At 62.5% G+C, this 55,595-nt stretch carries 56 protein-coding genes, 2 tRNA genes and 1 riboswitch (1 of these 59 running past the window's edge); of the genes, 31 read left to right on the forward strand and 27 right to left on the reverse strand.

The genetic code is table 11. The features are described 5' to 3' along the window. The coding region (locus IYX23_RS02375; protein WP_196398819.1) for a hypothetical protein at positions 1–284 on the reverse strand (284 nt) is incomplete at its 3' end. A gap of 345 nt (positions 285–629) precedes the next feature. Then, the gene (locus tag IYX23_RS02380; protein WP_196391887.1) at positions 630–824 is read right to left on the reverse strand and encodes a hypothetical protein; all 195 of its coding nucleotides are present in this window, start codon (positions 822–824) and stop codon (positions 630–632) included. A gap of 440 nt (positions 825–1,264) precedes the next feature. On the opposite strand from IYX23_RS02380, the gene IYX23_RS02385 reads away from it, so the two are divergent. Next, complete coding sequence (locus tag IYX23_RS02385) at positions 1,265–2,647, forward strand: DUF1254 domain-containing protein (protein WP_348643617.1); 1,383 nt, start codon at positions 1,265–1,267, stop codon at positions 2,645–2,647. Between the two features lie 868 nt (positions 2,648–3,515). On the opposite strand, the gene IYX23_RS02390 is transcribed toward IYX23_RS02385, so the two are convergent. Further along, a complete protein-coding gene (locus tag IYX23_RS02390) occupies positions 3,516–3,746 on the reverse strand; it encodes a hypothetical protein (protein WP_196391888.1) in 231 nt (76 codons plus the stop codon). A 661-nt stretch (positions 3,747–4,407) separates the two neighbouring features. Here IYX23_RS02390 and IYX23_RS02395 point away from each other — a divergent pair. Next, complete coding sequence (locus tag IYX23_RS02395) at positions 4,408–5,445, forward strand: patatin-like phospholipase family protein (protein WP_246716434.1); 1,038 nt, start codon at positions 4,408–4,410, stop codon at positions 5,443–5,445. A gap of 1,153 nt (positions 5,446–6,598) precedes the next feature. Here the strand turns inward: IYX23_RS02395 and IYX23_RS02400 are convergent. Beyond that, positions 6,599–6,674: transfer RNA gene (locus IYX23_RS02400), tRNA-Ile, on the reverse strand. Positions 6,675–6,831: 157 nt separating this feature from the next. Here IYX23_RS02400 and IYX23_RS02405 point away from each other — a divergent pair. Next, a complete protein-coding gene (locus IYX23_RS02405; RefSeq protein WP_196391889.1) occupies positions 6,832–7,485 on the forward strand; it encodes a class II aldolase/adducin family protein in 654 nt (217 codons plus the stop codon). A gap of 89 nt (positions 7,486–7,574) precedes the next feature. Then, positions 7,575–7,637: riboswitch (Fluoride riboswitch) on the forward strand. A gap of 50 nt (positions 7,638–7,687) precedes the next feature. Further along, positions 7,688–8,134, forward strand: a complete 447-nt coding sequence (locus IYX23_RS02410) for a hypothetical protein (protein ID WP_196391890.1) — start codon at positions 7,688–7,690, stop codon at positions 8,132–8,134. A gap of 70 nt (positions 8,135–8,204) precedes the next feature. Here the strand turns inward: IYX23_RS02410 and mtnA are convergent, their stop codons facing one another. Then, a complete protein-coding gene (gene mtnA, locus IYX23_RS02415; RefSeq protein WP_196391891.1) occupies positions 8,205–9,293 on the reverse strand; it encodes an S-methyl-5-thioribose-1-phosphate isomerase in 1,089 nt (362 codons plus the stop codon). Between the two features lie 119 nt (positions 9,294–9,412). On the opposite strand from mtnA, the gene IYX23_RS02420 reads away from it, so the two are divergent. From IYX23_RS02420 to IYX23_RS02430, 3 genes are all read left to right on the forward strand, one after another. Further along, a complete protein-coding gene (locus IYX23_RS02420; RefSeq protein ID WP_196391892.1) occupies positions 9,413–10,624 on the forward strand; it encodes a GNAT family N-acetyltransferase in 1,212 nt (403 codons plus the stop codon). Positions 10,625–10,713: 89 nt separating this feature from the next. Next, on the forward strand, positions 10,714–11,472 hold the full coding sequence (locus IYX23_RS02425; protein WP_196391893.1) for a peptidase: 759 nt from the start codon (positions 10,714–10,716) through the stop codon (positions 11,470–11,472). Next, positions 11,469–12,434 carry an L-threonylcarbamoyladenylate synthase gene (locus IYX23_RS02430; RefSeq protein WP_196391894.1) on the forward strand — a complete coding sequence of 322 codons (966 nt, stop codon included), beginning with the start codon at positions 11,469–11,471 and terminating at the stop codon, positions 12,432–12,434. The genes IYX23_RS02425 and IYX23_RS02430 overlap by 4 nt, the downstream gene beginning before the upstream one ends. On the opposite strand, the gene IYX23_RS02435 is transcribed toward IYX23_RS02430, so the two are convergent. Beyond that, positions 12,431–13,471: a hypothetical protein gene (locus tag IYX23_RS02435; RefSeq protein WP_196391895.1), complete on the reverse strand. Its 1,041-nt coding sequence runs from the start codon at positions 13,469–13,471 to the stop codon at positions 12,431–12,433. The genes IYX23_RS02430 and IYX23_RS02435 overlap by 4 nt on opposite strands. A 173-nt stretch (positions 13,472–13,644) precedes the next feature. Here IYX23_RS02435 and pgi point away from each other — a divergent pair, with 173 nt between their 5' ends. The 3 genes from pgi to IYX23_RS02450 all read left to right on the forward strand — a co-directional run bounded on the left by pgi (position 13,645) and on the right by IYX23_RS02450 (position 16,499). Further along, positions 13,645–15,279 carry a glucose-6-phosphate isomerase gene (gene pgi, locus IYX23_RS02440; protein WP_196391896.1) on the forward strand — a complete coding sequence of 545 codons (1,635 nt, stop codon included), beginning with the start codon at positions 13,645–13,647 and terminating at the stop codon, positions 15,277–15,279. Between the two features lie 168 nt (positions 15,280–15,447). Then, positions 15,448–15,948, forward strand: a complete 501-nt coding sequence (locus IYX23_RS02445) for a hypothetical protein (protein WP_196391897.1) — start codon at positions 15,448–15,450, stop codon at positions 15,946–15,948. A gap of 53 nt (positions 15,949–16,001) precedes the next feature. Further along, positions 16,002–16,499 carry a DoxX family protein gene (locus IYX23_RS02450; protein ID WP_348643612.1) on the forward strand — a complete coding sequence of 166 codons (498 nt, stop codon included), beginning with the start codon at positions 16,002–16,004 and terminating at the stop codon, positions 16,497–16,499. Positions 16,500–16,593: 94 nt separating this feature from the next. Here IYX23_RS02450 and IYX23_RS02455 read toward each other — a convergent pair whose 3' ends face one another. Continuing rightward, entirely contained in the window at positions 16,594–17,709 is a 1,116-nt protein-coding gene (locus IYX23_RS02455; RefSeq protein ID WP_196391899.1) for a methyltransferase, read from the reverse strand. Between the two features lie 131 nt (positions 17,710–17,840). Between IYX23_RS02455 and IYX23_RS02460 the strand changes: the two genes are divergently transcribed. Then, a tRNA-Arg gene (locus IYX23_RS02460) sits at positions 17,841–17,917 on the forward strand. Positions 17,918–17,951: 34 nt separating this feature from the next. On the opposite strand, the gene IYX23_RS02465 is transcribed toward IYX23_RS02460, so the two are convergent. Beyond that, positions 17,952–18,230, reverse strand: coding sequence for a hypothetical protein (locus IYX23_RS02465; RefSeq protein ID WP_196391900.1), 279 nt, complete (start codon positions 18,228–18,230; stop codon positions 17,952–17,954). 372 nt (positions 18,231–18,602) lie between these two features. Between IYX23_RS02465 and IYX23_RS02470 the strand changes: the two genes are divergently transcribed. The 6 genes from IYX23_RS02470 to IYX23_RS20425 all read left to right on the forward strand — a co-directional run bounded on the left by IYX23_RS02470 (position 18,603) and on the right by IYX23_RS20425 (position 20,428). Next, the gene (locus IYX23_RS02470; RefSeq protein ID WP_014893112.1) at positions 18,603–18,815 is read left to right on the forward strand and encodes a cold-shock protein; all 213 of its coding nucleotides are present in this window, start codon (positions 18,603–18,605) and stop codon (positions 18,813–18,815) included. Positions 18,816–18,968: 153 nt separating this feature from the next. Further along, entirely contained in the window at positions 18,969–19,124 is a 156-nt protein-coding gene (locus IYX23_RS02475; RefSeq protein WP_196391901.1) for a hypothetical protein, read from the forward strand. A 64-nt stretch (positions 19,125–19,188) separates the two neighbouring features. Further along, the gene (locus tag IYX23_RS02480) at positions 19,189–19,455 is read left to right on the forward strand and encodes a hypothetical protein (protein WP_175094422.1); all 267 of its coding nucleotides are present in this window, start codon (positions 19,189–19,191) and stop codon (positions 19,453–19,455) included. Positions 19,456–19,471: 16 nt separating this feature from the next. Beyond that, positions 19,472–19,714: a hypothetical protein gene (locus IYX23_RS02485; protein ID WP_018408069.1), complete on the forward strand. Its 243-nt coding sequence runs from the start codon at positions 19,472–19,474 to the stop codon at positions 19,712–19,714. Between the two features lie 216 nt (positions 19,715–19,930). Continuing rightward, positions 19,931–20,164 carry a hypothetical protein gene (locus IYX23_RS02490; protein ID WP_196391902.1) on the forward strand — a complete coding sequence of 78 codons (234 nt, stop codon included), beginning with the start codon at positions 19,931–19,933 and terminating at the stop codon, positions 20,162–20,164. Between the two features lie 129 nt (positions 20,165–20,293). After that, positions 20,294–20,428 (forward strand): hypothetical protein, encoded by a 135-nt coding sequence (locus IYX23_RS20425; RefSeq protein ID WP_281431766.1) that lies wholly within the window; start codon positions 20,294–20,296, stop codon positions 20,426–20,428. Positions 20,429–20,517: 89 nt separating this feature from the next. Here IYX23_RS20425 and IYX23_RS02495 read toward each other — a convergent pair whose 3' ends face one another. Genes IYX23_RS02495 through IYX23_RS02510 form a run of 4 tightly spaced genes read right to left on the reverse strand, consistent with a single transcriptional unit; the run spans position 20,518 to position 23,024 of the window. Continuing rightward, positions 20,518–21,000: a DoxX family membrane protein gene (locus IYX23_RS02495; RefSeq protein WP_196391903.1), complete on the reverse strand. Its 483-nt coding sequence runs from the start codon at positions 20,998–21,000 to the stop codon at positions 20,518–20,520. A gap of 55 nt (positions 21,001–21,055) precedes the next feature. Then, positions 21,056–21,829 carry a DNA-binding domain-containing protein gene (locus IYX23_RS02500; RefSeq protein ID WP_196391904.1) on the reverse strand — a complete coding sequence of 258 codons (774 nt, stop codon included), beginning with the start codon at positions 21,827–21,829 and terminating at the stop codon, positions 21,056–21,058. Beyond that, positions 21,813–22,736, reverse strand: a complete 924-nt coding sequence (locus tag IYX23_RS02505) for a DUF692 domain-containing protein (protein WP_196391905.1) — start codon at positions 22,734–22,736, stop codon at positions 21,813–21,815. Before IYX23_RS02505 ends, IYX23_RS02500 begins: the two co-directional genes overlap by 17 nt. Positions 22,737–22,745: 9 nt before the next feature. Next, positions 22,746–23,024, reverse strand: a complete 279-nt coding sequence (locus tag IYX23_RS02510) for a DUF2282 domain-containing protein (RefSeq protein WP_014893121.1) — start codon at positions 23,022–23,024, stop codon at positions 22,746–22,748. Between the two features lie 284 nt (positions 23,025–23,308). On the opposite strand from IYX23_RS02510, the gene IYX23_RS02515 reads away from it, so the two are divergent. After that, positions 23,309–23,830 carry an RNA polymerase sigma factor gene (locus tag IYX23_RS02515; protein WP_246716428.1) on the forward strand — a complete coding sequence of 174 codons (522 nt, stop codon included), beginning with the start codon at positions 23,309–23,311 and terminating at the stop codon, positions 23,828–23,830. A gap of 4 nt (positions 23,831–23,834) precedes the next feature. After that, complete coding sequence (locus IYX23_RS02520; RefSeq protein WP_196391907.1) at positions 23,835–24,518, forward strand: DUF1109 domain-containing protein; 684 nt, start codon at positions 23,835–23,837, stop codon at positions 24,516–24,518. Positions 24,519–24,597: 79 nt separating this feature from the next. Here the strand turns inward: IYX23_RS02520 and IYX23_RS02525 are convergent, their stop codons facing one another. Continuing rightward, positions 24,598–24,864 (reverse strand): hypothetical protein, encoded by a 267-nt coding sequence (locus IYX23_RS02525; RefSeq protein WP_196391908.1) that lies wholly within the window; start codon positions 24,862–24,864, stop codon positions 24,598–24,600. A 354-nt stretch (positions 24,865–25,218) separates the two neighbouring features. On the opposite strand from IYX23_RS02525, the gene glsA reads away from it, so the two are divergent. Then, positions 25,219–27,030, forward strand: coding sequence for a glutaminase A (glsA, locus tag IYX23_RS02530; protein WP_196391909.1), 1,812 nt, complete (start codon positions 25,219–25,221; stop codon positions 27,028–27,030). A gap of 28 nt (positions 27,031–27,058) precedes the next feature. Here glsA and IYX23_RS02535 read toward each other — a convergent pair whose 3' ends face one another. After that, positions 27,059–27,394 (reverse strand): GYD domain-containing protein, encoded by a 336-nt coding sequence (locus IYX23_RS02535; protein WP_196391910.1) that lies wholly within the window; start codon positions 27,392–27,394, stop codon positions 27,059–27,061. A 182-nt stretch (positions 27,395–27,576) separates the two neighbouring features. Here IYX23_RS02535 and IYX23_RS02540 point away from each other — a divergent pair, with 182 nt between their 5' ends. Both IYX23_RS02540 and IYX23_RS02545 read left to right on the forward strand, forming a co-directional pair. After that, positions 27,577–28,773 carry an efflux RND transporter periplasmic adaptor subunit gene (locus tag IYX23_RS02540; protein ID WP_196391911.1) on the forward strand — a complete coding sequence of 399 codons (1,197 nt, stop codon included), beginning with the start codon at positions 27,577–27,579 and terminating at the stop codon, positions 28,771–28,773. A 20-nt stretch (positions 28,774–28,793) separates the two neighbouring features. Then, positions 28,794–32,072 carry a multidrug efflux RND transporter permease subunit gene (locus IYX23_RS02545; RefSeq protein WP_196391912.1) on the forward strand — a complete coding sequence of 1,093 codons (3,279 nt, stop codon included), beginning with the start codon at positions 28,794–28,796 and terminating at the stop codon, positions 32,070–32,072. Positions 32,073–32,107: 35 nt separating this feature from the next. Here IYX23_RS02545 and IYX23_RS02550 read toward each other — a convergent pair whose 3' ends face one another. From IYX23_RS02550 to gyrB, 4 genes are all read right to left on the reverse strand, one after another. Further along, complete coding sequence (locus IYX23_RS02550; RefSeq protein WP_196391913.1) at positions 32,108–32,368, reverse strand: hypothetical protein; 261 nt, start codon at positions 32,366–32,368, stop codon at positions 32,108–32,110. A gap of 76 nt (positions 32,369–32,444) precedes the next feature. Continuing rightward, positions 32,445–32,765 (reverse strand): (2Fe-2S) ferredoxin domain-containing protein, encoded by a 321-nt coding sequence (locus IYX23_RS02555; protein ID WP_348643613.1) that lies wholly within the window; start codon positions 32,763–32,765, stop codon positions 32,445–32,447. Between the two features lie 5 nt (positions 32,766–32,770). Continuing rightward, on the reverse strand, positions 32,771–34,027 hold the full coding sequence (gene glyA / locus IYX23_RS02560) for a serine hydroxymethyltransferase (protein WP_196391915.1): 1,257 nt from the start codon (positions 34,025–34,027) through the stop codon (positions 32,771–32,773). Between the two features lie 305 nt (positions 34,028–34,332). After that, positions 34,333–36,780: a DNA topoisomerase (ATP-hydrolyzing) subunit B gene (gyrB, locus tag IYX23_RS02565; protein ID WP_196391916.1), complete on the reverse strand. Its 2,448-nt coding sequence runs from the start codon at positions 36,778–36,780 to the stop codon at positions 34,333–34,335. A 255-nt stretch (positions 36,781–37,035) separates the two neighbouring features. Here gyrB and IYX23_RS02570 point away from each other — a divergent pair, with 255 nt between their 5' ends. Beyond that, complete coding sequence (locus IYX23_RS02570; RefSeq protein WP_196391917.1) at positions 37,036–38,205, forward strand: zinc-dependent alcohol dehydrogenase; 1,170 nt, start codon at positions 37,036–37,038, stop codon at positions 38,203–38,205. Positions 38,206–38,638: 433 nt separating this feature from the next. Here IYX23_RS02570 and recF read toward each other — a convergent pair whose 3' ends face one another. Beyond that, positions 38,639–39,775 carry a DNA replication/repair protein RecF gene (gene recF, locus IYX23_RS02575; RefSeq protein WP_210330453.1) on the reverse strand — a complete coding sequence of 379 codons (1,137 nt, stop codon included), beginning with the start codon at positions 39,773–39,775 and terminating at the stop codon, positions 38,639–38,641. Between the two features lie 46 nt (positions 39,776–39,821). After that, complete coding sequence (locus IYX23_RS02580; RefSeq protein ID WP_348643614.1) at positions 39,822–40,316, reverse strand: DUF3124 domain-containing protein; 495 nt, start codon at positions 40,314–40,316, stop codon at positions 39,822–39,824. A gap of 167 nt (positions 40,317–40,483) precedes the next feature. Between IYX23_RS02580 and IYX23_RS02585 the strand changes: the two genes are divergently transcribed. The 7 genes from IYX23_RS02585 to dnaA all read left to right on the forward strand — a co-directional run bounded on the left by IYX23_RS02585 (position 40,484) and on the right by dnaA (position 48,101). After that, the gene (locus IYX23_RS02585) at positions 40,484–42,226 is read left to right on the forward strand and encodes a cation:proton antiporter (protein WP_196391919.1); all 1,743 of its coding nucleotides are present in this window, start codon (positions 40,484–40,486) and stop codon (positions 42,224–42,226) included. Positions 42,227–42,291: 65 nt separating this feature from the next. Continuing rightward, a complete protein-coding gene (gene coaBC / locus IYX23_RS02590; protein ID WP_196391920.1) occupies positions 42,292–43,557 on the forward strand; it encodes a bifunctional phosphopantothenoylcysteine decarboxylase/phosphopantothenate--cysteine ligase CoaBC in 1,266 nt (421 codons plus the stop codon). Next, complete coding sequence (gene dut / locus IYX23_RS02595) at positions 43,554–44,015, forward strand: dUTP diphosphatase (protein ID WP_196391921.1); 462 nt, start codon at positions 43,554–43,556, stop codon at positions 44,013–44,015. Before coaBC ends, dut begins: the two co-directional genes overlap by 4 nt. Beyond that, a complete protein-coding gene (locus tag IYX23_RS02600; RefSeq protein ID WP_196391951.1) occupies positions 44,015–44,458 on the forward strand; it encodes an Rrf2 family transcriptional regulator in 444 nt (147 codons plus the stop codon). Before dut ends, IYX23_RS02600 begins: the two co-directional genes overlap by 1 nt. Before the next feature lie 37 nt (positions 44,459–44,495). Beyond that, positions 44,496–45,269, forward strand: coding sequence for an enoyl-CoA hydratase (locus IYX23_RS02605; protein ID WP_196391922.1), 774 nt, complete (start codon positions 44,496–44,498; stop codon positions 45,267–45,269). Between the two features lie 117 nt (positions 45,270–45,386). Continuing rightward, on the forward strand, positions 45,387–45,659 hold the full coding sequence (gene rpsT / locus IYX23_RS02610) for a 30S ribosomal protein S20 (RefSeq protein ID WP_014893140.1): 273 nt from the start codon (positions 45,387–45,389) through the stop codon (positions 45,657–45,659). Positions 45,660–46,598: 939 nt separating this feature from the next. After that, on the forward strand, positions 46,599–48,101 hold the full coding sequence (gene dnaA / locus IYX23_RS02615; RefSeq protein ID WP_196391923.1) for a chromosomal replication initiator protein DnaA: 1,503 nt from the start codon (positions 46,599–46,601) through the stop codon (positions 48,099–48,101). 70 nt (positions 48,102–48,171) lie between these two features. Here dnaA and IYX23_RS02620 read toward each other — a convergent pair whose 3' ends face one another. Then, entirely contained in the window at positions 48,172–49,257 is a 1,086-nt protein-coding gene (locus IYX23_RS02620) for a polyamine ABC transporter substrate-binding protein (protein WP_196391924.1), read from the reverse strand. 105 nt (positions 49,258–49,362) lie between these two features. On the opposite strand from IYX23_RS02620, the gene IYX23_RS02625 reads away from it, so the two are divergent. Next, complete coding sequence (locus tag IYX23_RS02625) at positions 49,363–49,836, forward strand: MmcB family DNA repair protein (RefSeq protein WP_196391925.1); 474 nt, start codon at positions 49,363–49,365, stop codon at positions 49,834–49,836. Positions 49,837–49,841: 5 nt separating this feature from the next. Here IYX23_RS02625 and IYX23_RS02630 read toward each other — a convergent pair whose 3' ends face one another. The 6 genes in view from IYX23_RS02630 to secD are tightly spaced (at most 59 nt apart) and all read right to left on the reverse strand, a layout consistent with a single transcriptional unit that may run on beyond the window. Further along, the gene (locus IYX23_RS02630) at positions 49,842–50,435 is read right to left on the reverse strand and encodes an ActR/PrrA/RegA family redox response regulator transcription factor (protein ID WP_018408100.1); all 594 of its coding nucleotides are present in this window, start codon (positions 50,433–50,435) and stop codon (positions 49,842–49,844) included. A 59-nt stretch (positions 50,436–50,494) separates the two neighbouring features. After that, the gene (locus IYX23_RS02635; protein WP_196391926.1) at positions 50,495–51,829 is read right to left on the reverse strand and encodes an ActS/PrrB/RegB family redox-sensitive histidine kinase; all 1,335 of its coding nucleotides are present in this window, start codon (positions 51,827–51,829) and stop codon (positions 50,495–50,497) included. A 36-nt stretch (positions 51,830–51,865) separates the two neighbouring features. Next, the gene (locus IYX23_RS02640; RefSeq protein WP_196391927.1) at positions 51,866–52,705 is read right to left on the reverse strand and encodes a squalene/phytoene synthase family protein; all 840 of its coding nucleotides are present in this window, start codon (positions 52,703–52,705) and stop codon (positions 51,866–51,868) included. Positions 52,706–52,709: 4 nt separating this feature from the next. After that, a complete protein-coding gene (locus tag IYX23_RS02645) occupies positions 52,710–53,087 on the reverse strand; it encodes an Mth938-like domain-containing protein (protein WP_196391928.1) in 378 nt (125 codons plus the stop codon). Next, positions 53,084–54,142 (reverse strand): protein translocase subunit SecF, encoded by a 1,059-nt coding sequence (gene secF, locus IYX23_RS02650; RefSeq protein WP_196391929.1) that lies wholly within the window; start codon positions 54,140–54,142, stop codon positions 53,084–53,086. Before secF ends, IYX23_RS02645 begins: the two co-directional genes overlap by 4 nt. A 13-nt stretch (positions 54,143–54,155) precedes the next feature. Further along, a protein-coding gene (secD, locus tag IYX23_RS02655; RefSeq protein ID WP_196391930.1) for a protein translocase subunit SecD crosses the window boundary here: on the reverse strand, positions 54,156–55,595 show its 3' portion. It continues 153 nt past the right edge of the window; only the last 1,440 of its 1,593 coding nucleotides appear in the window; its start codon lies off the right edge, out of view; its stop codon occupies positions 54,156–54,158.

The following is a 55,595-nucleotide window of genomic DNA, read 5'->3' on the forward strand; positions in this document are numbered from 1 at the left end:
TCAAAGACAGTGATGTCGAACACGACGTCGAGAGGCGTTCCCCATTCAACTTGTGCGAAGAACTCGACGCCGTTCGCTTCAACGTTGCTGCCATGAGGGCGAATATTCTTTACGAAAATCGGTGCAGCGCCGCGGTGTTTGCTTTTGCCGCCGATCGTGGTGCTCGGCTTCCACTCGCAGGCGGAGATGTGAACAACCGACTGCGAGGTGATCGGATCCCAGTTGAAATTCAGCCAGCCGGTGGCGACGGACTTCCACCACACGCGAATGGTTCTAGTAGCCATTGAGGTCACTCCCTTTCGCAAGAATTAACTTGAGTTTGACGTTTCGAACTTCGCACTGGTTAGCAATGCGCCGCTGGCTCGTCGCTCTTGCGAGCGCCGCTGTTCGTCCCGGCCGAAGCTGTTTGAACTGTGAATGGCTATTTCATCTGCTCAGTAGCATGCGAGCCGTTTTGACGCTTGCTCCGTTCGGATGAGGTCCTAGGTAAGCTTGCGTCCTCTGCGTTGGTCCTCGACAGCGGAGGGAGATTCGCGACTGCTCGCGGCTCGGATCAGAGTCTCGGGCCTTTTCAGGCATGGAGCAGCGAGCGGACTTACGACAGCGACATCGGGGAGAGATAAGTTACATTAATCGTGCTTGATGCTGATCTGCGCGCCTCGAGCAACGGGATTTGGCCGTGATGGATTGTGGCCGAGATCCAAAGGCCGTCGACGGCGGCTTGTCGGCGCGCCGGCGATCTCGGCACCGACCTTCTCAGTCGGACATGGCGGGCCGATCACGATCAGCACGCCGGTTACGATCCACACCAACAGCGGCGGCACGTCCGATCAAATACCGATCTCGCGCGGAAAGTCGGCGCCCAGATGGAGCAGCTCGCGCGCGGCGTCGTCTGCGACGAAGTTAGGTTCCAACTTCGGACCGGCGGCGTAATTAACGAGGCTGCGCTAATGCTCGGCTGGGGTGGAATTGGCTTTGAGCCGCTCGGCAATTCGGTTCATGAGTTCCAGGCGAATAACCTCAAATCTTGTGCCGGTCAGTATCGAGTCGGCGGACGGCGCGCCGTCGTCACTGGCCGCTGGTCACAAGAGGGGATGGAAACGGTGGTGGGCGAACACTTTTGGACGCAAAGCCGCCGTTGTTTCCGTCCCTGCGAGAAGTCGGCTACATTGCGACGCGACCGAGGTCTGTCTGCTCTCTCTCCCCAAATTGAAGATGGAGACTGCCGTTGCATCTGCATTATGGAAAACAGATTGTCGCCATAGTGGCTCTGGGGCTCGGATCAGTCGCGTTCCAGCAAGTCGCCCTTGCCGCCGACCCTGTCACCGAACAGGAAGCCTATGAGATCGGCAAGGAGGCCTATCTCTATCTTTATCCGATGATCAGCATGGACGTGACTCGAAGAGTCATGACCAATGTTGAGCCGGGGAAGAAGCCGGGCGCAGGGCCGATGAACGAATTCCACCATGTGCGGACATATCCGCCGGCGGAGTTTCGGGATGTCGTGCGCCCCAATTTCGATACGCTCTACTCCATCGCCTGGCTCGATCTGACCAAGGAGCCGATCATCCTTTCGACGCCCGACACGAAGGGGCGCTACTATCTGTTGCCCTTGCTCGACATGTGGACCGACGTCTTCGCGGCGCCTGGCAAGCGCACCAGCGGCGCGCGCGCCGGCGATTTCGCCATTGTCCAGCAGAACTGGAAAGGGCGACTCCCCGCCGGCGTAGAGCGGATCGATGCGCCGACGCCCTATGTCTGGATCATCGGGCGCACGCAAACGAACGGACATCAAGATTATAACGCCGTCCACGCCGTTCAGGACGGCTATAAGCTCACCCCGCTTTCGCGGTGGCGCAAACCGCCAAAGCCCGTGGCGACGAAGGTCGACCCGAACGTCGACATGAAAACGCCGCCGCTCGAGCAGGTCGACGCCATGCCGGCGGGCAAATTCTTCTCCTATGGCGCCGAGCTGATGGCAGCCAACCCGCCTCATGTGACGGACTGGTCGCAACTCGCGCGGCTGAAGCGCATCGGCATCGAGCATGGCAAAAGCTTCGATTTCGACTCGGCCGATCCCGCCGTGAAGCGCGCGCTTGAGAAGGCGCGAGCAGATGGGCTTGCGCTGATGAAGGAAAAGACGCCGACGCTGGCGCGCGTCGTGAACGGGTGGCAGATGAACACCGATACGATGGGCGTCTATGGAGACTACTATTTGAAACGCGCCATCGTCGCGCAGGTCGGGCTTGGCGCGAACCAGCCCGAGGACGCGATCTACCCCCTCAATCTCGCCGACAGCGACGGCAAGCCGCTCAAGGGCGAGGAGAAATACGTCCTGCATTTCACGAAAGCCGAGATGCCCCCCGTCGACGCTTTCTGGTCGATTACGCTTTACGACGGCCAGGGCTTTCAAGTCGGCAATGCGCTGAACCGCTTTGCGATCGGCGACCGCGATCCGCTGAAATACAACGCCGACGGCTCGCTTGATCTTTACATCCAGAACGCGAGTCCGGGAGCCGAAAAGGAGTCCAACTGGCTTCCTTCCCCTGCGAGTGGAAGCGAAAATCTCACGATGCGCCTCTACGCGCCGAAGCCGCCGGCGCTTGACGGCCGCTGGGCGCCGCCGGCTGTCAGACCTGCAGAATGAAGATCAAGCTATGATGGGGCGAGGCCCCGGTGTTCTTATCGCGTGGTCAAAGGTCGGCTCGTGTGAAGCAGTCGCGCGTAACAGGCCGTTCATGACCCCCGCGGCGCTTCGGGGCCCGGAGCTGGGCTTGAGACACTCGGCCCATCTGTTGTTTTGAGCAGTTTCAATTCAAGCGTTCAGCCTGCATCGCTTCGGGAGACTTCGCGACGCCGTAGCTCAATCTCAACGAGATCTAGGGCTCCTCGAGCGCCTCAGCTTTCCCAATCGTTCCTGCGTTATCATGGGAGGGTTTTACGCCGTGAGGCTCCGCTTTGCCCCGCATTTCCCTCTTCTGGCGAGCGGCGACATCCATTGCGCGATCTCGAGCTTGCCTGAGCCTCCGCGTGAGATCCTTCAACTATTCTATTGGTAGCTCTGCGATTTCAGGGGAGCGCGCTACTCCCACGATTTCATGCTCGAGCTCGTAGTCGAGAACGATGATCTTCGCCGCCAACTCGCCGAGCGCGCAGACACGCCGGCCGCGTAGGCGTCGCTCGATCTGCTCTCTCCGGAACGCTTCGCCGAGCTCGATCGGTTGGTCGCATCCGGTTAGCTCGAGCGCGTGAAGGCCAGGGCGAGATCCAGCGCCGATATTGGCAGGTGTTACCTTGTTTCTGACGATGGAATTCTCTGAGCTCTCTGTCCGCGCAGTGTTTATAAACATTCAATAAACAGAACCGTCTGCTGGCCTGACGCTGGGTTTACGGAGCAGGTGTTGCGAATGGAAAATCACCGGGCACAGGCAGCATCCCCATACGAAACAGCGTCCGCTTTATTTGTAGGGTGAACGTGGGGCTTTTAAGGGGTTTGTGTTTTCATATAGAAGTGCTCACTCTCCGGCGGCGAGAAAAGATTTTGACCTTGGTCGGATCGACGACCGGCCATCGAAGCTGCGTTCCGTGGGCTCGAGAAGCTTGCAGACGACGACCGTGCCGTCGCCGCCGGCGTTGTCGGCGATCTGACGCGCCAAGGTTGTATGGCGTTGCGGACAGTTTTGATCCGTCTGCTGGCCGGGGTTGGCAACCTGGTCGCCGTCGAGCATCTCGATGGCGCGTAGCACACACAGCGCCGTCGTGCGCTCCTCACACGCATCGAAAATCTAACGCTTGGTTCCCGCGACAAGTGAAGGGATGGAAACGGTGGTGGGCGAGCACTTTTGTCCCTCGGTTCTGAGCGACCCCTCCTGAACTAAGATCAAGGAAACATCATCATCTTAGGCCGAGGAGATGCCGCCGTCATAAGGCGAATCGTCCATTGCGGCCGATCTGTCCATCCCGTTGCCGAATTGCAACTGCTTCCATAATTTTTCCCATCCTAGCGCGCGAACTACATGCAGTTCGTTGACTTCGCGGCGCTTGATGCCTGACAGTTCGTTGACCTTTATAGGCAGCAGGATTTTGGGACATCAAACGCGAGCACAAGCCCCATTTGGGCAAGCAATCGCTGTCTCGTCCATCCATGCACTTATCGAGGGCGCAGTATACGGCTTAAGCCGATGCGCATTGACGGAAGTATGAGTTAGGCGTTCGAGAGGGTCTATGAGCAGCATGAGTAGTGCGTCGCGATGGGCGCGTCTTTTGATCATCGCGGGAATTGTCGTCTCGCTCCTGTCTGCCTGCTCTTCTTTTGATCGTCGCGGAGCCGTCCCGCCGGCCGAAAGACGTGACGCGGCGGTTCTTCGCATCGCCAACGCGCGGTTCTTCGTCGATCAACCGGCGGCTATGGCGGCAGAGCAGGAGCTCGCGCTCAATCGCGAGGCCAAAAGTCTTGGGATCAGCAGAGGTGGCATATTGCCCACCGCGCATCTCCTGTCGCTTTCCGGCGGCGGCGACAATGGCGCCTTTGGCGCGGGGCTGCTGGTCGGATGGACAGCTCATGGCGACCGACCGAAATTCAAGCTCGTAACAGGAGTAAGCACCGGCGCGTTGATAGCGCCATTCGCCTTCCTCGGTCCCAACTATGACAGTGCGCTGACGGACGTCTACACGAATATCAACCCGTCGAAGGTCTATGAGAAGAGATTTTTAGCGACAGCAGCACTGACTGAGGACGCGCTGTCGGACTCCACTCCGCTCTATGAGACGATCTCGCATTATGTCGACGAAACGATGCTTGCGACGATCGCAGCCGAGTATCAGAAGGGACGTCTGCTGCTGATCCAGACGACGGATCTCGACGCCGGCCGGCCCGTGCTTTGGAATATTGGAGCCATCGCCGCCAGCGGCGACCCCAAATCGCTCGGACTTATTCGTCATGTTCTGCTCGCTTCTGCGTCGATCCCGGCGGCTTTTCCGCCCGTTCTGTTCGACGTGGAAGCGAATGGAAAAACGTATCAGGAAATGCATGTCGATGGCGGGGCCGTCAGTCAGGCCTTTCTTGTTCCGCCGAGCCTGAACACGCGTGACGTCCTGCAACGGTCTGGATTTCAAAGGAAGGCTGTTGTCGCCTACATCATCCGCAATGGTCGCTTGACAGCGGAATGGAGCGATGTGGACCGGTTAACTCTCCCAATCGCCGAAAAGGCGGTCTCGACCCTGATCAACTATAATGGCGTGGGCGATCTGTATCGAATGTATCTCGTCACCCAGCGAGCCGGAGCCACGTTCAACCTCGCCTATATCGGCGATGATTTTAACGCGAAGCACCCAGAGGATTTCGACCAGGGATACATGCGCGCTCTGTATCGCTTTGCTTACGAGAAAGCGGTGAAAGGTTACCCATGGGACCATTCACCGCCCGGGTTTGCTCCCCGTCGGTGAGGCAGAGCGCCGAGCGAACACAACCACGCCACAGATTGAGCCGCCGATCCTGCCTCGGACCTCGACGATAACTCACTTTCGAAAGCGATATCTCAAGTCACCGGCCCGGCTTTTGTTACCTGTCGTGGCCGAACTTTTGGCAGTGCTTGTCTCGGTGCGCGGGGTCGTGGCCGACGAGATCAGGAGCCAGATGCAGGCTCGGCAACATGTCGGGTCGAGGTTGCGATAATGCTCCAGCGGGGCCCCGGCAACTCGGTTAATTCTTTCGAAGTCATCGGCATTGACCTTTCGCCGGTCCAGATCGGAAGCGCCGACGTGGCATCGGCGCCGACGCTCGGGGAAATCCATCGGGCGCGGTCAATGGGGCTTCGATCAGACGGCGCGCGTCACCGGCGGCGGGAGCAAGACGGCGGAGGTCAACGGCGGCTGGCGCTTGGCCGCTTAGATCGCCGATGTGCGCTAGCGCACATTTGAGCTTGCGCCCCGAGCGCCAACTCGGCTATAGTTTACGGGCACAGAGGCACATGGAGCGATCGCCGGCAGGGCTTAGAGCACCCTGTCGGCGGTTATCAGCGACGGCGGGGGTAGAGCACCCCGCCAAACGCCATTCGCTTACCAATTGGACGTCTCATGCCCGCCAACGCCACATCATCGACAAGTCGAACCGCATTCGATTGGATTCGGTCGAAGGGCTATGCCCTCGACAAAGATGGATATCTTCACCGGGCGCCGGCCGCTCAGGCGTCGACTGCTCGCCGCGGGGCGGTCTCCAGAACGCCCATAAGCCATACGAGACCGTAGACCATACACCGGCTGGTAAGCCATACGGCTTGAGCGTGAGCGTGAGCGAGCATAAGCCATACGAAGCTGTAGGCCATACGGAATGCAGTCAATAAACGAACCAATCTGAAGAAAGCCCGTGGGCTATCTGAAGATCGAGCGACGATCTGGAGCGTTCGGCTGCAACACTTATAGCATGGTCGAAGTAGATCAGGTCGCGTAGGGCGGCGCGCTGGCGTCGATCTGGAACACATGAGGGTCAAAAGCGGGCCAGAGGCGTGCATTTCGTAAGGAAATATCGAGTGACCGAGACGCGTGACGCGGTCGTGATGCGACCTTGTTCGAAAACCTTGCCTTGCTAACTTGATTTTCTTGGTGGGCCGGGCAGGACTCGAACCTGCAACCAGACCGTTATGAGCGGCCGGCTCTAACCATTGAGCTACCGGCCCCGAGACGGGGAGGCCCCTCCTATACCGCAAGCCGGGCGCACGCAATATTGGGCTTGCATCACTCGCTCTGACCCTGTGCTCGCGTTCGCCCTGCGCGCTGTGTACATGCGTCAGCCTGTCTTGCCACGGCCCGCGCCGCGCCTGTAAGGCTTTTGGTATGGACGAACATGACGCGCGCGCGGCGATCGTTGACGCCGCGCAAGAGATGGAGCGGCTGGGTCTCAATCACGGCTCTGCGGGCAATCTGTCCCTGCGCGTCTGCGACGCCGCGCTCGTCACGCCGAGCGGCGTTCCCAGCCGCGAACTCTCGCCCGATGCGATCGCGCGCATGCCGCTCGCGGGCGATGGCGCTTTCGACGGTCCGCTGCCGCCGTCGAGCGAGTGGCGCTTCCACCTCGACATCTATCGCGCCCGACCGGACGTGAACGCCATCGCGCATATGCATTCGCCCTATGCGACGACGATCGCGACCTTGCGGCGCGATATTCCGGCCGTGCATTACATGATCGCGGCCTTCGGCGGCCCGACCGTGCGCTGCGTCGATTACGCGCCCTACGGCACGGCTGAACTGTCGCGACTCGTCGTGGCGGGGCTCGCGGATCGCGATGGCGTGCTGCTCGCCAATCACGGCGCCATCGTCACCGGCGCGACAATGCGCAGAGCATTGTGGCGCGCCGTCGAACTCGAAGCGCTCGCGCAAGTCTTCTACCTCGGCGCGCTCGCCGGCAAACCCGTCGTGCTTTCCGACGAGGAAATCATGCGCACGGTGGAGCGCTTCAAAAACTACGGAACGCGTAAGAGCTCAGAATAATTCGCGCAATTAACCTCCAACGCATTGACGTTTTTAGCGCCTAAATGATAGGTTGTGACGTCAGGTGAGCCGTGAGCGACAAGTTCGCCACGCGCCGAGGGGATGGAGTGCCCCCCTTAACCGCCGCAAAGGCTGATGACTCCTGCTTCGATCGTAACCGCGATTTCACCAATCGCGGGTGCAAGAAGGAGGAGTGTAAGCTTTGAACCAAGACCTCGCCGTTTTTATTGTTCCCTTCGCCCTTATTCTCGCTTGCGGTCTACTAACCGCCGGCGGCCTTTACTTCATGGACATTCGCTACCTAAAGAATGCCCGCTATGCGGTCGCGTCGCTCGCGGCGGGGGCCGTCGTTCTCGCTGTCCTTGAGATCGTCCTATACGGCAGTTCGGTTGGATTTCTCAAAGAGCAGCAGCTCAAAACTTCTCTCTGTGAACTCGACGCCGAAAGCGCCCATCCCGAGGCGCGCCTCGGCGTTGACCCGGTTGTTCTCTACCAAGCTATCACCGGCTGCATGAAGGAAGCCGGCTACGAATGGGATGCAGGCCATCGCCACTGCAAGGATGCGCCGGTCGCCACAAATCACTTCTGTTACGCGCCTACAGCTTCATTTGACCGCGCAATCACCGTACTTCAGATGAGCTTTGAATAGAAAGAAAGAAGCGCTTCGTGGATGCGAACGCGCGCCGAAGTCGGAATATTCAGCGCCGGCGAACTGTTCGCTAAACGCCAACGTCCGGGAACAATCCACTCAGCCCTTCCTCCGTCGCGGCGCAGACGCCGCGCTCGGTGATCAGCCCCGTGACGAAGCGGGACGGCGTCACGTCGAAGCTGAAATTACGCGCCGGAGACCCATCGGGCGTGAGCTGAATTTCAATCGGCGCGCCGTCGGCGCCGCGTCCGCTGATATGGGTGACTTCGCGCGCGGCGCGCTCTTCGATCGGAATGTCGCGGACGCCGTCGGCGATGCGCCAGTCGACGGTCGAAGACGGCAGGGCGACATAGAAGGGCACGCCATTGTCATGCGCCGCGAGCGCCTTGAGATAGGTGCCGATCTTGTTGCACACGTCGCCGGCGCGCGTCGTGCGGTCGCTGCCGACGATGACGAGATCGACAAGACCATGCTGCATCAGATGGCCGCCAGCGTTGTCGGCGATGATCGTATGCGGAACGTCTTCGCCCAGCAGTTCAAAGGCCGTGAGGCTCGCCCCTTGGTTGCGCGGACGCGTCTCGTCGACCCACACATGTATCTGGGCGCCTTGCCGCGCGGCCGTGTAGATCGGCGCCAGCGCCGTGCCCCAATCGACGGTGGCAAGCCAGCCGGCGTTGCAATGGGTAAGGATGTTGATAGGACCGTCGTTACGACGCGCCTTATGAATGAGTTCGGCGCCGAAGCAGCCGATGGCTTGGCAGGCGGCGACGTCTTCCTCCGCGATCTTGGCGGCTTCCGCATAGGCAAGGTCGGCGCGGACCGAGACCGGCGCCGCGAGGAGCAGAGTGCGCAGCCGATCGAGCGCCCAGCGCAGATTGACGGCTGTCGGCCGGGTGGCGAGGAGGGCGGCATAGGCGACGGCCAGGGCGGCATCGCTCGGATCGCGCGAGGCGGCGAGCGCCATGCCGTAAGCGCCGGTCACGCCGATCAGCGGCGCGCCGCGCACCGTCATCGTGCTGATCGCTGCAGCGGCGTCTTCGCAGTTCGCGAGCGTTTTCGTCTCGAAGCGATGCGGGAGCACAGTTTGATCGATGACATGCACGCGCCGCCCGTCCGAATCGAGCCAGATCGTTCTGTAGTCACGGCCGTTAATTCTCATGGTGTCCGTTCTTGCCTGCTCAAAAGTCGCGCTTGGATGATGTCGCCATTCGCGCCATGTTAGAGCGCGCCGCGGCGCTGTGCTAGAAAGCTTTGAAACGCGGCTGCTCCACTGGACACATGGCGCAAGAATCTTCGGCGCAAGAATCGGCGCAAGAATTTTCGGTTCGATACGCCGAATCGCTCGACTCCGTCGCGGCGGACGCCTGGGACGCTTGCGCGAATCCGCCCGGTCTTCCGGACTCCGTCGGCGAGCGATACAATCCTTTTGTTTCGCATGCGTTCCTGCGCGCGCTGGAATCGTCGAAGTCGGTCGGCGCGCGCGCCGGCTGGGCGCCGGCGCATGCGCTCGTCGAGGATTCGCGGGGGCGGCTTGTCGCCTGCGCGCCGGCCTATATCAAAACGCATAGCCTCGGCGAATATGTGTTCGATCAAAGCTGGGCGCAGGCCTATGAGCTTGCCGGCGGACGCTATTATCCGAAGATTCAGGTGGCGGCCCCTTTCACGCCTGTGACCGGGCGCCGCCTGCTGATCGCGCGTGATGCGCCCAAAGGCGCGCGCGAGGCGCTGATCGCCGCCTTGCAGGGATTGCGAAAGGCGAGCGGCGCGTCCTCCATTCACGTCACGTTCTGCACGGAGCAGGAATGCGTTGCGCTGAGCAGCGCCGGCTTCATTTACCGCTCCGGAGAACAGTTCCACTTCGTCAATGACGGCTATGCCGACTTCGAGGATTTTCTGGCGCGGCTCACGGCGCGCAAGCGCAAGGCGATCAAGCGCGAGCGACGCGAAGCGCTCGGCGACGGCGTCACAATCGATCTGCTCACGGGAAGCGACATTCGTCCGGCGCACTGGGATTCGTTTTTCGAATTCTACATGGACACAGGCGCGCGCAAATGGGGGCGCCCCTATCTGACTCGCGCGTTCTTTGACGAGATCGGCGCGCGCATGGCGGATCGCATCCTGCTGGTGATGGCGCGTCGCGGCGCGCGGCATATCGCCGGGGCGATCAATTTTCTGGGCGACGACGCTATCTACGGGCGCAATTGGGGCGCGCTGGAAGCGCTGCCGTTTCTCCACTTCGAGGTCTGCTACTATCAGGCGATCGAATTTGCGATCCGCCGCGGCTATAAGCGCGTCGAGGCCGGCGCGCAGGGCGAGCATAAAATCTCCCGCGGTTATGGACCGGTGATCACCCATTCGGCCCACTACCTGGCCGACCCGCGCCTCGCCGAGGCGGTTTCGGCCTATCTGGCGCGCGAGCGCGCAGCGGTGGCGGAATGGGCCGCCGAGCATGCGGCCGAGCTTCCTTACAAGAGCGAAAACGGCGGCTGAATTTCCTTCGCTGTGTCCCTGCAGCACTTGCCTCATGGCCCGAAACTTGTAAGTCCTGCAGCGTTTGGCGCGAACCGCTGCGGAGTCACATGACCTATTGTTGCGGCATTCTCGTGCGCGATGGACTGGTGATGATCGCCGATACGCGCACCAACGCCGGGCTCGACAACATTTCGACGTTCCGCAAGCTGTATCTTTTCGAGCGGCCTGGCGAGCGCGTGCTGATGCTTGCCGCCTCGGGCAATCTCTCGGTGACCCAGGGCGTCGTGAACCTGATCGGCGACGGGATCGAGCATCCCGAAAGCGGCGTCGTGGAAAATGTGATGAACACGCCAAACATGCTGCATGCGGCGCATCTCGTCGGGCGTGCGGTGCGCCTCTCACGCGTCCAGACGGGCAACGCCGAGGGGGAGCCTGCGGCGCAAGGCGTCAGCTTCGACGTGTCCCTGCTGCTCGGCGGTCAGATCGCCGGGGGGCCGCTCCGGCTTTTCATGATCTATACCGCCGGCAACAGCATCGAATGCACGCCGGACACCAATTATCTGCAGATCGGCGAGCACAAATATGGAAAGCCCATTCTCGACCGCGCCGTCACCTATGACACCGACATTTATGATGCGCTGAAGATCGGGCTCATTTCGATGGATTCGACCATGCGGTCGAATCTTTCGGTCGGCATGCCAATCGATATCGCGCTGCTGCGTCGCGACGCGCTGCAGACGGAGGTCGCGACCAGGATCGGTGCGAACGATCCGTATTTTCGGGATTTGCGCGTGAGCTGGTCGAAAGCGCTGCGCGAGGCGCATATGGCGATCCCCAAGCCGCCCTACAGCGGCCACGACGCGTGACGATTGTTACGCCGGCGGACGCTGCAGCGATCGCCCGTGCCGCGGAGATTCTGCGCGAGGGCGGCCTGGTCGCCTTCCCGACCGAAACCGTCTACGGCCTTGGCGCCGACGCCACTCAGGCTTGGGCGGTCGCCCGGATCTACGACGCCAAAGACCGCCCCTCCTTCAATCCGCTGATCGCCCATGTCGCCGATCTCGACGCCGCGCGCCGCGAGGCGGCGCTGCCTGAGCCCGCGCTGCGCCTTGCCGCGGCCTTCTGGCCGGGGCCGCTGACGATCGTCGCGCCCATAGCGCCGGGTGGCTTCGTCTGCGATCTCGCCCGCGCCGGGCTGCCGAGCGTTGCGGTTCGGGTTCCCGCGCATCCCGTCGCGCAAGCGTTGATCGCGGCGCTCGGACGGCCGATCGCGGCGCCTTCGGCCAACCGGTCGGGGCATGTAAGCCCGGTGACGGCCGCGCATGTCGCGGAAGATCTTTCGGGCAAGGTCGACATGATCCTCGACGGCGGCCGCACCGCCGCCGGGCTGGAGTCGACGATCGTATCCTTCTGTGAAGGCTCCCCCGTCTTGCTGCGGCCCGGCGCGATCGCGCGAGAGGCGATCGAGAAGATCCTCGGGGCAAGGCTTGCGTCGCCGGCGCACGCCGAGATCCTCGCGCCGGGCATGACGCCGTCCCATTACGCGCCTGCCGCGCGGCTGCGTCTGGAGGCGCACGAACTCGACGAAGGCGAAGCGGCGCTCGATTTTGGCGGCCGGCTCGCCGCGCGCGCCGAACCCGGCGCCTTTTTGCTCGATCTTTCGCCATCAGGCGATCTCGTCGAGGCGGCGGCCAATCTCTTCGCCCATTTGCGGGAGTTCGACGCGCGCCACATCGCCAATGTCGCCGTGGCGCATGTGCCCGAGCGGGGGGTGGGCGAAGCGATCAATGATCGGCTGCGACGCGCCAGTGCGCCGAGACTGGACTAGGCGGCCAGCGCCGTGGGCGTGGCCGCGTTCAGAAAGAAGTCCTGCGTCACCGGCTCGGGCTGGCCTTTCAGATAGGGGCACTCGTAGCCGCGCGCAGCGAAATCGCCCACGCCGACGGCGCACATTTCCACCGCGAGGCGCGTCAGGCGGTTGAGCACGGGCTCACGCACCCAGGAAAAGGGCGGGGCGTCGGGCGCGACGTCGCGCATCGCCGCCTTGCGGCTCACATTGTTCTCATAGCTCATGCGCGCCTGCCAGCCGGCCTGCGGCTCCTGCCAATCGTTGACGACGATGACCGGTCCGCGCAGCACGCGCGCCTCGTGTTCGGTGCGTTCGATCAGGGCCATCTCGCCGCGCCTGACCCCCGCCAGGGTGAAGAGAGTTGGACGCGCGATCGGCGCGCTGGCGATAAACTCAACGGCCGCCTCGAAATTTGCGCAATGTTCGAAAGCATAGCGCAGCACATGGTCCGGCGGCCAACCGCCTTCGCTTGCCAAGGCGTCGCGCAGATTGAGGACGGCGTCATAGGCGAAGCCGAGGGAGCCCTGGGTGCGCCGCTTCATCGGCGCCTGATTGATCGAGGCGCAAAAGCGGCCGGGCGCCATCGCGCTGAGCACGCCAACGGCCCCCGGCCAGGTGGCGTTGTAAAATTCGCCCGCCCCACCGGACTGCAATGCGATTTCGACGCCCCTGCCGAGGCCCTGAAATGGCCAGTCGAGCGTGCGGCGCAGGCGCGGCAGACCGTGCTCGTCCTCGTAAGCCTGGGTGGTGCAGGCGAAGAGATAGGACATGTTCAGCGTCATCGCGCCGGGAAAGCCGAGAATGGCGACGATGCGCTCGAGTTCCGCCCGGTAGGCCGAGGCGGAGCGTTTCAGCCAATTCGCGGCTATACGGTCAATCGACGGCAGGCACAGGCGGCCGACCGGCGCCGCCGCGCCTAGACACGCCTTGCGGAGCGCGGTCGCCGCCTGAACCCGAGCCTGCGCGTGGGCGACAGGGCCACCGTTGCGCACGTCGAGGAAATGAATCTCATCCATCGCCGTCCTGCTGTCAGAAAAATGTCATCCGGCCGATATGGATTTCACATCCCTCTGTCACAATACAGTAAAAATTTAGGGTCCAGCCTCTCGGGGTAAAGTCGCTGCGCGCCCGCCGCCTGCGAATCGGGTACAAATCCCTAAGGAAAACGCGCTTGCTCTTCGAGAAAAGAATGTCGGACGCCGTCGCCGTCGCTTTTGACGCGTTAAAATTTCACGCCTCTGCTTTGGAGCTGACGCGAACGCTCGATCTCTTTGCCGAGGATCCCGCGCGCTTCAAAAATTTCAGCGTCAAGCTCGACGATTTTCTCTTCGACTTCTCCAAGCACAGAGTGACGCGCGAGACGATCGCGCTGCTGACCTCGCTGGCGAAGACGCGTGATCTCGACGCGCGGCGCGACGCATTGTTCTCTGGCGAAGTCATCAACAACACCGAAAGGCGCGCCGCCATGCATATGGCGCTACGCGATCTCTCGTCGCGGCCGCTTCTCGTCGGCGGCGAAAACATGCGGCCGCTGATCGAAGCCGAACGCGACAAGGTTTTCGCCTTCGCGCGCGCGGTGCGCTCTGGCGACATCCGCGGCGCGACGGGCGCGCCGTATAGCGATGTGGTCAATATCGGCATCGGCGGCTCGGACCTTGGTCCGGCGATGGCGTCGCGCGCTCTCTCGCCCTTTGCCGGCGAGGGGCCGCGCATGCATTTCGTCGCCAATGTCGACGGCGCCGACCTCGCCGATACGTTGCACAACCTCGATCTGGCGCGAACGCTGTTCATCATCTCGTCGAAGACATTTACGACTCAGGAGACGATGGCGAATGCGAAAAGCGCGCGCGCCCGAGTTGTCGCTGCGCTCGGCGAAGCTGCGGTGAAGTCGCATTTCGCCGCCGTCTCGACGCGGCTCGACAAGGTCGCTGAATTCGGGATCGATCCGGCGCGCGTCTTCGGCTTCTGGGATTGGGTCGGCGGGCGCTACTCGCTGTGGTCGTCGATCGGCCTTGCGCTCGCCATCGCCGTGGGACCGGAACATTTCCTGCAGTTTTTGCAGGGCGGACACGACGTCGACACGCACTTCCTCGAAGCGCCGCTTGAGCAAAACATTCCCGTGCTGATGGGACTGCTCGGCGTTTGGCACAGAAACGTGATGGGACGCGGCGCGCATGCGGTCATCCCTTATGATCAGCGGCTCGCGCGATTTCCGGCCTATCTGCAACAGCTCGACATGGAGTCGAACGGCAAGTCGGTGACGCGCGAGGGCGGCCGCGTCAATTATAAAACAGGGCCGGTAATTTTCGGCGAGCCCGGCACGAATGGGCAGCACGCTTTCTTTCAGTTGTTGCATCAGGGAACCGACGTCGTCCCGATCGACTTTCTCGTCGCGGCCGAGCCAACCGCGGCCGACGAACATCATCATGAATTGCTTTTCGCCAACTGCCTGGCGCAAGCCGAAGCGTTTATGCGCGGTCGAACGCTTGAGGACGCGAAAGTGCAATTGCGCGGGCAGGGGCTGAGCGAGGAGGAAATCGCACGCCTCGCGCCGCATAAGACGTTTCCGGGCGATCGCCCGTCGAGCGTTCTGCTTTTCCGACATCTTGATCCGCGCACGCTCGGTCGACTCGTTGCGCTTTACGAACACAAGGTCTTCGTTCAGTCGGTGATCTGGGACATCAATCCCTTCGACCAATGGGGCGTCGAACTCGGCAAGGAGCTCGCCAATCGTCTGGCGCCAATCGTCGAGAACAGCAACGAGTCGACGCAAGGTCTGGACGGCTCGACGGCGGGTCTGATTGCGTGGAGAAGGGCGCACTAAGAAACGCCTCCGCACTGTCGTCGCCTCCGCCGTGGGAGTTCGCGGAGACATTCGTCTGATTTTCGAGTATTGCGGACTGTCAAAAATAGGTTGTCGTCCACTACAATTGTTTCGAGATCGCCCGCAGTCTGCGATCTTCGATTGAACACGGCGAGGGACGGTCAGCGAGTGAAAAAAGCAAACATTATCGCGCTAACATTGTTTCTCGTGGGCGCCGGCTCTCCCGGCTCTGCGGCGGAAGCCGAGGAGCTTTCGCAAAACGATTGGCTGCTCCGCGCTGAAAACGACAATGCTCGTTTCCGACTGCTTCAGCAGCAAATGCGAGGGTTCGATCAGCCCATGTGGGAGGTTGGCGAGCGTTTCGAGCGGCTGCACGATGCACTGCAACGTGAAAACTATGAACTCGCCGTCTACCATTGGGACAAGATCAAAACGACGATCGAGAACGGCGTCGCCAAAAGGCCTGCGCGAGGCGAAAGTGCGCGAAGACTGTTCCTCGGCGATTCCTGGACGAAAATTCGCGCGGCCTTCGCCTCGGGCGACAAGCGTGAGGCCTGGGATGGATTCGACAGCGCCCGAACGGCTTGCCAGTCCTGTCACCAAGCGGAAAAACTAGAGTTCATGAACAATCAGGTCATATTCGACCTTGCAAGGCCGCGCCGGGATTGATGGCCGCTGGGTTGCGGCGCTTTGAACCTCTTCTCGTGAATGGAGCGACGCAAGTGACCTTTCGGGAGTTTATCCTGTCGCCGGGCGACTCTCGCTGGGCTATCGTCATTCGACTCATGCTTGCCGGCGTGTTCGTTACGGAAGGGTATCTCAAGCTCTCGGACCCGGCCTGGCTCGGCGCAGGCCGTTTCGCGAAAATCGGGATTCCCTGGCCGGACGTCACCGGTCCCTTTGTCGGCTGGACGGAGGTTGTCTGCGGCATTCTCATGGCGATCGGCCTGTTCAATCGGATCGCGGCGATTCCTCTGATCGTTGTCATGGCGGTCGCGATCGTGAGCACGAAAATCCCCGTTTTGTTCGGGCGCGATTGGTGGATTTTCAGCGTGCGCAAGCTGGAGCGCTATGGATTCTTCAGCATGACGCATGAGGCCCGACTGGATTATGCGATGTTGCTCGGCGCGCTTTTCATGCTGCTTTCGGGAGCGGGCCGCTGGTCGTTGGACGAGAAATTGTTCGGCGCGCGGAACGCGCGGCGAAACGCCGATAGGTGACTGGCTCGCAAGGGATGGCATCGTCGTCGGCGCGCTGTTCGGAGAGCGTCGGCAGTAGCGCGCCGCACGCGCGGTATGTGCTGTTTGAAATGGCTCACACCGCCTCGGCGACGAGAATGCTCGCAAGCGCCGGCAATGCATTCCGCAAGAGCCGAAACTTGCCAAACCCCGCGTCGCGCAGCAGCGCCTCGATCTCTTCGACGCGGCGCGGCTCGCCGCGGCCCATGGCCAGCGTGTAGAAGCCGTAATAGGCGTCGAGCGGCTCGGCGCCTTTGATTCCGGACATGCCTTCGATGATCAGCAGCGTCGCGCCGGGCGCAAGCGCCTTGCGCACATTGCGCAGGAGCTTCAGCGCCGAAGCGTCGTCGTGGTCATGCACGATGCGAATAAGGGTCGCGACGTCGGCGCCCTCGGGAAGAGCGTCATTGAGGAAGTCGCCGCCATGAATGTCGGCGCGCGAGAGCAGGCCGGACTCTTCGAGCCGCTCTTTGGCGCGCGCCGCCACGGCGGGAAGGTCGAAGAGAGCAAGCTGCAAATGCGGCGCACGGGCTCCGGCGGCGGCAAGAAACACGCCTTCGCCGCCGCCGATGTCCAAGAGGCGCCGATGACGCGAAATATCATAAGCGTCGAGCGCTTCCTGCGCGACCATCGGCTGCGTCGACGCCATGAACGCGCTGTAAGGGCCGACTTGCTGCGCAGACAACGCCTCGGGCGCATCCCCATCCGAATAGGGCCAATAGTCGGCGAGCCGCCCACGCTTTTCCTGGCGCAGCAGCGCCACGGGATCGGCGAGATCTGCGTAAAGCAGCGGCTGGTGTTCGACGATGGCGAGCGCCGCGCGATTGCCGGCGAAGGCGGCGCCGAGCAATCCGAGGCCGTATGCGCCGCCGCGACGCTCGGCAAGATTAAGCGAAGCGGCCGCCTCGAGCAGCCGCCGCGTCGCGGGCTCGGACAGCGCGAGTTTGGTCGCCAGCGCGTCGAGGCTGAGCGGACCGTCGCGCAAAACGTCGAAGAGCTTCAGTTGGGCGCAGGCGACGAGAACCTGGGAGTAGACGAAGCCAGCGGCGAGATCGAGGCCAGCGCGCGCGCCGCGCCGCGCCAAGGGCCGCGTGACGGGATTTTTCAAAGCCCAGCGCTGGAATCGCGGATTGGCGATGAGCCTGTCGCGCCCGTGGCGCAATCGCTCCAGCCATTGGTCGAGTAACGCCAAGACAGTCTCTCAAGATTTGCGGTTTACCCTCAAGATTCAGGTCTGCGGCTTAGCATGTCGCTGAAAGATCGTCTCGGGCAGACGCCGCCGTTGCGGCGCATCCGCGCTTACTGTAGAAAAGCAGCGCGCCTGCGCCCGTAGCTCAGCTGGATAGAGCGTTGCCCTCCGAAGGCAGAGGTCAGAGGTTCGAATCCTCTCGGGCGCGCCAAATTTTCGCGGCTTCCGCTAATGACATTACGCCTTTAGATCGAGAAGGGCGGCGCGTCTGCGCGAAATGTTCTCGACAGGATGCGCCAAGCCATCCTGTCGCCGGTTATCGCCAAATCGCCATCCTCGCAGCAGTCCGCGGCAAGTTCAGCAACTTTCCGCCACTCGTCGGTGGTGGGCGAGAGCCAGATCTCCTCTGAGGTCCGATCATCGGTGGAGAGCGAAAGAATCGCATGCACGACAACCAGATGCGTCCGGGGATGCTCAGCCCACCACGCGGATGACGCAAATCGGAGAATCGCTTTTTCGCTCATCGCCCTTGCTCCTTCGCCGTGTGCTCACTGCCGCGAAGCCGGGGGTGTCCACGAAATGGGCGTTGCGATCGACGAAAGCAAATTCTTTTTGGACGTTTGCAAGTCGAAGCCCAACGAATTCTTGACTCCGGACACGGTTCGGAATGTTGGGCGCTCGAAGGCCGGCCGAGGGGTCATATTCGCTCAGTGTTCCCGCGTTACAGCTTGTATTTTGGCCCATATGCGCTAAATATTGGATATCGAGTTTCGGCCGAATGATCTTGCTTCCGCTCCCTTGGCGCGTCGGCTTCTGACTTCCTCTCCAGAACTTCGATCCCCAAGCGTCACGCAATCTTGCATGGCGCAGACAGCTGTTCTCGAAAGGACACGTCAATGCAGACCGGTATCGTAAAATGGTTCAACGCCCAAAAAGGCTTTGGCTTCATCCAGCCGGAGTCCGGCGGCCCGGACGTATTCGTCCACATCAGCGCGGTTGAGCGCGCGGGGCTTATGGGTCTCGCGGAAGGCCAGAAGCTCAACTACGAAATCGCCATCGATCGTCGTAGCGGAAAATCTTCGGCCGATCAGCTGCAGGTCGCAGCCTAATCATCTTCCCGGCCCCTGGTGGTCCGGCCGCAATACGGCCGGTCGCCAGGGGGCGGCGAGTTCCTTTCAGGAGGAACGAGACTACTAAGCGTCCGCGCAGAAAAGCGCAGCAGTGGACGTTGAGCGCGAGGCCCATTCACACGAGGGGCGGACATGGCTAAAGGCCAACGGCGCAGTAATCGCGAAGCGAAAAAGCCCAAGAAAGACAAAACCCGCGACGGGGGTGCGGCGGCGGTCGTTAAGGATTCGTCCTGGCTGACCGTTGAAAAGCTTCAGGCGCGCGAAGCCGACGCGAAGCGACGGCGGTAAGTCGAGCGCAGGCGGGCTCATCGCCTGAATGCGCTCATGACGATCACTCGAGGAGCGCCTCCACATGACCAATGACAACGACACGATACGAAGCTTTCGGCGTCCGGCGCAAAGGCTTACCGCCACCCCATCGCATAAATTCGCGATCGGGGTTCGCGTGATCCAAAAATTCGGCGCCGCGACGGGGACGGATTCGTTCAGCGTCACGCGCCATCTGCCAGACGCCGGCGCAGGCCTGCAATACCGGATGAAGAGAGAACGCGATGGGCAGGAAAGGGTCGCCGTAGAATCCGCTCTCGAACTCGTAGCGCGGGAAGAGTTCATGCAATAACTTCTGGAGGTGGTCGATGGACGCGAAGCAATATACAACGGAAGCCGCCCTCTATTTTTCCAAGGCGGCCAATTCGCATTCGAAGTCCCTCAATTTTCGGCGCTTCGAGCACGCCTCGGAGGCTATTCGCTTTGCCGTAGAGGAGCTTACGCCAAAAGCGCTCGCCGGCTGTTCCCTGGAAGTGGATGAACAGCATTTTTTCGGCCGCGAGATTCGGCCGCTCTACGACAGCGAAGATTACCCGTTACGTCGCCGGTGATGTAAAGCCGTGTATCGCGCCTGAGACGGCCGCGCCTGAAGTGGGATTGAAAATCTTGCTAGAGCGCGGCGTCGAAACACGCGCGATGGTCGTGGGGTCCCCTCCTTTAGGCTGCGTTCAGCGTTCGCACGCCTCGTCCCTTCGAAGCGTGGCGCCCTATCTGTTCTTGCAAGCGCGATCAGGCGGAAGGCCTGAGCGCAAGCGAGGATCAGAACAATGGCCAAGACACAGAAGATGGCCAAGCCATACGCCAAGCCATACGCCACGACCGACGCAAAGACCTCTGACGACATCGGCGGCGCGACGGCTCCACTCGCCTTTGCCGGAATCGGCTCCGCACTGGCCGCAGGTTTGGGCGTCGCCGCGGCAGGACTTTCCGTTGCATTCACGTGCGCCATCGCCGGGGCGATCGGCGGAGCGATCCTCGGCGTGTGGGTAAACCGCCGCTGAGGCAATTCCCGCTGAAGGCGCAGAAAGCCAGGCGACGATCGGTCCTTGTGAGGGCCGCGTGCGAAGGCGCACATTCGCACGGTTCTGTAACGGGTAGCGTTCTCCTCAGCAAAACAACAGGAGGACGTCATGTCGAATTTTACCAGCGCGATTGTCGGAGCCATCCTCGGGTCGGTCATCTTCTTTGGAGTCGGCGTTGGCTTGGCTCACGCCCACACCGCGCCTCAGCAGACTGGATCTGTTGTTTATGTGGAGGCGCCGTGAGCGCTGAATCAGGCTTGGGCGAGGAACGCATGGAGCTTGCGTGGCTGCAACGGCGGCGCTTATCGCCGCCGTCCTAGGGGGCCGCTCGCTTAGCTCCGAAGCCGAAACAGCAGATGGTCGAGGGAGATCGCGCCGGGCCCACGGGCGATCAACACGGTGAGGATCGCCATCCAATAGGCATGGACCGTCCACCATGCATCGGGATAGACGAAGATCTGGATGACGATTGTCATCCCCAGAAGAATGAACGCCGACAGGCGCGTCAAAAGTCCAAGGACAAGCAGCAGCGGCAGGACGAATTCGAGGCCGCTCGCCACATAGGCGGCGGCGGTCGGCGAGATGAGCGGCAGTTTATATTCGTCGGCGAACAGCGCGAAGGTCGCGCTGCGCACCGCTGTCGGGATCTGAAACGACAGATCAAGGCCGAAAACTTCGCGGCCTAGAGTTGGTCCTTCGATCTTTGTCTGACCGGAGACGAAGAACGGATGCGCGGCGACGATGCGCAGGAAGAGAGCTATCAGAGAGTAGGGGATCGCATCCAGCCAGCGCGCGATCTTTCTTATGAAATTCATTGCGTTCAAGCTCCCTCAATATCGCCGCGGCCACGCCAAAACGCCTATTTTTAGTTCACTGCGCGACGCTGAGGGCCACGAAGGCTCCAGTCAAGATAAGCTCTCGCAGGCAGTCGGTCAGTTTGAAATCCGCCGCGACGGCGGTCGCCGCGTTCATGGCCTCGCCGAAGGTTCTTCCGTTCCTGAGCACGTCCACGAAAGCCGATCCGCCGCAAGGAAGCGTTGACACGTTGATCGCCAGCTCGGGACGGGTGACAAGCGCCTCTTCGCTATGTTCCAGCTCCACTGGCGTCATCTCGTCGTCCGACATATGCCGCCGCCAGATCGAAACGATCGGATAGGCGGACGCCACGACGTGCGTTGAAGGATGCAGAACAGCCGTTGCGCTCTCCAATCGATCGAGCGGCAGGGCGCGGATCAATTCCAACGGTAGCGGCGCGGCGTCAGCGGCGTGATAGGCTTGTCCGACGGCATATTCGAGCCGCGCGACGTCCGGTAGATAAGGAAGTGCGCGCGCCGGCTCGAAATCCGAAACGAACGTCGCAAACGCGTCGCCATATTCGAAAAGCATCGGCGTGCGCGGAAGGCGTTCGCGCACGTAGCACTGCGCCATGGCGCGAAAAAATTCATCGCCGACCAACTGCAAGCAAATCGGAAAGCGCTCCGCGAGCGCGTCGACCAGCCCGACGCACACATTGTTACGATAGATCGCGAAGCGTCGCTCTGGCGCAAAGCCGTGGCTTGCTTCAACCCCGTTCGGCGGCGGCAGCTCGGGATCAAGCAGCGCGCGGACAAATGCGCTCTGATCGACGTCAGCCGAGGTCGTCATGAAGCGCCTCCGATTTTAAGCCATCTTCAACAGCGCGCCGCCTTTCAAGGAACGCCTCCGCTTGCGTGGCTTGCGTCAAGAGAGTCCGCCAGGGCGGAACGTCGTTGTCCCACTCAATCAGCGTCGCGACCGGTCCGCATCGCGCCAGCGCGCGATCATAGAGTCGCCAAACCGCGTCAGGGACGGGCGCGCAATGCGCGTCGATCAGCAGAGGCGCGCCGACTTCATCAACATCCTCGGCATATCCGGCAAGATGAATCTCTTCGACGTAGGACATCGGGAAGGCGTCGATATAGTCCTCCGCCGAATAGGCGAGGTTCGTTGCGCTGACATAGACGTTGGTCACGTCGAGCAGCAGTCGGCAATCCGTGCGGCGCACGACCTCGCGCAGGAAATCGATTTCCAAATACTGCGAGGATCGGAACCGCAGATAGGCCGCTGGATTTTCGAGGAGGATCGGCCTGCCGAGCGCCTCCTGGATTTCATCCACATGAGCGACGACATGGGCCAATGCCGTCGCGTTGTAGGGCACGGGCAGCAAGTCGTTGAGAAATCGCGCGCCCTGCGTCGACCAGGCGAGATGTTCGGAGAACGCGGCGGGGTCGTACTGCTCGACAAGACTCTTCACGCGCCGAAGATGCGCGCGGTCGAGAGGCTCAGCGCCGCCGACCGACAGGCCGACGCCATGGATCGACAGGGGCGAGTCTCGGCGCAAACGCATCAGCTGCGCGTGCGGATTCCCGCCGGCGCCCATGTAATTCTCGGCGTGGATTTCGAAAAATCCGACATCGCGCGCCGAGGCTTCGATGTCGGCGAAATGCGCGCTCTTGAAACCGACTCCAGCGCGGGCTGGCAGCGAGGACGCTGCGCGCTCGCGGCTATGTTCGGGGGCGGAATGCGCGCCCATGCCGGGGCCTCAGTGCGAAATCGGCTCGAGGCTGCCCTTGCCCTTGGGCGTCACGATAGACGTGCACGTGCCCTTGGGAACATATTTCCACGCGTCGCCCTGATAATTGGTCTTTGACGTTCCCGCGCAGCTGGTTCCCGGGCCTGCCGCACAATCATTCTTGCCCTTCAGGGAGACGCCGAAGCACTTTTCCTGGTCGTTCGCGGCCTTAGCCGTTTCCGCCAGAGCGACGGCCGTCGCGAAGGCGCCGGCGATCGCAAAGGCGGCGCAAAGCTTCTTGTCTGACATTCTGATCTCCCTCTGCTTGCGTCCGATTCAGCCATAAAAGGCGATCGGTTGAACCTGACGTATTCGGCGTGCAATTCAAGACGACCGTTCGGCGTCTCAAGGGTCAATTTCGTCGCGACGGCGTCAAAGGTTACATCCGAAGGCGTTCATCGAAAACTACGAAAAAGTCGAGTAGGGTGAGATGGCGCGCGGACGCTTGATCGATTAGAGGTGGCAGATTCGCAGCGGACATGAGCGAATTGAGCGGTACGTCGAACGATCGGGAAAGTCGCTGGCGCGCGCTGATGACATCGGCGCAGGACGGCGATCATGCCGCGTATGGCGAACTCTTGTCAGATCTTTTTCCCGTTTTGCGCCGCTTCGTCCTGCGGAAATGGCCGAACGCGCATGACACGGAAGACGTGGTTCAGGAAATCCTGGTGTCCATTCACACGGTGCGCCAGACCTATGACCGCCGGCGTCCGTTTACGCCCTGGCTGATGACCATCGCGGCGCGGCGCGTCGCCGACGCCGCGCGAAGTCGTTACGCACGAGGCGCCAACGAAACGACGGTCGATATTTTGCCTGAAACCTTTGACGGCGACGGCGCGAACTCCGAACAAGAGACGACGGACGATCGCGAGGCGCTTCGCAGAGCCATGGCGATCCTGCCGGCTGGCCAGCGCCAGGCGATTGAACTGGTCAAGATACAAGGTCTTTCGCTGGACGAAGCGTCTCAGGTCACGGGGAAAAGCGTCGGTTCGCTGAAAGTCGGAATTCATAGAGCCATCAAAGCGATGCGGCAGGCCCTGGAGCGGATTGGCTAAGCGAATGTTGAACCGAGACCTGATCGAAACTCTTACCACCAATTGCGCGCCGATACGCCCGCTCGCGCATCCTGCGTGGCGCGCGCTCGTTTGGTTCGCGGTTTCGCTCTGTTATGTCGCGATCGTGGTGGCGGCGATGGGGGTGAGGCCCGACTTTGTGGCCAAGATCGCCGACCCGCAGTTTGCGACGGAATTGGCTGCGGCGTTCCTGACGAGCGTCGTGGCCGCAGCTGGGGCCTTCAGCGCGGGCTCTCCGGCGCGCCCGATGTGGGAGCGGTTCGTCGCCGGATTGTTCTTCTTGCTCTGGGCAGGCGCGCTTGCCGTTGGATGCTGGAGGGACGTTGACGCCTTCGGCGTGTCCGGTCTCCTGTCGCATTCGGACATCTATTGCCTGCCCACCATTCTCGCCATCAGCATCCCGGCGGCCGTATTGATCCTGTCGATGGTCAAGCGCGGCGCGCCCATTGCGCCATTCGTGACGATTGGACTTGCCGCGCTCGCATCGACGGCCCTGGCGGCGGCGGCGCTACGTCTGTCTTTCAGACAGGACGCGGCAGTGTCGGTCTGCATCTGGCAGTTCGGTTCCGTCGTCCTGCTGACGGGAATCGCCTCGCTGTTTGGCCGGGCGCTCCTGCACTGGACCATGCGCGACGAGTTGATCGCCTCCTTTCAAGCGCATCGCCGCTGACGACGGCTCTTCTCGGCTGAGGAAATCGCCGGCCGGCGCGGAACGGACGAAGAAAGCGCATCCGTCCGCGCCGCTTGGCTTACATCTCAGCGATCTTGCCGCCCTTCGCCTCGCAAGCCGCTGCTGATTTTTCGGGCACCCACCCCTGACCTTTGCACGAGTTCATGCCTTTGCAGGCGTTGTTCGCGGTCTTGCAGGCGCTCGTTCCCTTGCATGAATTGATGCCGGCGCAATGGACAGACTTGCTCATTTTTTTGGCGAGCGCCGGCGCCGGCGCCGCGCCGCTCAGAACCAGAGCGATCGCCGCGGCGGCCATTGAGGCGCCCGAAACGGTTTTGACGTTCATTTCCATCTCCTTGAAATTCAGCTCGCAAGACGAGCGTTCCAGGTTCACGGGGAACCTGCGGACGCTATTCGTCGCGGCTACGAATAAGGTTACAACTCGGCGCCTTCGAGGAGCGGGAGTCGCTCCTGACTTCGGCCTCTTTTGCGGCCGCGCGGGCAAGCGCGACGCGCCCGCTCCGCCCGTCGTCTTTAAAAAGCGTTGTGAAAAACTTCTGCAGTATCGCGGAGTTGATCGATGGGAGATCACGCGTGATCAGCTGAGTTCGGAGAAGATTAGTGACAGGCATATACTTTGCTGTGACGATTAATCAGACTGTGGGATCAGTTCCGCAGGCGAGAAAAATTTGGAGACGCCGTGTATCCACCCCTCCGCGGCTTTTTGCACCGCTGCCATGAACAGTTCGCCGTCGACGATTCCGGCGCGGTCGCCAATTACATTCCGGAATTGACGAGGGCGAACCCAGCGCATTTCGGCGTCAGCCTCGCAACGATCGACGGCCATGTTTATGAGGTCGGCGACAGTTCCACGCCTTTTACGATCCAGTCGATATCGAAGGCCTTTGTATTCGCGCTCGCCCTTGAAACGCTTGGCCACGAGCGCGTCGAGTCGGTGATCGGCGTCGAGCCCAGCGGCGAGGCTTTCAATTCGATTCGACTGACGGGCGACAACAAGCCGTTCAATCCCATGGTCAACGCTGGAGCGATCGCCTGTTCCGGTTTGATCCAACAGCAAGAAGGCGACGGCGCTTTTGACCTCATCCATCGGACGCTGGGCCGCTTCGCCGGACGCGAACTCGACGTCGATGAAGCGGTGTTCGCCTCGGAACGCGCGACCGGCGACAGGAACCGCGCTATCGCCTGGCTGCTTCGCAATTATTCGGTGCTCGGTGACGACGTCGACGCCGTTCTGGACGTCTATTTTCGTCAATGCGCCGTGCTCGTCACCGCGCGCGATCTGGCGGTCATGGCGGCGACGCTGGCCAACAGCGGCCGCAACCCGCTCACCGGCGAACAGATCATTTCCCCTTACGTCGTGGCGCGCACGCTCTCGGTGATGACGAGTTCCGGCATGTACGACTATGCGGGCGAGTGGATCTATCGGGTGGGAATTCCCGCAAAGAGCGGGGTCGGCGGCGGAATCATCGCCGCCCTTCCGGCGCAACTGGGGCTCGGCACCTTTTCGCCCCGGCTCGACAGTCATGGCAACAGCGTCCGCGGCCTGAAGGTCTGCGAGGCGCTATCGGCGCATTTTGGATTGCATGTGCTGAATCGCAGCGATGATGTGCGCACCTGTATCATCAGCGATTACAACGCAGCCGGTGTTTCCTCGCGTCGCAACCGGCAGAATTTCGAACTGGCGATTCTTCAGGAGCGCGCAAGCGACATTCGGGTGATCGAACTCGTCGGCGCGCTCTCATTCGCCGCAATGGACTACGTCTCGCGCAGGCTGGACGGCGAAGGTCCGCCAGGCGAGCTGCTGATTTTGGACTTTCGACGCGTTCCGAGCGCGACGACCGCCGCTTCGCGACTCCTGGCGGAGACGCTCGCTGGCCTCGCCGCCCGCGGCGTCACCCTCATCGTCGCCGGCTTTGAAAAGGCGTCGCAGCTCTGGCAGGCGATACACGCAGAGCGCAACGTTTTGCCAAAGCTGCGTCATTTTTCGCTGCTCGACGACGCAATCGAATGGGCCGAAGATCAGGTGATCTATCGCTATGGCGGCTTTGAAGGCCTGGCCAAGACGACCCATCTCAGCGAGCAGGCGCTGCTCGCTGGGCTGTGTTCGGATGAAATAGACCACATCGCCGCGATCGGGCTCGCGCGTGCTTTCAAAACCGGCGAGCGGATCATCGCCGCCGGAGACCCCGCAGCCTCGCTGTTCTTTCTGCAAAGCGGCATGGTCAGCGTCAAATTGCGCAGCGGCGCGCGATTGGCGTCGATTTCGCCGGGCATGGCGTTCGGCGAGATGGCGCTCATCGAACGCGAGCGCAGCGCAGACGTGTGGGCCGACACGGCGGTGCAGTGCCTCGAATTGCCGCTCGGCGCCTATGCGTCGTTTCGCAAGAGCCATCCAGCAAGCGGAGAGCTGATCATGCGAAATCTTGCAGCGCTATTGGCGCGGCGTCTGATGCTCGCCAACGCCAAAGTCGATCTGCTCAGCGCCTATTGATGTGCGGAAAGCGTCTGACGCCGGAATACTACCCCGCGCTCTTAGGCGTCATGTTTGGGGCCGTGGCCGCCTGCAGGAGCATCGCGCTCGTCTCGTCAGCCGAGAATACTCTGGTGAGGCGATTGCGGCACAGATGCCCTGCGGCGACGTCCGCGATCTCTAGAGCCGCGGCGGTGGTTTCATCGGGCGCTTCGAAGAGCGCGAATCCGTCATATTCTGCGCCAGGCGTGTAATATAAACCGATAAGGCGGCCGCCGAAGTGCTCAAGAAGCGCTTCTGAAGCCGCGGCGCGATCCTGGGGCGCCTTGATGAAGGTGGCCCAGGCGGCAGGAGAATAGGCAAACTGCGCCAGGAACAAGGGCATGTTTTTAGCTCCTTCGTCCGGAGGCGCCAGTTTGCGCGTTTCGGCAAGGCTTGGCAATGCGGGGCGGGAGAGACGCTGCGCAGCGCGATTTGCCTTCCGCTAGCGGCGCCCTTACTGCGTGCCAGCGTTATGCGCCGGTCAAGAACGGCCGGATTAATGCGAACGTCAAAACCGGAGGTGAGATGCTGTTGACTTTTGTGGCGGCGCGCGGCGGCGATGGTCACGGGAGAGTCGTAAGCGCATTGTTTAAAACCCTCGCGGCGTTGGTGTTTCTCGCTCAATCAGCGGGCGCGCGCGCGGAGGGTCCGGCCCCGGAAGTGGTGGTCTCCCGCCCACTCGCCAGGACGATCCCGCGCTGGGACGAATATACGGGTCGTTTCGAGGCCTTGAAGCAGGTCGAGGTGCGCGCTCGCGTCTCCGGCGCTCTGGAGAAGATCAATTTCACCGATGGGCAGTTCGTCAAAGCCGGCGACGTCCTCTTCGTCATCGATCAGCGGCCATACCAAATCGCGGTCGACAGCGCGCGTGCGGAGCTCACTCGGGCGCAGGCGCAAGCCGTGGCGTCGACCCGCGATTATGCCCGCGCCCAGGAGATGACGCAGGGCCGCACCATCACCGCGCGCGACGTCGATCAGCGGAAAGCGAGCAACGATATCGCCAAGGCGCAGGTCTTGAGCGCCGAAGCCGCGCTTCGCAACGCAGAGCTCAATCTGGAATGGACGCAGGTCCGCGCGCCGATCTCCGGACGCGTGTCGGACCGTCGCGTCGATTCTGGCAATCTCGTTCAGGGCGGACAGGCGGACGCGACGTTGCTCACGACGATCGTGACGCTCGATCCCATTCACTTCATCTTCGACGCCTCCGAGGCCGACTACATTCGCTATGCGCGCTCAGCGGAGCGTCCGAAAGAGACCTCGCGCGAGTTCAAAAACCGCGTTTCGGTGCGGCTTGCCGACGAGACCGAGTGGACCCGCAGCGGCGTCATGGACTTCATGGACAATCAGCTCAATCGGCGCTCCGGCACGATCCGCGGCCGGGCCGTCTTCGACAATAAGGACTATTTTCTGACGCCCGGCACGTTCGGGCGCCTGCGCCTGTTCGGCGGCGACGTCTCGGCGCTGCTCATTCCCGACGCTGCGGTCGTTTCCGATCAGACGAGCAAGACCGTGCTGGTCGTGTCGGACGACAACAAGGTCATCGCCAAATCCGTGAGTCTTGGCCCCATTCACAATGGCCTGCGCGTGATCCAGTCCGGCCTTGACGCGAAGGATCGGATCGTGATCGGCGGGCTCGCAAATCCGATGGTTCGATCCGGCGCGACCGTTCAGCCCAAGGAAGGCGAGATCAAGGAAGAGCCTGTCGCGGTCAGCGACCGATAGACGTCGAGATCAGGAACGCTATGCGCATTTCGCACTTCTTCATCGAGCGGCCGATCTTTGCGGCGGTGCTTTCCGTGCTTCTGACGCTTGCGGGAGCGATCGCGCAGGGCGCGCTTCCCGTCTCCGAATATCCGGAAATCGCGCCGCCGACGGTGAATATCAGCGCGACCTATCCCGGCGCGTCGGCGGACGTGATCGCCGAGACGGTGGCCTCGCCCATCGAGCAGGAGGTCAATGGCGTCGACGATATGCTCTACATCACGTCGCAGTCGACCGGCGACGGACGCGTGTCGATCGACGTCGTATTCAAGCCGGGCGTCAACATCGATCTCGCGCAGGTGCTCGTTCAGAACCGCGTCGCCATCGCCAACCCGCGCTTGCCGGAGGAGGTGACGCGTTTCGGCGTCGTGGTGAAGAAGGCCTCGCCGGATCTGATGATGGTCGTCCATCTGCTGTCGCCCGACGGCTCGCGCGACCAGCAATATATTTCGAACTACGCGACGCTTTACGTGAAGGACGCCATCGCCCGAATTGACGGCGTTGGCGACGCGCGCCTGTTTGGCGCGAGAGACTATTCGATGCGCGTCTGGCTCGATCCGGCGAAAGTCGAGGCGCGCGATCTGACGGCGGGCGACGTCATTGCCGCTTTGCGCAGCGCCAATCTGCAAGTCGCCGCGGGCGCGGTCAATCAGCCGCCAGCGGCCTCGGCGGGCGCTTTCCAGCTTTCGGTGCAGACTCTGGGACGGCTCAGCACGCCGGAGCAATTCGGCGACATCGTCATCCGCGCCGACGCCGACGGCCAGATTTATCTGCGCGACATTGCGCGCATTGAATTCGGCGCTCAGGACTATACGCTCAACGCCTATCTCAACCACGACGTAGCGACGGCGCTCGGCATATTTCAGCGTCCCGGCTCGAACGCCTTGCAGACCGCCGAAGCCGTCAAGCAGGAGATGGAGCGGCTCAAGAAGAATTTCCCCGCCGGCGTCGATTACACGGTCGTCTACAATCCCACCGAATTCATCCAGCAGTCGGTGGACGAGGTCGTCCATACGCTGCTCGAGGCGATCGTCCTCGTCGTTCTCGTCGTCATCCTGTTCCTGCAGACGTGGCGGGCGGCGATCATTCCCGTGGCGGCGATCCCGGTGTCGCTGATCGGCAGCTTCGCCGTGATGAAGGCCGCCGGCCTCAGCTTCAACACGCTCTCGCTCTTTGGTCTGGTGCTCGCCATCGGCATCGTCGTCGACGACGCGATCGTCGTCGTGGAGAATGTCGAGCGCTATCTCGCGCAGGGGCTCTCGCCCAAGGAAGCGGCGCACAAAACGATGGATGAAGTCGGCGGGGCGCTGATAGCGATTGCGCTCGTGCTCTGCGGCGTGTTCATCCCCACCGCCTTCATCAGCGGCTTGCAGGGCGCCTTCTACAAGCAGTTCGCCATCACCATCGCGAGCGCCACGCTGATCTCAGCCTTTGTTTCGCTGACGCTGTCGCCGGCGCTGGCGGCGATGTTGTTGAAGCCGCATGATGTGGAGGAGGAGAAGACGCATCGGCTGAGCTGGGCGCATGCGCCGCTGCGTCGCTTCTTCGACGCCTTCAATTCGGCGTTTGACAAGGTGTCGACGGCATATGGCGCGGCGACGGGCCGTCTCGTGCGGCTTGGCGTCGTCATGCTCGCCGTCTATGCGATCCTCATCTTTTTCGCCTTCGATCTGCTGCGTCGAACGCCGACCGGCCTCATTCCGCAACTCGATCGCGGCTATGTGATCGCCGCTTTCCAATTGCCGCCGGGCGCGACGCTCGATCGCACGGACAAGGTCATGCGTGCGGCGACCGACATTATTTTGAAGCGCGCGGGCGTCAAGGACGCTGTCGTTTTCACCGGCTTTGATGGCGCGACATTCACCAATGCGCCGAACACGGGCGTGATCTTCGTCACGTTGGAGGCCTTCGAGGAACGTGCAAAGAAGGGGCTGTCCTCCGCGCAGATTCAAGCCGACCTTTACGGCCAGCTGTCCAAGCTGAACGACGCCTTCGTCTTCGTGCTGGCGCCGGCGTCGGTTCCAGGCATCGGCACCGGCGGCGGCCTCAAGGGCTATGTGCAGGATCGCGCCGGGCGCGGACTTCCCCCGCTCGAAAACGCGACGTGGACGCTCGCCGGCGCGGCGGGGCAGTCGGGAGAATTCACTCAGGCGTTCACGCTGTTCAACACGCGCACGCCGCAGATCTTCGCCGACGTCGATCGCACGAAGGCCGAGCTCATCGGCGTGCCGATCTCGCGCGTTTTCGAGACGCTCTCGGTCTATCTTGGCTCGACCTTCGTCAACGACTTCAATGTCCTTGGACGCACCTACCGCGTCATGGCGCAGGCGGATGATCCCTTTCGCCTGACGCTGCGCGACATCGCCAATCTGAAGACCCGCAGCGCGTCGGGGGCGATGGCGCCGATCGGCGCCGTCGCCACTTTCCGCGACACGACGGGCGCGTTCCGCGTGCCACGCTACAATCTCTATCCGGCCGCCGAGGTGCAGCTCAATCTCGCGCGCGGCGTCTCCTCCGGCCAGGGCATCGCGGCGGTCGAGAAGCTCGCGGCGGAGAAGCTGCCGCAAGGATTCGGCTTCGAATGGACCGAAATCGCCCTGCAGGAGAAGCTTGCCGGGAATACCGCCGCCATTGCGTTTGGCCTTGCGGTGGTTTTCGTCTTTCTTCTGCTCGCCGCGCTCTATGAGAGCCTGCTGCTGCCGGTTTCGGTGATCCTCATCGTGCCGATGTGCATTCTCGCGGCGATGCTCGGGGTCGTCTCACGGGGGCTCGATCGCAACATATTGGTCGAGATCGGTCTGGTCGTGCTGATCGGGCTGGCGGCGAAGAACGCCATCCTCATCGTCGAATTCGCCAAGCAGGCGGAAGACGCCGGCCAATCCAAATTCGACGCCGCCGTCACCGCCGCCCGCACGCGTCTTCGGCCCATTCTGATGACGTCGCTGGCTTTCATTCTCGGCGTGCTGCCGCTCGCGGTCGCGCAGGGCGCAGGCGCCGAAATGCGTCAGTCGATCGGCACGGCGGTGTTCTTCGGCATGCTCGGCGTGACGCTGTTCGGCCTCGCGTTCACGCCGACCTTTTACGTGGTCGTACGCATCTTCGCGCGATATTTCCAGTCGGGGAACGCCCGCGAGTCCACGCGGGCGGCCGCAAGGTCAGGCGGGAGTTTCGCGCAAGAGATCGGCTTGCACGAAGCAAAAAAGATTGATCTGGGCCGAGCCAAGAGGTGGCTCGACGACCTTCGGCGCAGGCTTCAATGACCCAAGCGCGGCGCAGAGTCGCGCCTGGCGCAGACTTATTGGAAATGTTCTTCGCGCAGCTTCGTGCTCTGCGTCGGGGCGAACTCACGACGGCAGGCGGGGCTCAACCGCGCGATGTTCTGCTGCAGACAGGATTCGATCTCTTCGACGAAGGGAATGTCGGAGCTGCAAAATCTCATGGCGTCGCCCATGCAGTCGGAGCGTTCCTGCGACGTGCCCTGAGCGGAGGCAGAGGTCGCGGCGGCGAACGCCAGGAGAAACGGGAAGAGAAACGAGAACGGAAAGAGCTTACGCATGTTGATCCTTTCACACCTAAGCGTCTGTGATGCGCAAACCTAAGCGTAGAACCGTTCTTGAGAAAAGCAAAGCGGGTCAACTAAGCTTTTCTTGTTCATCGTAACTTCGCGATGGCGCTGGGATTTGCTCGCCAAGGGCGGCGCGGGTGAGACGCAAGAGGTCGCCGAGCGAGGGACGCGACAGGGCGTCGCCTGACGGTTCGAAGCGCACGACCGGATCGCGCGTGCAGAGCCGCAGACAGTCGCGCGTCGTAATGATGAGACGGCCCGAAGCCAGCTCCTGCGAAAAGGCCTGCGCAAAAGACGTCTCGACCGACGCGAGCAGCCTGCGGCCTTTCCCTTCGGCGTCGCAGCGCGGGCCCACGCAGACGAGGAGACGAACGGGGGGAGCGTTCACGGCCCTTAATAGATTGGGTGTTGCGCGCAAAGCGCGGCGACGTCTTTGCGGACAGTTTCGATCAGCGCGTCATCGCCCGGGTTTTTCAGCACCCGGTCGATCCATCCCGCGATCGCTTCGAATTCGGCGACGCCGAAGCCGCGCGTCGTTCCGGCGTTGCTCGAAAGGCGCAGGCCCGACGGCGCCTCGGGCGGACGCGGATCGAAGGGGATCATATTCTTGTTGACGGCGAGGCCGGCGCGCTCCAGCGCCTTGGCGGCGACATCGCCCGTCAAACCGCGCGCAGCAAGATCAACCAGCATCAAACCCATATCCGTGCCGCCCGTGACGATGCGCAGTCCCGCATCTGCGAGAGCGTGCGCCAACGCCCGCGCATTGTCGATCACGGCGCGGTTGTAGGCTGTAAATTCCGGCCGCAAGGCTTCGCCAAGGCATGCCGCCTTGCCGGCGACGCCATGCAGCAGCACCGAGCCCTGCACGCCGGGGAATATGCCGGCGTTAATCCGGCTGCTCAGGCCTTCGTCGTTCCAAAGAGCCATGCCGCCGCGCGCGCCGCGCAGCGATTTGTACGTCGTCGTCGTCACGACATGCGCATGGGGGAGGGGATCGGGATAGAGGCCGGTCGCGACAAGGCCGGCGAAATGCGCCATGTCGACGAGGAGATAGGCGCCGACCTCATCGGCGATCGCGCGCATCGACGCAAAATCGATGGCGCGCGCATAGGCGGAGCCGCCGGCGATGATCATGCGCGGCCTTTCGCGCCGCGCGAGATCGCGCACCTCGTCGAGATCGATGCGTTCGGACTCGCGGCTGACGCCGTAAGAGACGATTCGATAATCGCGCCCGGTCAGCGTCGCGGGGTGGCCGTGGCTGATATGGCCGCCGGCCGCGATATCCATGGAGAGAATCGCGTCGCCGAGCTTCAGAAGGCCAAGAAAGACGCCGGCGTTGGCGTTGGAGCCGGAATGCGGCTGCACATTGGCGAAGCGACAGTTGAAGAGTTTCTTCGCGCGCTCAATGGCGAGCGCTTCGATCGCGTCGGCGAATTGCGCGCCGCCATAGTAACGCGCAAAGGGCAGGCCCTCGACGGTCTTGTTGGTGAGGATCGAGCCCTGCGCCTCCAGCACGAGCCGCGAGACGATGTTTTCGGAAGCGATCAGTTCGACGCCGTCCTGCTGGCGCCGCAACTCGCCGGCGATGGCCGCAGCGAGTTCGGGATCGGCGGAGAGGGCGAGATCTAAGTGTGGGCTATGCGCCGTCATGATTACTCAGTTCCGTGGCGACGGTACCTCTCTCGATCAATCCAAACGCGAATGTCGTCGTCGTTGTGCGTAGTCTCAAACGCGAACGCTTTCGTAGAATGATGGATTCGCCGCAGGCGAATTGGGACAGAGAGCGCATTATTTGCTCGCGACGCGTTTGCCTAAGCAGTCCTCATGCTGAGGAGGCGCCTGCAAGGCGCCGTCTCGAAGCACGAGGGCTGCGCTGACACTCGTTGGTTTCTGGAGGCGGCCCTCGTCCTTCGAGACGCGCGCTTTGCGCGCTCCTCAGGATGAGGACCTTTGGCTCACACATCCAAATTGGCGACGTTCAGCGCATTCTCCTGAATGAATTCGCGCCTCGGCTCCACGACGTCGCCCATCAGCTTGACGAAAATGTCGTCCGCCTCCACGGCTTCCTTCACCTTCACCTGCAGGAGCGAACGCGCGTCGCGGTCGAGAGTCGTCTCCCAGAGCTGTTCGGCGTTCATCTCGCCGAGACCCTTGTAGCGCTGGATCGTCAGGCCCTTGCGGCCGATCGAGTTCATCGCATCATAAAGGGCGAGCGGACCGGAGAGCGGAGCCTCGTCCCCGCGCCGGATCAGAGTCGCCGGCGCGGCGAAGATTTCGCGCAGGCTCTCGGCGCGCTCATGCAGCTTGCGCGCCTCGCTTGAATTCAAGAGCGACGCGTCGAGCGTCACCGCATGCGTCACGCCGCGCAGCGTTCGCTTGAAGACATATTCGAGACTTTGGCCGCCGTCGCGCACCTCGCCCGTCCAGCCGCGTTCGGTCTCCTCCGATATCGCATCGAGTCGCCGCGAGATGTCGTCGGCGTAACGCTTCGCCTCCGCTGCATCCGTCAGCGGCGTCAGATCGCCGGCCATCGCCGCCTGTTCGATGACGGCGCGGTCATAGCGCGAATGCAGGCTCAGCATCACATTGCGGAACGCGCGCGCATCTTCGAGCGTTTGACGCAGGTCGGCGCCGGCCCGATCCTCTGTGCCGGTGCGCAGCACGGCGCCGTCGAGCAGACTTTCGATCAGATAATCTTCAAGCGCGCGTTCATCTTTCAGATATTGCGTCGACTTGCCGCGCATCACTTTGTAGAGCGGCGCCTGGGCGATGAAAATATGCCCGCGCTCGATCAGCTCCGGCATCTGCCGATAGAAGAAGGTCAGAATCAGCGTGCGGATATGGGCGCCGTCGACGTCGGCGTCCGTCATGATGATGACCTTGTGATAGCGCAGCTTGTCGACGTTGAATTCGTCGCGGCCGATGCCCGTGCCAAGCGCGGTGATCAGCGTGCCGATCTGTTCGGACGACAGCATCTTGTCGAAACGCGCGCGCTCGACATTGAGGATCTTGCCGCGCAGCGGCAGCACCGCCTGGAATTCGCGATTGCGGCCCTGCTTGGCCGTGCCGCCGGCGGAGTCGCCCTCGACGATGAACAGTTCGGCCTTGGACGGATCGCGCTCCTGGCAATCGGCAAGCTTGCCTGGAAGATTGGCGACGTCGAGCGCGCCTTTGCGGCGCGTCAGCTCGCGCGCCTTGCGCGCCGCTTCGCGCGCCGCCGCCGCTTCGCACACTTTCGAAACGATGGTCTTGGCTTCGGCCGGATGCTCCTCCAGCCACTGGCCGAGCAATTCGTTGACGATATTCTCGACAGCCGGTCGCACTTCCGACGAGACGAGCTTGTCCTTCGTCTGCGAGGAGAATTTCGGGTCCGGCACTTTCACCGACAGAACGCAGGTCAGTCCCTCGCGGCAGTCATCGCCGGTGAGATCGACTTTCTCGCGCTTGGCGACGCCGGAAGATTCTGCGTAGCCGGTGATCTGGCGCGTCAGCCCGCCGCGAAATCCAGCGAGATGCGCGCCGCCGTCACGCTGTGGAATGTTGTTGGTGAAGGCCAGCACATTTTCGTGATAGCTGTCGTTCCACCACAGCGCGACTTCGACGTTGATTTGGTCGCGCTGGCCGTGAATGAGGATCGGCGCTGAGACAAGCGGCGTCTTCGCACGGTCGAGATAGCGCACGAAAGCTTCGAGCCCGCCCTCGTAATAAAGTTCATCGCGCTTGATCTCGGCGTGTCGCGCGTCGGTCAAAACGATGCGCACGCCGGAATTCAGGAAGGCGAGTTCGCGAAGTCGATGCTCGATCGTCGCATAGTCGAACTCCGTCATCGTGAAGGTCGCGGGGGACGGCAGGAATGTCACTTCGGTGCCGCGCTTTGGCGCGCCGTCGACGGCCGGTGCGTCGCCCACGATCACGAGCGGCGCGACCGCGTCGCCATTGGCGAACTCTATTGCGTGTTCTTTGCCGCCGCGCCAAACGCGCAGCTTCAGCCAAACCGACAGAGCGTTGACCACCGAGACGCCGACGCCGTGCAGACCGCCAGAAACCTTGTAGGAGTTCTGGTCGAACTTTCCGCCGGCGTGCAGCTGCGTCATGATCACTTCGGCCGCCGAGACGCCTTCCTCGTGATGGATGTCGGTCGGAATGCCGCGGCCATTATCGTAGACCGTACAGGAGCCATCTGCGTTGAGCGTTACGTCGACATGGGTGGCATGGCCGGCGAGCGCCTCGTCGATAGCGTTGTCGACCACCTCATAGACCATGTGGTGGAGGCCGGTGCCATCGTCCGTGTCGCCGATATACATGCCGGGACGCTTGCGCACGGCGTCGAGGCCACGCAGCACCCTGATGGACCCTGCGCCATATTCCGCCGGGTCGCCGTTCAGATTGTCGCTATCGCTCATATTTTTTGGGAGTTTCCGTGCTGTTGAGGGCTCATGATTCGAACAGGCGATCTTACCTCAAATGGCTGCGTCAATGCACGGAAATAGTTGACGATTGGGCGCTTTTGCCGGGCGGGCGACCGTGCCGGGCGCTCCCGCTGATCATTCAGGCCGGGCTGGAACGATTTACTTCGGCCGCTAGTTCACAGGCGGGGCGACGCGCTCGCGTTTCGGGCTGGCTGAGTTCGCGGGCGGCTCAAGAGAAAGTCTCTTTCCATGAAAGCGCTTACCTTCCACGGCAAAAGCGACATTCGCTGCGAGAGCGTTCCCGATCCCAAAATCGAAGATCCGCGCGACGCCATCATCAAGGTGACCGCCTGCGCGATCTGCGGCTCCGATTTGCATATTTTCGACGGCATCGTTCCTGAGATGCATACTGGAGACGTGCTCGGGCACGAAACGATGGGCGAGGTCGTCGAAGTCGGGTCGGAAACGAAAAAACTGAAAGTCGGCGACCGCGTCGTGGTGCCCTTCACCATTTCCTGCGGTGAGTGTTTCTTCTGTCAGCGCGGCTATTTCTCCGCCTGCGAGCGCACCAACCGTGACCGCGTCAAAGCCGAAAAGCTCTGGGGGCACTCTCCAGCCGGTCTGTTCGGCTACTCGCATCTGCTGGGAGGTTACGCTGGCGGCCAGGCGGAATATCTGCGCGTGCCGCACGCCGATGTCGGGCCAATCAAGGCGCCCTCTCAGCTTCGGGACGACCAGGTGCTGTTTTTGTCGGACATTTTCCCGACGGGCTATATGGCGGCCGAATTCTGCGACATCAAACCAGGCGACGTCATTGCGATCTGGGGATGTGGCCCGGTCGGGCAATTTGCCATCCGCAGCGCATTCCTGCTCGGCGCTGAGCGCGTCATCGCGATCGATTCGGTGCCCGAGCGGCTCAGCCTCGCCAAAGCAGCCGGCGCGGAGACGCTCGACTATGGAAAGGTTGACGTCTACGACGCGATCCAAAGCCTGACGAAGGGCCGAGGCGCCGACGCCTGCATCGACGCGGTCGGCACCGAACCCGACCCCACCGCGAGCATCGACTCGATGATTGACCGCGCCAAGGTCGCGACATTTCTTGGGACCGATCAGCCGCATGTGCTGCGACAGGCGATCCACTGCTGCCGCAATTTTGGAACGGTGTCGATCGTCGGCGTCTACGCTGGATTTCTCGACAAAGTGCCGCTGGGGTCGGCGATGAATCGCGGCCTCACCTTCCGCATGGCGCAGACTCCGGTGCAGCGCTATCTGCCGCGGTTGCTTGAGCGCATCGAGTCGGGGGAAATCGATCCATCCTTCGTCGTCACGCACCGCGGATCGCTCGAAGACGGGCCTGAGCTCTACAAGACTTTTCGCGACCGGAAGGACGGCTGCGTGAAAGTCGTGCTCACGCCTTGATGCTCAAGCGCTAGTCGCCGCACGCGTTCGGAGGTTCGCGGTCGCGGACCTTGGCGCGGCGGCGGAGAATGCCGCGCGTCACCACGTCAACGCGTAAGGCGAAGAGCAGGGCGATGATCAGAAATGTGGCGCCTATAAACCAAGCCGTGAATCCGACAAGAGCGCCGACAGCCAGCCAGACCACACAGAGGGCCAATCCGAATATCGCCAGTACGGTAGTCATTCTGCCCGAGTGTGGTTGTCCGTTGCGGAAACAGGAGACCGCCGCCGTCACGTTCTACACGTCATGAGGCTTACTCCAATTCTTTTCAATTGGGACGCGAATTCTCGCGAATTCCCCTCTTCATGCGTTGATATTCGCGTAATACGAGCAAACGTGCTCACGTATTAAAACCTGAGGTTGTATTCTGCCGTCCCCGAGTAGGCGCGCCCCTCAAACATGGGTGGCGTGTCCGGGCGTGACAAGGAGAAGCTCGGCAGAGCCGCGCAAGGGCGTAAATAAGGCCGGGTCGGCGCCGGTCATCCAGACCTGGCCGCCAAGCGCCTGAAGTTCCTGATAGAGCGCTTCACGGCGCTTCACGTCGAAATGCGCGGCGATCTCGTCGAGAAGAAGAATCGGCGCCTGTCCGGTCATAGCGCCGATCAGCTTCGCATGCGCCAGGGTCAGCCCCATCAATAGGGCTTTCTGCTCGCCCGTCGAACAGGCCCGCGCGGCCTCGTTCTTCGGGCCGTGACGCACGGCGAGATCGCTCGCCTGCGGACCAATCAACGTGCGTCCAGCGGCGGCGTCGCGGCGGCGCGACGCGGCGAGTTCGCCGCGGTACCATTCCTCCACCGCGAGCGCGGGAGCGGACGCCAGCCGCCGCTCCAGCTCGCCCTCAATCGTCACGTCCGCCCAGGGAAAGGGCGAGGCGTCGTCGCGTCCTGCGGCGATCAGCGCGACGAGCCGCGAAACAGTCTCGCGTCGCGCGGCCGCCACGGCGACGCCGAGCGCGGCGATCTCCTGCTCGGCGGCGTCGAGCCAGCGCCGGTCGGCGACGCCTTCTTCGAGAAGCCGATTTCGATTGCGCAGCGCCCGCTCCAGCCTATTGGCGCGCGCGCCGTGCTCGGCGTCGACGCCGAGCGCCAGCCGATCGAGAAAGCGCCGCCTTTCGCCCGCCGCGCCAGAAAATAGCCCATCCATAGCCGGCGTGAGCCAGAGCGCCCGCACATGATCGGCGAAAGCCCGCGCAGAACTCGCCGGGATGCGATCAACGCGAAAAAGCCGCTCGCCCGACGGCGTCAGACCATGGCCGAGCTGCGTCGTCACGCCGTCGGTCTCAACTTCGATCGAGACGGCGAAGCCGCCGGCCCCGCCGCGTCTCGCGCATTCGGCGAGTTCCGCGCGGCGCAGGCCGCGGCCGGGCGAAAACAATGACAGCGCTTCGAGCAGATTGGTCTTGCCCGCGCCATTCTCACCGAAGAGCGCAATGATCGCCGACTCAAAACGGCAATCGAGCGCCGCATAGGAACGAAAGTCGCTGAGCGTCAGCCGTCGCACGCGCGGCGCGCTCTTCGGCGTGAGGGTCATTATGACGCCGTCGCCTCAAAGCGATGCGACGCCTCCGCGTGCGCGATCATGGCGCGCGCGAAACGCGGCGTCCCGGCGAGAGGATGGCGTAGCTGTGGGGTCCGGTGTAGGAGGTCATGACGGCTTCGATCAAGGGTTCGTCCGACCCTTCCGATGTAGACCAGTCGACAGTGAAACTGGCGCCGGTGCCGCCGCGAACGTCGTCTTGCGCGATGATGACCTGCAATGAGGCGTAAGGCTTCAGATAGATGGGCTCATTCAGATAGCTTTCGATCAACTGACCCGAGCCGCTGCGGTATTCGATCTTTTCGATCGCGAGTACATTCGTCGCCGAGGCGTTGTGTATTGACAGTGCGCCGGAGAAGTTGAGCCGCGTCACGCCGCCTTGCCCGATGAGCGTCGAATGCAGCGGAATCAGCGTGCGCCCGCGAAGGGCGAGTTTCTCCGCCGGAGCAGATGTCGTGGCGTCGGGGCTGACGATGACGGGCTGAGCCGACGGCAGCGGCGACCGCGCCGCGCACTCCGTGACGAAGGCGCTCACGACCAGAGCGAGCGCAAGAGCACGCGTGGCAAGAACACGCGGGGCAAGAACACGCGGGGCAAGACTAAGCGGGGCAAGACTAAGCGGATTGCGCACACCTTTTCCTTTCGACTAGACATATGCGGCGCCAGCGCACACTAGCATCGCGCTGCGAAAGGTCTAAACGAATGTCGTTCGCCACCCACGAAATTCGAGAGGCGGTAGTTTTTCTTGGCGCAGCAGGCCTCATAGTTCCAATAATAAATCGGATGAGAGTCAGTCCAGCGCTTGGCTTTCTCGCTGTTGGGTTGATTGTCGGACCGTTCGGGCTTGGTCGACTTGCCGAGACGATTCCCTGGGTCGAATTGTTCGTGATCGAAGACAAGCGCGCGGTCAGATTTGCGGCCGAGTTTGGGGTGATCTTTCTTCTGTTTATGATCGGGCTCGAATTGTCGCTCGAGCGTTTGCGCGCGATGTGGCGGATCGCCTTTCTGGTCGGCGGCGCGCAGGTGCTTCTCTCTGCGGCCGGGATAGCCGCCATAGCTTTCTATTCCGGCTACTTGCTGGATGTTGCGATCGTTCTAGGCAGCGCCTTCGCGATGTCGTCGACCGCCATCATTATGCATCTCCTTACCGAGGCGGGGCGACTGGGCGCTCCGGCCGGTCAAACCAGCTTCGGCGTCCTGCTCTTTCAGGATCTCGCTGTTGTGCCGATCCTGTTCATGGTGAGCGCTTTCGGTCTAGACGCGAACGCCGTCGGGCCGGCGATCGCTCTCGCGCTAGGCAAAGCAATTCTGGTGATCATCGTAATACTGGGCGTTGGTCGACTTATCGCGCGGCCGCTCTTCGGGATCGTCGCCGGCGCAAGGAGCCGCGAACTGTTCCTCGCCACAGTTCTTCTCACGATCATCGGCGCGGCGGCGTCTGCCGACGCCGCCGATTTTTCTCCGGCGCTCGGCGCCTTTCTTGCCGGCCTGCTGCTTGCGGATACGGAGTACCGCCCCAGGATCGCGGTTGACATAGAGCCTTTCAAAGGCCTGCTGCTCGGCGTCTTCTTTGTCGCTGTCGGCCTCAGTATAGAATTCGCCGAACTCATCGCGGACTGGGACAAAATTTTGGCATGGGCCTTTGGCGTGATGGCGCTGAAAGCCGTATGCGTCTACGCGCTGGTGCGGCTGGCGGGGCAGGCGCCGTGCGTAGCGTTCGAGACGGCGGCGCTGCTCGCGCCGATCGGAGAATTCAGTTTCGTGGTGAGCGAACTGTCTCTGTCCCTTGGCGTCATTTACGAAGACACTGCTCAATTCGCTCTGATCGTCGCCAGTCTCACGATGGCGATGGCGCCGTTGATGGCGTTGAGTGCGCGCTGGCTGGTGTCACGCTTCGCCGCGCGCGGCGAGCCGGAGACATTTGCTCTCTTCCCGGATCAGATTTCGGATCATGTCATAGTGGTCGGTTACGGTCGTGTCGGGAGGGAAATTGGCGCACTGCTCGATAATCAGGAAATCGCCCATGTCGCAATCGACCTTGACGCCCGCCGCGTTGCCGGCTTGCGCGCGCAGGGCTTTTCGATCTATCACGGCGACGCGCGGCAATATGAGATTCTATCGCGTCTTGGAGTGGAGCAGGCGGCCGCCCTCGTCGTCACCATGGACGACGCGAAGACAACGCTCCAGACGGTTAAAGCGGCGCACCGCGATTGGCCCGATCTGCCGATTTTCGCCCGCGTGCGCGACGAGGCCCATGCGAATGCGCTGCTCAAGGCTGGCGCGAAATCCGTTATCCTGGAAGCCCGCGAAGCCGCGCTTCAACTGGGAGAGACCGTGCTTGTCGGCGTGGGTCTGCCGGAAAGCGTCGCTCGCGACCTTGTCGCGGAGCGACGGTTGATCACACAAGCATCCTCCGCGAGTGGAAAAGCTCTCCCGATCGGATGAGCGAAGTCGTTTGGCCTTACGCATAAAATCTGTATTCTCCGCCTGCGGCGATCGGAGTTTATTCAGTGGCGGGCGTGGGTTGTGCGCGGAGCCTGGAGGCTAAGCGCGTCTTGCTGATCGTCGGCGGGGGGATCGCCGCCTATAAGTCGCTTGATCTCGTGCGGCGGCTACGCGCGCGCGGAGCGCTGGTGCGCGTCGTCATGACGGCGGCGGCCAAGGAGTTCGTGACGCCGCTCGCCTTCGTCAGCCTGGCGAACGAAAAAGTCTACGACGATCTCTTCTCCGCAACCGACGAGCAAGAGATGGGACATATCCAGCTGTCGCGGGACGCCGACCTTCTTGTCGTCGCGCCCGCGACGGCGCATATTCTCGCGCGCGCGGCGCGCGGCCTCTGCGACGATCTTGCGACCACTCTGCTGCTGGCGACCGACAAGCGCGTGCTTTATGCGCCGGCGATGAACGTGCGTATGTGGCTTCATCCCGCCACGCAGCGCAACGTCTCGACGCTGCACGGCGACGGCGCCTGGTTCGTCGGCCCAAACGTCGGCGACATGGCTTGCGGGGAATACGGACCTGGGCGCATGAGCGAGCCGCTGGAGATCGTCCAAGCGATCGAGACCGCGCTGAACCAGGACACAAGGCTGCCCGCGCCCGAAGGACTATCGTCGCGCGGCGGCGCGCTCGACGGGCTGCATGTCGTCGTGACCTCCGGCCCAACGCATGAGCCGATTGATCCGGTCCGCTACATCGCCAATCGCTCGTCAGGACGGCAGGGGCACTCCATCGCGGCGGCGGCGGCGCGCGCAGGGGCGCGCGTGACGTTGATCACAGGGCCGGTCGCCCTCTCAGACCCCCCCGGCTGCGAGACCATACATATAGAGAGCGCGCGAGACATGCTGGAGGCCGCGAACGCCGCGCTTCCGGCGGATATATTCGTCGCCGCAGCGGCTGTCGCCGATTGGCGCGCGGAGCCGGCGATCGACAAAATCAAGAAAGGCGATCGGGGAGCGCCGAGTCTCTCGCTTGTTGAAAATCCCGATATTCTTGCGAGCGTCTCACGCGGACCGAACCGTCCTCGCTTGGTCGTCGGCTTTGCGGCGGAAACGCGCGACCTTATCCGCCACGCGCAGGAAAAGCTCGCCCGCAAGGGATGTGATCTCATCATCGCCAACGACGTCAGCGAGGGAACCGGCGTATTTGGCGGGGCCACGAATCAGGCCCATCTCGTCTCGCGCGGGGGCGTTGAAGATTGGCCGCGTCTTCGCAAGGAAGAGCTCGCCGAGCGGCTCGTGGCGCGCCTCGCGCAGATGATCGACGGCGAAGCGTCATGAAAGTCGCGATCCGCCGACTGCCGAACGCCGAAGGTCTGCCATTTCCGGCTTACGCCAGCGAAGGCGCAGCGGGCCTTGATCTCCACGCGGCGCTGGCGCCGGGGCAAAAGCTGGTGCTGGAGCCCGGCGCCCGCGATCTCATCCCCACAGGGCTCTCGATCGCGCTGCCTCAAGGCTATGAAGGACAGGTTCGCCCGCGATCGGGCCTTGCCGCGGAGCACGGAGTCACCGTGCTCAACGCACCGGGCACCATCGACAGCGACTATCGCGGCGAGATCAAGACGCTGCTGATCAATCTCGGGGGGCAGCCCTTTGAGATCGTCCGCGGCATGCGCATCGCGCAGCTCGTGATCGCGCCGGTCACGCATGTGACGCTGGAGGAGGTCGATGATCTCGACGCGACGACGCGCGGCGCCGGCGGCTTCGGGTCGACGGGTCTCACCGGAGAAGGCGCGTGATGAAGCTTCTGCCGCGCGCCGCTCGCTTCGCGCTCATGGCGACGCTCGACGTGGCGCTTCATGCGCGGGGACGTCCTGTGTCCTCCAAGCAGCTCGCCGCGCGTCACGATCTCCCGCCGAGACGATTGGAGACGATCCTGCAGGCCTTGGTGAGGGCGGGGATTCTCAAAAGCGTCAGAGGGCCAGCGGGGGGCTATGCGCTGGCGCGCGAGAGGCGTCGTCTTTCAGTCGGCGAGATCGTTCGCGTCGCCTTGCGCGCCGAAGAGGAGGCGCCGGACGTAGCGCCGCCGCTGCTCTCGGCGGTGCTGGAGCCAATCATCGCTGAAGCGGAAGAGAGCGCGCTCCGCCAATTAGACGACGTGACGCTCGACGATCTGCACGCCCGCGCCGTCACGCTTGGTTTTGGAGAAAGGCCGGACGCGAGCGGCGATTTTGAGATATGAAGCGCGCGAGCCGGCGAAGTTGTTGGAGGAGGCGCGCATGACTTATGACACGATCGCAGTCGAGACGCAGGGCCGAGTCGGACTGATCCGTCTCAACCGGCCTGAAGCGCTCAACGCGCTGAACGCGCAGCTCATCGCCGAGCTCGACGACGCGCTCGCAGCGTTTGAATCCAACGACGGCGTCGGCTGCGTCGTTCTCACGGGCTCCGAGAAGGCCTTCGCCGCTGGCGCGGACATCAAAGAGATGCGCGACAAGGGCTTCGTCGACGCCTTTCTTGACGATTTCATCGGCCGGTGGGACGTCGTGGCGCGGGCCCGCAAGCCCATCATCGCCGCCGTCTCCGGCTTCGCGCTGGGCGGCGGCTGCGAAATTGCGATGATGTGCGACTTCATTCTGGCGGCGGACACGGCGGTATTCGGCCAGCCGGAAATCAAGCTCGGCGTGATCCCCGGCGCCGGCGGCACGCAGCGGCTGACCCGCGCCGTCGGCAAGGCAAAGGCGATGGATCTCATACTGACAGGTCGGATGATGGGCGCCGAAGAGGCAGAGCGCGCCGGCCTCGTCGCGCGGATTATCCCGGCCGCCGATCTTCTAACTGAGGCGATGAAGACGGCGGCGACGATCGCGTCGATGTCGCTTCCTGCTGTGCTCATGGCCAAGGCGGCGGTCAATCGCGCTTTTGAATCGACGCTCGCGGAGGGAATTCGCCACGAGCGAGGGCTTTTCTATTCGCTTTTCGCCACGAGCGATCAAAAGGAAGGCATGAACGCCTTCGTGGAAAAGCGGAAGCCGGCCTTCGCCAATCGATAGGGCCGCCATTGACGAAAGGCGGCCGCCGCGCTTATAAACCACGCCACTTGGCCGCGATTTCGCGGCCGCTTGGTTTTTGGGCGGCGCATCGCCGTCACTTTCAAGGACACGCAAAGCATGGCCAATACGAGTTCGGCCAAGAAGGCCGTTCGCAAGATCGCCCGCCGCACGTCGGTCAATCGGGCGCGTCGCAGCCGCATGCGCACTTTTGTGCGCAAGGTCGAGGAGGCGATCGCCTCGGGCGACGCCTCGGTGGCGGCGGACGCCCTGCAAAATGCCGTGCCGATCGTGATGCGCGCCGCGCAGCGCGGCGTCATTCATAAGAATACGGCCTCGCGAAAGGTTTCGCGACTGACCGCGCGCGTGAAGGCGCTTGCCGCACAGGCATAGAGAAATTCGCTGCGCATAGCGTGGACGCAACATTCTGGAGCCCGGCGAGAGCCGGGCTTTTTATTGCGCGGGACGGCGACGGCAATTCGTCGCATGAAACGGAGATGACACGGTCAGGAATTTTTTTTGCAGCAATAATTCGTGATCATTCAAAATTCTCCCGATTCAATCTCTTGCAATCAAGCTGTCACGAACGGGAAAAAGTTGCGGCACTTGACACTACTCTCGGCGCTTGTCCGGCGCGCCGCCAGCGCGCGGCGGTCTCCCCGACGCGCATGTCACCCATGGTTTTTTAAGGGCGGCAAATCATCGGCTTATCGCCGAAGATGAAGAAACTTCACGGCGCCACGCGACAAAAGCCCAATCATTATGACAGATTTAATCGCGAGCGTCGTTGCGCGTGATGGCGCTGACGTGTAGCTTCGAAGGGTCGAACGAAAGTCGGTCGGCGTCGGTTTTTCATGGGCGCGCAATATTGAGGGGAACGGCCTGCGTTCCCTGGCGCGGATGGGCCCACAGAGCAAGACGCATTGCCGCCTTCCAGCCGTTCGGCTTGAAAACTCAAGTGATAGTTCGCAAGGGCGTAGAGTAAAGTCCGTTTCCTGCGACGCGCATCAATCCGGGATTCTCGCTGATCCCGGACGAGGGGAGGCTTTGCCATGGCGAAGGGGCGGTTGGCCGAGACAGTCGAGGGAGCGCGCAGCGTCAACGATCGCATCAGTGTGCGGTCGTTCGCGGCGCCGTGCGGCGTCTGTTTCACGCAGGAGGCCAACGCCGGCAGATGCGCGCGGCTCGCGATTGGGCCGCCTTCAAGAGTGTAATTTAGCGCCGTTCGCGGCGGCAATTGCTCGCTCCAACCAGGTTCCTTTCGATCAGCGCCAGCGGCGAGTTTCGCCGGGGGCTCCCTTTCTGGCGCTCGTTTCGGAAAAAAGGTCTGATATGTCCGATCATAGAGAACAATTGGCAGACGACGGAGTAACCGCTGAAGATCGCTCGAAATGGGACCGAGTCCGACACAGACTGAGGAGCGATCTCGGCGATGCGGTTTACAATTCCTGGTTCACGCGATTGGAGCTCGAGCGCATCGACGGCGGCGCGGTGCATCTGACGGTGCCCACCAAATTTTTGAAAAGCTGGGTGCAGTCGCACTATGCGCCGCGCATCAAGGCGCGCGTCGCGAGCGAATTCTCGAAGGTAGAGCGAGTCGTCATCGACGTACGTTCGCCGATGCGCAAAGCGCGCTCGCGTGAAGACGGCTTAGATCAGATCGAGTCCAGCGCGCCGCACTGCGTCGCGCGCGCCGTCGCCTCATTCGCGCCTGCTCTCGAAGCGGCCAGCGAAGGCAATGCGCGCCGCGCCGCTCGCCCGATGACCTTGCGTCACGACGCCGACGCATTTGTCGGCTCGCCGCTCGATCGTCGGCTGTCCTTCTCGACCTTTCTCGTCGGGCCGTCGAACCAGCTCGCCTATGCGGCCGCCTGCCGCGTCGCGGAGGCGCGCGCCGGCGATCTTCCGATGTTCAATCCGCTCTATGCCCATGCGGCGGTCGGGCTCGGCAAGACGCATCTCCTGCAGGCGCTCGCGCATGCGTCGAATGACAACCGCCGCCATACGATTTATCTGACGGCGGAACGCTTTATGAGCGGCTTCGTCTCGTCGCTGACCACGCATACGTCGTTGGCGTTCAAGGAGAAGCTGCGCGGCATCGACGTGCTGATCATCGACGATGTCCAGTTTCTCCAAGGCAAATCAATTCAGCAGGAGTTCTGCCACACGCTGAACGCGCTGATTGACGCCGGCCGTCAGGTCGTCGTCGCCGCCGACCGGCCGCCGTCGGAGCTCGACACGCTCGACGAGCGCGTGCTGTCGCGATTCAAGGGCGGGCTGTGCGTGGACATCGGCCCGCTGGACGAGTCCTTGCGCATCAAGATCCTCGCCGCGCGCATTGCATCGGCGAAGGAGTCGCAATCCAGTTTCCACGTGCCGCCGGAGGTCATCTCCTACGTGGCGCGGACGATCGCGACCAACGGCCGTGATCTTGAGGGCGCCGTCAATCGGCTCCTTGCCCACGCGACGCTGACGGGCGCGCCGCTGACCGTCGAGACCGCGGAATCGGCCATTCGCGATCTCGTGCGCACACAGGATCCCAAACGCGTCAAGATCGACGACATCCAGAAGCTCGTGGCGAGCCACTACAATATTTCACGCTCGGACATTCTGTCCTCCCGGCGCACCGCCAATGTGGTGCGGCCTCGACAGATCGCCATGTATCTGTCGAAGGTGCTGACGCTGCGCTCGCTGCCGGAGATTGGCCGCAGATTTGGCGGCCGCGATCACACCACCGTGCTGCACGCGGTGCGGAAAATCGAGGAGCTCGCCGCCAAGGACAAAGGGCTCGCCGAAGTCATCGAACTTCTGAAGCGCATCTTGAGCGAGCAGTAGACTGCGGCGCTCGGCTGCTGGGTTCACGCGTAATGCGGCGACGGACGTGCAATCGCCGCGCCAGCCCGTCTCATCGTCCGGTCTTCACCGTCGTCCACATTCTGGTGATCAGTTTCTGAACTGTCTGATCGGGCGCCGCGACCGTAAACAGGCGTCGCATCGTGAGGTCGTTTGGATAGACCGACGGATCATTCGCGACCGCCTTGTCAATCAGCGGTCGTGACGGCGCGACGCCATTGGCGAAATTGGTGGCGATCGAATTGCGCGCGGCGATGTCCGGTCGAAGCAGATAGTCGATGAAGAGATAGGCTTCGTCGAGATGGCGCGCATCCTTAGGAATCGCGAGATTGTCCAGGGACAGGAGCGAACCCTCGGTCGGTATCACGTAAGCGATATCGACGTCGGTTCCGGCTTCGCGGGCGCGATTGCGCGCTTGCAGACTGTCGCCCGACCAACCGATGGCGACGCAAATGTCGCCGTTCGCCAGCGCATTGATATATTCAGAGGAATGAAATTTCTTCACATAGCGGCGCAGACTTCCTAAGAGGCTGGCGGCGCGCGAAAGATCCTTCGGATTTTTAGAATTGGGATCGAGCTTCAGGTAGTTGAGCGCGATCGCGAACATGTCCTCCGGACTGTCGAGCATGTAGACGCCGCAGTCGGCGAGCTTCTTTAAATTTTCCGGCCGCAGGACCTGATCCCAGCTGGTGATCGGCTTGCCAAGCCGCTCCTGCACCTTCGCGACATCGTAAGCGACGCCCGTCGTGTACCACATGTAGTTGATGGCGTAGCGGTTGCCCGGATCGAAACGTGAAAGTCGAGAATCGATCTCGGGCCAGACATTGCGCGCGTTGACAAGTTTGCTTCTGTGGATCGGCTGCAGCACGCCCGCAGCGATCTGGCGCTGGAGGAACGTCGCCGACGGCACGACGACGTCGTAGCCGGTGTCGCCGGCGAGAAGCCGCGCCTCGAGCATCTCGTTCGAGTCATAGGTGTCATAAATGACTTTGATTCCGGTCTCTCGGGTGAAGTCCTCGAGAACGCTTGGATCGATGTAATCGCTCCAATTGAAAATGTTGACGACGCGCTCAGCGCCCAGGACGGGCGATGTCGCTGCGACGAGCGTGAGGAGGCATGCGAGAAGAAGCCGTTTCATGCGACAAGCCGTGTAGCGGATCAATGGGGCGAACCTATCATGGTTGCGCGCGCTTTGGCGACGCGCCATGCTGGCTAGAGCGGGCGATACGCCAGCGGAGACACTATGACCGCGATCCTCGTAGAAGGCGCGACGGCGTTCGAAAGCCGCGCCGACGTGACCAAATGCGTGGCCCGCGGCGCCCGCCGCTACCTGAGGGCCTGTGGATTTTCGGTCGTTTGCGAGGCTCCCCTGCCAAACGGCCGACGCGCCGATCTCATCGCGCTCGCTTCCGACGGCGTCCTGCGCATCGTCGAGGTCAAGTCGAGCTACGCCGATTTTCGCACGGATCTTAAATGGCCGCAGTATCGCGGCTTTTGCGATCGGTTCTATTTCGCGATTCCCGCATCGCTCGATCCGGCGATATTTCCGGACGATGCCGGCTTGATTGTCGCGGACGCGCACGGGGCCCTGCTGACGCGCGAGGCGCCGGCGTTCCCCCTCGCGCCGGCCCGTCGACGTTCGATGCTGCTACGTTTCGCGGCGATGGCGGCGGACCGCTACTGCCTGCTGGCCTTCGGCGACGAACAGGCGAACTAAAGCCGTCAGCGGGGCGCACGCTTGGCGAGAATGCGTTGCAGCGTGCGGCGGTGCATGTTGAGCCGCCGCGCCGTCTCCGAGACATTGCGGTCGCACGACTCGAAAACCCTCTGGATATGCTCCCAGCGCACACGGTCGGCGGACATGGGATTTTCTTGAGCGTCGGGTTTGTCGACCTGCGTCGCCATCAGCGCGTGATAGATTTCGTCAGCGTCGGCGGGCTTCGCCAGATAGTCGAAGGCGCCGAGCTTAACCGCGGTCACCGCGGTCGCGATGTTGCCATAGCCGGTCAGGATGATCCCGCGCGCGTCGGGGCGAGACGTCTTCAGCTTTGAGATGACGTCGAGGCCATTGCCGTCATCGAGCCGCATGTCGATGATGGCGAACGCTGGCGGGTTCGTCTCGAGGGCGGCAAGGCCCTCGGCGACCGTTTCGCAGGGAGTCACCAGGAAGCCCCGCGCCTCCATCGCACGCGTCAATCTGCCAAGAAACGGCTTATCGTCATCCAGGATCAGCAGCGAACGATCCTGTGGCGGCGCTGGAACTTGCTCAGGTTCCGAGACGCCTTCTCGATCGGCCTTCAATTCTTCGGTCGACATTGCGCGTTTCCAACCCTGATTTTTGTCAAATCTAGCTTATCGCCAGCGTCGCGTCGATTCTAATTGTCCTGCTGGGGAATTCTTGGCCTAGCCGCGGCGGGCTCGAGCGCGGCGCGCGGCCACGTGATTTTGGCGATTGCGCCGGTCTGCGGCGGAGCGGCATTCATTGTTTCGACTGTAGCGCCGGAGCGCTCCAACAGGGTTTTGGCGATGAAGAGGCCGAGACCAAGCCCTGACTCGGCATCGTTTTTCGTGCGCCTTTCGACCGGCCGACCCCGCAGATAAGGATCGCCTAGACGATCAAGAATGTCTGGAGAGTAGCCAGGCCCGTCGTCCTGGATGGCGATCGTCACGTAGCTTGAACTCCACCAAGCGTCGATCTTCACGCGTGAACGGGCGAAGTCCATCGCGTTTTCGACAAGGTTGCCGAGGCCGTAAAGAATCGCTGGATTACGCGCCAACACCGGCGGGTCGGAGGGTCCATTTTTGGAAATTTCGACCTCGACGCCGATCTCACGCTGCGGCTCAACCACTTCCTGGATCAGCGTGTCGATCGACAGCAGATTCATCACGCTGCTCTGGTCCGTTGCGCCAAGCGAGGCCAGCTTGCCCAGGATCTCCCGACAGCGCGCCGTCTCCTGCGCCAGGAGCGCGAGGTCGTCGCGCAGCGCCGGCGCATTCTCCGGCAGGGAATTTTGCAATTCTTTGATGATCAGCGTGATGGTCGCGAGCGGCGTGCCAAGTTCATGCGCGGCGGCGGCGGCGAGGCCGTCAAGTTGCGAGAGATGCTGCTCGCGCTCGAGCACCAATTCCGTCGCCGCAAGCGCGTCGGCCAGGAGCCGCGCCTCGTCCGACACTCGCGCGGCATAGATGCCGATGAACGCCGCGCTGAGCGCGAGCGCCGCCCAAACGCCGGTGCGGTAGAGGAGGGGGAACGTCAGCTTTTCGTCGGCGTACCAGGGCAAGGGATAATATTCGACCGTGAGCACCGTCGCGACCGCAATCATAACGATGCCAAGCAGCAGCGTCAGATTGCTCGGCAGCGACACCGCCGAGATGATCACCGGCGTCAAAAACAGCATCGCGAAGCTGTTCGTCAGTCCGCCGGTGAGATAGAGCAGAAATCCCAGCTGGATAATGTCGTAGCCAAGGAGCACGGCGGCCTCGACGTCGCCGAGGCGGAAACTGCGCGGCGTGCCGAAGCGCATGCCGATGTTGAGCGTCGCCGACGCCGTGATGAAGACGAAGCAGAGGCCGACGGGGAAATCGAATCCGAGAATGAAATAAACGCCGATACATGCCGCAGCCTGACCGGTGATGGCCACCCAGCGGAGCATGAGCAGCGTCTCCATGCGCAGGCGCCGGGCGTCGTAGTCATATTCCACAGATGTCATTTCAGTAATTCCATGGAGCGCTGCTTCCAGCGCGTGTCACAATCCCACGCCGCGCGACGCGCGCCAGATGCGCCACTGTCGCCGCAGCGGCGAGGGTTCGCCAAGCGGGCGAAATGGATCGTAGTCGCTTCGCGCCAGCCGCTCCAGATAAAGTGGAGCGGTGGCGCACGGGAGCAGCGCGGCGCGGGCGGGTCCGAGATCGACGGCCAGACGGCGCGCCTGCTCGTAGTGAGATTGCGCCAGTCCGTGCAATTTCTTCACGATCGGACCAAGCTCGCTGCGCCGACCTGACGGCCCGCCGTCACGCGCGAACGCCTCGTCCGGCAGGAATTTCTGCTGGTGGGGACCCTCAGGAAGAGCGCGCAAGATCCGCGTGAGGCCGAGCGCGACGCCGGCTTCATCGAAAGCGCCGGCCGACGGCGCTTGAAAATCCGCGCCGAGAATGCGCGCCGCCCAGCGAATCGGCGCCGACGCCGTAGCGCGGCAATAGTCTTCGAGCGCCGTCCAGGTCGGCATCGCATCGTCGTAGAGATCAAGGATATGCGCCTGCGCCAGTGCGACGAATTCGCTGCGGGGCAGGGAGAATCGCTCAATTGTGTCGATCAGCGCATCGGCCACGGGATTGGCGCGCACGCCTTCGCCTTGCGCGGCGTCGGCCTCCAGCGCGTCGAGCCACCACTGCAGCCGCATCTCGCCGAGCAGCGGTTGCGTGACCTTGCCGCTGACGTCCGCCGTTTCCTGGGCGAAGGCGTAGAGCGCATGGATGTGCGGGCGCGCGTCCTGGGGCGCAAAGAGGCAGGCAAGCCAGAGGTCGCGATCACGCGCGCGCAGAAGTTCCTCGCACTGGACATAATGCTCCTGCGAGGCGGCGGTCATGATGTCACACGGCGATCAGCAACGCGCCGACACGGCGATTCTCGTCGACCAGCACATTGTAGGTCCGCACGGCGGCTCCCGTCGCCATGGTTTCGCAACCAACGCCCGCCGCGCGCAGCTTCGCGCGCAAGCCGCCGGCAAGCGGCAGCAAATCCTTGCCAGTGCCGACGACGAACACGTCGAGCCCGCCGCTTTCGGAAAGCGCGCTATCGATCATCGAATCGTCGATCTCCGCAGCGCTGGTCAGAGGCACGGCGCGCACGCCCGAGGGCAGCGCGAGAATCGAGCCGCGGTGGGACATGTCGGCGAAGCGGAATCCCCCGCCGCCATAGTCTTCGATTTTGTGACGGCCGGGAACATAGCCGCCATCGCTGCTCGTCAAGCCGGCCTCGTCTTGGCGCGTTTGCCGGACGTCTTCCGAGCGGGCGCGGGCGTCGACTTCGTCGGCGTAGAGACCGGCGGCTCAGCAACGTCCTCGCGCGCGGAAACTGTCGCTTCGGCCTTGCGCTCCGTCTCGTGCTTCTGCGCCGCCTTGTCCGCGTCTTCATTGCGCAGCCCGAGATAGATCAGCATCGGCGAGCAGATGAAGATTGACGAGTAGGTCGCGACGAAAATGCCCCAAATCATCGCGACCGAGAAGGATCGGATCACCTGGCCGCCGAAGGCGACCAGCGCGAACAGGGCGAGCATCACCGTCGTTGCGGTCATGATCGTGCGCGGCAGGACGGCGTTGATCGACATGTCGACCATCTGCGCTGTCGGCAGTTTCTTGTATTTGCGCATATTCTCGCGAATTCGGTCGAGCACCACCACGGTTTCGTTCAGCGAGTAGCCGACGATGGTCAAGATCGCAGCGATCGATGTGGTGTTGAATTCGAGCTGCGTGATCGAGAAAAACCCGACGGTGAGCAGCAGATCGTGCATGGTCGCGATCACGGCGCCGATCGCGAATTGCCATTCGAAGCGGAACCAAAGATAGGTCAGCACCGCGATGATCGACAGCACGACGCCGAGCGTGCCGGACTGCACCAATTCGTTTGAGACGCGCGGGCCGACGACTTCGACGCGGCGCAAATCATAATATCCGCCGACCGCGCCACGCACGCGCTCCACCGCCGCCTGCTGGGCGACGTCGCCGCCGGGCTGCAGACCGAAGCGCAATGTGGCGTCCGCCGGATTCCCGAACGCCTGCACCTCGATGTCGCCGAGCTGAAGGCCTTCGCCAAGCGTGCGCAGCGTGCCGACTTCCGCGGCGCCGGATTTGGCCCGCAGTTCGATCACCGTGCCGCCGGCGAAGTCGATGCCGAAATTCATGCCCTTGAAGACGAAGAGAGCGACCGCGATCAGCGACAGCAAAGCCGAGAATGGATAGCTCACGCGGCGGAACCGCATGAACGGGAACTTGGTGTTCTCCGGAGCGAGGCGCAGAAGTTTCATAAATGTCGCCCCTTTAGATCGGCAGTTTCGTCGGTCGCGCGTAATGATACCAGACGGCGATCATCATGCGCGTCATGGTCACCGCGGTGACGATGGTCGTCAGAATGCCGAGCGCAAGCGACACGGCGAAGCCGCGCACGGGTCCCGAGCCGAGAAAATAAAGGATCGCCGCCGCAACGAACATGGTGACGTTGGAGTCAACGATGGTCGCGAAGGCGCGGGTGAAGCCCGCGTCGAGCGAGGCGAGGATGGAGCGCCCGGCGTGATTTTCCTCGCGGATGCGCTCGTAAATCAGCACGTTCGAGTCGACCGCCATGCCGATCGTCAACACGATGCCGGCGATGCCGGGCAGCGTCAGTGTCGACCCGAGCAACACGAGTCCGGCGAAAATGAAGGCGATGTGCACAAACAGCGCGAGATTGGCGAAGACGCCAAAGACGCCGTAGGTGACGAGCATGTAGACGACGACGAGGCCCGCGCCGACATAGGCGGCGCGTTTGCCGGCGTCGATTGAGTCCTGGCCGAGGCCCGGACCGACGGTGCGCTCTTCGACGATGTTGAGCTTCGCCGGCAGCGCGCCGGCGCGCAGCAGGATCGCGAGATTGTTCGCCTGCTCGACGGTGAAGCGTCCCGAAATTTGGCCGGAGCCGCCGGTGATCGGCGTCAAGATCCGCGGCGCGGAAATGACCTTGTTGTCGAGGATGATCGCGAAGAGGCGCCCCACGTTCTTGGACGTCACTTCGCCGAAGGCCTGGGCGCCGCGGATGTTGAACCGAAAATTGACGACAGGCTCGCCGCTTCTTTGCTGGTCGAATCCGGGCTGCGCGTCCGTGAGATCCTCGCCCTTGACCATCACCTGCTTTTCGACGCCGAGCTTGCCTTCCTGTTCGACCTGATCGAGTTCCTCGACTTCCGACGGATTCTGGCCGGGATCGGCGACGAGGCGGAATTCGAGCTTGGCGGTCTTGCCGAGGATTTCCTTGAGCGTTTCGGGATCCTGAAGGCCCGGCACCTGCACCAGCACCCGGTCGTCGCCCTGACGCTGAATGCTCGGCTCACGCGTGCCGAGGGCGTCGACGCGCCGCCGAATGACTTCGATCGATTGCTCGACGGCCTTGCGCGACTTGTCCGTAATGCCCGCGTCGGTGACGGTCACGCGGATGACGCCGTCCGGCGACGCCTCGACATCAAGCGGCGAAGGCCCGCCCATGAGAGCGCCGCTGAAGCCGTTGCGCAGCTGCCGCAATTTCGGAAGGACTTTCTCACGATCCGCAGCGTCGGCGACGCGCACCTGTACGCCGCGCGGGGTCGTTCCGATGCCGCCGGAGATGGCGACCTTTTCTTCACGCAGGATTCGGCGCACGTCATCGCGCAGATTTTTCACCTGCGTGCTGATGAGATCCGCCTGATCCACTTCCAGCGTCACATGCGAGCCGCCCTGCAGATCGAGGCC

The organism is Methylocystis sp. L43 (assembly GCF_015709525.1).
GTDB lineage: Bacteria > Pseudomonadota > Alphaproteobacteria > Rhizobiales > Beijerinckiaceae > Methylocystis.

What these genes read in the sequence shown, in the direction of transcription:
- IYX23_RS02395 (WP_246716434.1), top strand. Translation starts at nt 4,408, where the DNA reads ATGGCGGCAGAGCAGGAGCTCGCGCTCAATCGCGAGGCCAAAAGTCTT.
- IYX23_RS02405 (WP_196391889.1), top strand. Translation starts at nt 6,832, where the DNA reads ATGGACGAACATGACGCGCGCGCGGCGATCGTTGACGCCGCGCAAGAG.
- mtnA (WP_196391891.1), bottom strand. Translation starts at nt 9,293, where the DNA reads ATGAGAATTAACGGCCGTGACTACAGAACGATCTGGCTCGATTCGGAC.
- IYX23_RS02420 (WP_196391892.1), top strand. Translation starts at nt 9,413, where the DNA reads ATGGCGCAAGAATCTTCGGCGCAAGAATCGGCGCAAGAATTTTCGGTT.
- IYX23_RS02425 (WP_196391893.1), top strand. Translation starts at nt 10,714, where the DNA reads ATGACCTATTGTTGCGGCATTCTCGTGCGCGATGGACTGGTGATGATC.
- IYX23_RS02435 (WP_196391895.1), bottom strand. Translation starts at nt 13,471, where the DNA reads ATGGATGAGATTCATTTCCTCGACGTGCGCAACGGTGGCCCTGTCGCC.
- pgi (WP_196391896.1), top strand. Translation starts at nt 13,645, where the DNA reads ATGTCGGACGCCGTCGCCGTCGCTTTTGACGCGTTAAAATTTCACGCC.
- IYX23_RS02465 (WP_196391900.1), bottom strand. Translation starts at nt 18,230, where the DNA reads ATGAGCGAAAAAGCGATTCTCCGATTTGCGTCATCCGCGTGGTGGGCT.
- IYX23_RS02470 (WP_014893112.1), top strand. Translation starts at nt 18,603, where the DNA reads ATGCAGACCGGTATCGTAAAATGGTTCAACGCCCAAAAAGGCTTTGGC.
- IYX23_RS02475 (WP_196391901.1), top strand. Translation starts at nt 18,969, where the DNA reads ATGGCTAAAGGCCAACGGCGCAGTAATCGCGAAGCGAAAAAGCCCAAG.
- IYX23_RS02480 (WP_175094422.1), top strand. Translation starts at nt 19,189, where the DNA reads ATGACCAATGACAACGACACGATACGAAGCTTTCGGCGTCCGGCGCAA.
- IYX23_RS02485 (WP_018408069.1), top strand. Translation starts at nt 19,472, where the DNA reads ATGGACGCGAAGCAATATACAACGGAAGCCGCCCTCTATTTTTCCAAG.
- IYX23_RS02490 (WP_196391902.1), top strand. Translation starts at nt 19,931, where the DNA reads ATGGCCAAGACACAGAAGATGGCCAAGCCATACGCCAAGCCATACGCC.
- IYX23_RS20425 (WP_281431766.1), top strand. Translation starts at nt 20,294, where the DNA reads ATGTCGAATTTTACCAGCGCGATTGTCGGAGCCATCCTCGGGTCGGTC.
- IYX23_RS02495 (WP_196391903.1), bottom strand. Translation starts at nt 21,000, where the DNA reads ATGAATTTCATAAGAAAGATCGCGCGCTGGCTGGATGCGATCCCCTAC.
- IYX23_RS02500 (WP_196391904.1), bottom strand. Translation starts at nt 21,829, where the DNA reads ATGACGACCTCGGCTGACGTCGATCAGAGCGCATTTGTCCGCGCGCTG.
- IYX23_RS02505 (WP_196391905.1), bottom strand. Translation starts at nt 22,736, where the DNA reads ATGGGCGCGCATTCCGCCCCCGAACATAGCCGCGAGCGCGCAGCGTCC.
- IYX23_RS02510 (WP_014893121.1), bottom strand. Translation starts at nt 23,024, where the DNA reads ATGTCAGACAAGAAGCTTTGCGCCGCCTTTGCGATCGCCGGCGCCTTC.
- IYX23_RS02515 (WP_246716428.1), top strand. Translation starts at nt 23,309, where the DNA reads ATGACATCGGCGCAGGACGGCGATCATGCCGCGTATGGCGAACTCTTG.
- IYX23_RS02520 (WP_196391907.1), top strand. Translation starts at nt 23,835, where the DNA reads ATGTTGAACCGAGACCTGATCGAAACTCTTACCACCAATTGCGCGCCG.
- IYX23_RS02525 (WP_196391908.1), bottom strand. Translation starts at nt 24,864, where the DNA reads ATGAACGTCAAAACCGTTTCGGGCGCCTCAATGGCCGCCGCGGCGATC.
- IYX23_RS02535 (WP_196391910.1), bottom strand. Translation starts at nt 27,394, where the DNA reads ATGCCCTTGTTCCTGGCGCAGTTTGCCTATTCTCCTGCCGCCTGGGCC.
- IYX23_RS02540 (WP_196391911.1), top strand. Translation starts at nt 27,577, where the DNA reads ATGCTGTTGACTTTTGTGGCGGCGCGCGGCGGCGATGGTCACGGGAGA.
- IYX23_RS02545 (WP_196391912.1), top strand. Translation starts at nt 28,794, where the DNA reads ATGCGCATTTCGCACTTCTTCATCGAGCGGCCGATCTTTGCGGCGGTG.
- IYX23_RS02550 (WP_196391913.1), bottom strand. Translation starts at nt 32,368, where the DNA reads ATGCGTAAGCTCTTTCCGTTCTCGTTTCTCTTCCCGTTTCTCCTGGCG.
- glyA (WP_196391915.1), bottom strand. Translation starts at nt 34,027, where the DNA reads ATGACGGCGCATAGCCCACACTTAGATCTCGCCCTCTCCGCCGATCCC.
- gyrB (WP_196391916.1), bottom strand. Translation starts at nt 36,780, where the DNA reads ATGAGCGATAGCGACAATCTGAACGGCGACCCGGCGGAATATGGCGCA.
- IYX23_RS02570 (WP_196391917.1), top strand. Translation starts at nt 37,036, where the DNA reads ATGAAAGCGCTTACCTTCCACGGCAAAAGCGACATTCGCTGCGAGAGC.
- recF (WP_210330453.1), bottom strand. Translation starts at nt 39,775, where the DNA reads ATGACCCTCACGCCGAAGAGCGCGCCGCGCGTGCGACGGCTGACGCTC.
- IYX23_RS02585 (WP_196391919.1), top strand. Translation starts at nt 40,484, where the DNA reads ATGTCGTTCGCCACCCACGAAATTCGAGAGGCGGTAGTTTTTCTTGGC.
- dut (WP_196391921.1), top strand. Translation starts at nt 43,554, where the DNA reads ATGAAAGTCGCGATCCGCCGACTGCCGAACGCCGAAGGTCTGCCATTT.
- IYX23_RS02600 (WP_196391951.1), top strand. Translation starts at nt 44,015, where the DNA reads ATGAAGCTTCTGCCGCGCGCCGCTCGCTTCGCGCTCATGGCGACGCTC.
- IYX23_RS02605 (WP_196391922.1), top strand. Translation starts at nt 44,496, where the DNA reads ATGACTTATGACACGATCGCAGTCGAGACGCAGGGCCGAGTCGGACTG.
- rpsT (WP_014893140.1), top strand. Translation starts at nt 45,387, where the DNA reads ATGGCCAATACGAGTTCGGCCAAGAAGGCCGTTCGCAAGATCGCCCGC.
- dnaA (WP_196391923.1), top strand. Translation starts at nt 46,599, where the DNA reads ATGTCCGATCATAGAGAACAATTGGCAGACGACGGAGTAACCGCTGAA.
- IYX23_RS02620 (WP_196391924.1), bottom strand. Translation starts at nt 49,257, where the DNA reads ATGAAACGGCTTCTTCTCGCATGCCTCCTCACGCTCGTCGCAGCGACA.
- IYX23_RS02625 (WP_196391925.1), top strand. Translation starts at nt 49,363, where the DNA reads ATGACCGCGATCCTCGTAGAAGGCGCGACGGCGTTCGAAAGCCGCGCC.
- IYX23_RS02630 (WP_018408100.1), bottom strand. Translation starts at nt 50,435, where the DNA reads ATGTCGACCGAAGAATTGAAGGCCGATCGAGAAGGCGTCTCGGAACCT.
- IYX23_RS02635 (WP_196391926.1), bottom strand. Translation starts at nt 51,829, where the DNA reads ATGACATCTGTGGAATATGACTACGACGCCCGGCGCCTGCGCATGGAG.
- IYX23_RS02640 (WP_196391927.1), bottom strand. Translation starts at nt 52,705, where the DNA reads ATGACCGCCGCCTCGCAGGAGCATTATGTCCAGTGCGAGGAACTTCTG.
- secF (WP_196391929.1), bottom strand. Translation starts at nt 54,142, where the DNA reads ATGAAACTTCTGCGCCTCGCTCCGGAGAACACCAAGTTCCCGTTCATG.